This window comes from Mucilaginibacter sp., from assembly GCF_041088075.1.
Lineage (GTDB): Bacteria > Bacteroidota > Bacteroidia > Sphingobacteriales > Sphingobacteriaceae > Mucilaginibacter_A.
The window spans coordinates 1-57671 of the sequence record NZ_JBGCVY010000044.1; the positions used below are offsets into that span (position 1 = coordinate 1).

At 42.1% G+C, this 57671-nt stretch carries 55 protein-coding genes and 1 tRNA gene (1 of these 56 running past the window's edge); 27 read left to right on the forward strand and 29 right to left on the reverse strand.

Going from position 1 to position 57671, the window contains the following annotated elements; genetic code table 11:
* Positions 1–153 precede the first annotated feature (153 nt).
* Together V5804_RS10205 and V5804_RS10210 are read left to right on the forward strand one after the other, a co-directional pair.
* Positions 154–354 (forward strand): hypothetical protein, encoded by a 201-nt coding sequence (locus V5804_RS10205; RefSeq protein WP_369591282.1) that lies wholly within the window; start codon positions 154–156, stop codon positions 352–354.
* Between the two features lie 43 nt (positions 355–397).
* On the forward strand, positions 398–532 hold the full coding sequence (locus V5804_RS10210; RefSeq protein ID WP_369591283.1) for a hypothetical protein: 135 nt from the start codon (positions 398–400) through the stop codon (positions 530–532).
* Positions 533–611: 79 nt separating this feature from the next.
* Here V5804_RS10210 and V5804_RS10215 read toward each other — a convergent pair whose 3' ends face one another.
* The 5 genes from V5804_RS10215 to V5804_RS10235 form a co-directional block, all read right to left on the reverse strand.
* Complete coding sequence (locus V5804_RS10215) at positions 612–1175, reverse strand: isochorismatase family cysteine hydrolase (RefSeq protein WP_369591284.1); 564 nt, start codon at positions 1173–1175, stop codon at positions 612–614.
* A 37-nt stretch (positions 1176–1212) separates the two neighbouring features.
* Positions 1213–1521, reverse strand: a complete 309-nt coding sequence (locus V5804_RS10220; protein ID WP_369591285.1) for a hypothetical protein — start codon at positions 1519–1521, stop codon at positions 1213–1215.
* 80 nt (positions 1522–1601) lie between these two features.
* On the reverse strand, positions 1602–2846 hold the full coding sequence (locus V5804_RS10225; RefSeq protein ID WP_369591286.1) for an MFS transporter: 1245 nt from the start codon (positions 2844–2846) through the stop codon (positions 1602–1604).
* Positions 2847–2908: 62 nt separating this feature from the next.
* On the reverse strand, positions 2909–3484 hold the full coding sequence (locus V5804_RS10230; protein ID WP_369591287.1) for a Crp/Fnr family transcriptional regulator: 576 nt from the start codon (positions 3482–3484) through the stop codon (positions 2909–2911).
* A gap of 244 nt (positions 3485–3728) precedes the next feature.
* Positions 3729–4712: a GlxA family transcriptional regulator gene (locus V5804_RS10235; RefSeq protein WP_369591288.1), complete on the reverse strand. Its 984-nt coding sequence runs from the start codon at positions 4710–4712 to the stop codon at positions 3729–3731.
* Positions 4713–4834: 122 nt separating this feature from the next.
* On the opposite strand from V5804_RS10235, the gene V5804_RS10240 reads away from it, so the two are divergent.
* The 5 genes from V5804_RS10240 (at position 4835) to V5804_RS10260 (ending at position 7014) form a co-directional block, all read left to right on the forward strand.
* Positions 4835–5278 carry a VOC family protein gene (locus V5804_RS10240; RefSeq protein ID WP_369591289.1) on the forward strand — a complete coding sequence of 148 codons (444 nt, stop codon included), beginning with the start codon at positions 4835–4837 and terminating at the stop codon, positions 5276–5278.
* A gap of 45 nt (positions 5279–5323) precedes the next feature.
* Positions 5324–5704, forward strand: a complete 381-nt coding sequence (locus V5804_RS10245) for a VOC family protein (protein ID WP_369591290.1) — start codon at positions 5324–5326, stop codon at positions 5702–5704.
* 18 nt (positions 5705–5722) lie between these two features.
* Complete coding sequence (locus V5804_RS10250; RefSeq protein ID WP_369591291.1) at positions 5723–6136, forward strand: VOC family protein; 414 nt, start codon at positions 5723–5725, stop codon at positions 6134–6136.
* Between the two features lie 105 nt (positions 6137–6241).
* Positions 6242–6700 carry a hypothetical protein gene (locus V5804_RS10255; protein WP_369591292.1) on the forward strand — a complete coding sequence of 153 codons (459 nt, stop codon included), beginning with the start codon at positions 6242–6244 and terminating at the stop codon, positions 6698–6700.
* The gene (locus V5804_RS10260; protein WP_369591293.1) at positions 6682–7014 is read left to right on the forward strand and encodes a hypothetical protein; all 333 of its coding nucleotides are present in this window, start codon (positions 6682–6684) and stop codon (positions 7012–7014) included. The genes V5804_RS10255 and V5804_RS10260 overlap by 19 nt, the downstream gene beginning before the upstream one ends.
* A gap of 126 nt (positions 7015–7140) precedes the next feature.
* On the opposite strand, the gene V5804_RS10265 is transcribed toward V5804_RS10260, so the two are convergent.
* Positions 7141–8334: a pyridoxal phosphate-dependent aminotransferase gene (locus V5804_RS10265; protein WP_369591294.1), complete on the reverse strand. Its 1194-nt coding sequence runs from the start codon at positions 8332–8334 to the stop codon at positions 7141–7143.
* Between the two features lie 90 nt (positions 8335–8424).
* Here V5804_RS10265 and V5804_RS10270 point away from each other — a divergent pair, with 90 nt between their 5' ends.
* Genes V5804_RS10270 through V5804_RS10285 form a run of 4 tightly spaced genes read left to right on the forward strand, consistent with a single transcriptional unit; the run spans position 8425 to position 11806 of the window.
* Positions 8425–9429 carry a cation diffusion facilitator family transporter gene (locus V5804_RS10270; RefSeq protein WP_369591295.1) on the forward strand — a complete coding sequence of 335 codons (1005 nt, stop codon included), beginning with the start codon at positions 8425–8427 and terminating at the stop codon, positions 9427–9429.
* Between the two features lie 29 nt (positions 9430–9458).
* Complete coding sequence (locus V5804_RS10275) at positions 9459–9920, forward strand: NUDIX domain-containing protein (RefSeq protein WP_369591296.1); 462 nt, start codon at positions 9459–9461, stop codon at positions 9918–9920.
* Positions 9917–11182, forward strand: a complete 1266-nt coding sequence (bioA, locus tag V5804_RS10280; protein WP_369591297.1) for an adenosylmethionine--8-amino-7-oxononanoate transaminase — start codon at positions 9917–9919, stop codon at positions 11180–11182. The genes V5804_RS10275 and bioA overlap by 4 nt, the downstream gene beginning before the upstream one ends.
* A 3-nt stretch (positions 11183–11185) precedes the next feature.
* Positions 11186–11806, forward strand: coding sequence for a hypothetical protein (locus V5804_RS10285; RefSeq protein ID WP_369591298.1), 621 nt, complete (start codon positions 11186–11188; stop codon positions 11804–11806).
* A gap of 141 nt (positions 11807–11947) precedes the next feature.
* On the opposite strand, the gene bioD is transcribed toward V5804_RS10285, so the two are convergent.
* From bioD to V5804_RS10305, 4 genes are all read right to left on the reverse strand, one after another.
* The gene (bioD, locus tag V5804_RS10290) at positions 11948–12520 is read right to left on the reverse strand and encodes a dethiobiotin synthase (RefSeq protein ID WP_369591299.1); all 573 of its coding nucleotides are present in this window, start codon (positions 12518–12520) and stop codon (positions 11948–11950) included.
* A 28-nt stretch (positions 12521–12548) separates the two neighbouring features.
* Positions 12549–13658, reverse strand: coding sequence for an aminotransferase class I/II-fold pyridoxal phosphate-dependent enzyme (locus V5804_RS10295; RefSeq protein WP_369591300.1), 1110 nt, complete (start codon positions 13656–13658; stop codon positions 12549–12551).
* A gap of 67 nt (positions 13659–13725) precedes the next feature.
* Positions 13726–14100, reverse strand: coding sequence for a hypothetical protein (locus V5804_RS10300; RefSeq protein WP_369591301.1), 375 nt, complete (start codon positions 14098–14100; stop codon positions 13726–13728).
* Positions 14101–14162: 62 nt separating this feature from the next.
* Positions 14163–14939 (reverse strand): helix-turn-helix domain-containing protein, encoded by a 777-nt coding sequence (locus V5804_RS10305; RefSeq protein ID WP_369591302.1) that lies wholly within the window; start codon positions 14937–14939, stop codon positions 14163–14165.
* 113 nt (positions 14940–15052) lie between these two features.
* Between V5804_RS10305 and V5804_RS10310 the strand changes: the two genes are divergently transcribed.
* Complete coding sequence (locus V5804_RS10310; protein ID WP_369591303.1) at positions 15053–15343, forward strand: GIY-YIG nuclease family protein; 291 nt, start codon at positions 15053–15055, stop codon at positions 15341–15343.
* A gap of 65 nt (positions 15344–15408) precedes the next feature.
* On the opposite strand, the gene msrB is transcribed toward V5804_RS10310, so the two are convergent.
* Positions 15409–15903 carry a peptide-methionine (R)-S-oxide reductase MsrB gene (gene msrB / locus V5804_RS10315; protein ID WP_369591304.1) on the reverse strand — a complete coding sequence of 165 codons (495 nt, stop codon included), beginning with the start codon at positions 15901–15903 and terminating at the stop codon, positions 15409–15411.
* Positions 15904–16653: 750 nt separating this feature from the next.
* On the opposite strand from msrB, the gene V5804_RS10320 reads away from it, so the two are divergent.
* From V5804_RS10320 to V5804_RS10330, 3 genes are all read left to right on the forward strand, one after another.
* Entirely contained in the window at positions 16654–16974 is a 321-nt protein-coding gene (locus tag V5804_RS10320) for an ArsR/SmtB family transcription factor (protein ID WP_369591305.1), read from the forward strand.
* A complete protein-coding gene (locus V5804_RS10325) occupies positions 16971–17501 on the forward strand; it encodes an SRPBCC domain-containing protein (RefSeq protein ID WP_369591306.1) in 531 nt (176 codons plus the stop codon). The genes V5804_RS10320 and V5804_RS10325 overlap by 4 nt, the downstream gene beginning before the upstream one ends.
* 150 nt (positions 17502–17651) lie before the next feature.
* The gene (locus tag V5804_RS10330) at positions 17652–18206 is read left to right on the forward strand and encodes a DoxX family membrane protein (RefSeq protein ID WP_369591307.1); all 555 of its coding nucleotides are present in this window, start codon (positions 17652–17654) and stop codon (positions 18204–18206) included.
* Position 18207: 1 nt separating this feature from the next.
* Here the strand turns inward: V5804_RS10330 and V5804_RS10335 are convergent, their stop codons facing one another.
* Positions 18208–18798 (reverse strand): hypothetical protein, encoded by a 591-nt coding sequence (locus tag V5804_RS10335; RefSeq protein ID WP_369591308.1) that lies wholly within the window; start codon positions 18796–18798, stop codon positions 18208–18210.
* A 145-nt stretch (positions 18799–18943) separates the two neighbouring features.
* Between V5804_RS10335 and V5804_RS10340 the strand changes: the two genes are divergently transcribed.
* Complete coding sequence (locus tag V5804_RS10340; RefSeq protein WP_369591309.1) at positions 18944–21151, forward strand: glycoside hydrolase family 3 C-terminal domain-containing protein; 2208 nt, start codon at positions 18944–18946, stop codon at positions 21149–21151.
* Positions 21152–21751: 600 nt separating this feature from the next.
* Here V5804_RS10340 and V5804_RS10345 read toward each other — a convergent pair.
* Positions 21752–22585 (reverse strand): aldo/keto reductase, encoded by an 834-nt coding sequence (locus tag V5804_RS10345; protein WP_369591310.1) that lies wholly within the window; start codon positions 22583–22585, stop codon positions 21752–21754.
* A 102-nt stretch (positions 22586–22687) separates the two neighbouring features.
* Positions 22688–23671, reverse strand: coding sequence for an aldo/keto reductase (locus V5804_RS10350; protein WP_369591311.1), 984 nt, complete (start codon positions 23669–23671; stop codon positions 22688–22690).
* A 174-nt stretch (positions 23672–23845) separates the two neighbouring features.
* On the opposite strand from V5804_RS10350, the gene V5804_RS10355 reads away from it, so the two are divergent.
* A complete protein-coding gene (locus V5804_RS10355; RefSeq protein ID WP_369591312.1) occupies positions 23846–24742 on the forward strand; it encodes a helix-turn-helix domain-containing protein in 897 nt (298 codons plus the stop codon).
* 443 nt (positions 24743–25185) lie between these two features.
* On the opposite strand, the gene gmhA is transcribed toward V5804_RS10355, so the two are convergent.
* The 4 genes from gmhA to V5804_RS10375 form a co-directional block, all read right to left on the reverse strand.
* A complete protein-coding gene (gene gmhA / locus V5804_RS10360; protein ID WP_369591313.1) occupies positions 25186–25755 on the reverse strand; it encodes a D-sedoheptulose 7-phosphate isomerase in 570 nt (189 codons plus the stop codon).
* The gene (gene rfaE1, locus V5804_RS10365; RefSeq protein WP_369591314.1) at positions 25742–26728 is read right to left on the reverse strand and encodes a D-glycero-beta-D-manno-heptose-7-phosphate kinase; all 987 of its coding nucleotides are present in this window, start codon (positions 26726–26728) and stop codon (positions 25742–25744) included. Before rfaE1 ends, gmhA begins: the two co-directional genes overlap by 14 nt.
* Positions 26729–26822: 94 nt before the next feature.
* Positions 26823–29633, reverse strand: a complete 2811-nt coding sequence (locus tag V5804_RS10370) for a hypothetical protein (protein ID WP_369591315.1) — start codon at positions 29631–29633, stop codon at positions 26823–26825.
* 85 nt (positions 29634–29718) lie between these two features.
* Positions 29719–30708 carry a virulence RhuM family protein gene (locus V5804_RS10375; protein ID WP_369591316.1) on the reverse strand — a complete coding sequence of 330 codons (990 nt, stop codon included), beginning with the start codon at positions 30706–30708 and terminating at the stop codon, positions 29719–29721.
* Positions 30709–30897: 189 nt separating this feature from the next.
* Here V5804_RS10375 and hscA point away from each other — a divergent pair, with 189 nt between their 5' ends.
* Together hscA and V5804_RS10385 are read left to right on the forward strand one after the other, a co-directional pair.
* Positions 30898–32742: a Fe-S protein assembly chaperone HscA gene (gene hscA, locus V5804_RS10380; protein WP_369591317.1), complete on the forward strand. Its 1845-nt coding sequence runs from the start codon at positions 30898–30900 to the stop codon at positions 32740–32742.
* A gap of 61 nt (positions 32743–32803) precedes the next feature.
* Positions 32804–33463: a Pr6Pr family membrane protein gene (locus V5804_RS10385; RefSeq protein WP_369591318.1), complete on the forward strand. Its 660-nt coding sequence runs from the start codon at positions 32804–32806 to the stop codon at positions 33461–33463.
* Positions 33464–33534: 71 nt separating this feature from the next.
* Here V5804_RS10385 and V5804_RS10390 read toward each other — a convergent pair whose 3' ends face one another.
* The 6 genes from V5804_RS10390 to V5804_RS10415 all read right to left on the reverse strand — a co-directional run bounded on the left by V5804_RS10390 (position 33535) and on the right by V5804_RS10415 (position 42086).
* On the reverse strand, positions 33535–33837 hold the full coding sequence (locus V5804_RS10390) for a hypothetical protein (protein ID WP_369591319.1): 303 nt from the start codon (positions 33835–33837) through the stop codon (positions 33535–33537).
* A gap of 863 nt (positions 33838–34700) precedes the next feature.
* Positions 34701–34773, reverse strand: a tRNA-Thr gene (locus V5804_RS10395).
* 195 nt (positions 34774–34968) lie between these two features.
* A complete protein-coding gene (locus V5804_RS10400) occupies positions 34969–35988 on the reverse strand; it encodes a chemotaxis protein CheB (RefSeq protein WP_369591320.1) in 1020 nt (339 codons plus the stop codon).
* Positions 35989–36012: 24 nt separating this feature from the next.
* Complete coding sequence (locus V5804_RS10405) at positions 36013–37578, reverse strand: PAS domain-containing protein (RefSeq protein WP_369591321.1); 1566 nt, start codon at positions 37576–37578, stop codon at positions 36013–36015.
* 430 nt (positions 37579–38008) lie between these two features.
* Positions 38009–40984 carry a chemotaxis protein CheB gene (locus tag V5804_RS10410; RefSeq protein ID WP_369591322.1) on the reverse strand — a complete coding sequence of 992 codons (2976 nt, stop codon included), beginning with the start codon at positions 40982–40984 and terminating at the stop codon, positions 38009–38011.
* Between the two features lie 517 nt (positions 40985–41501).
* Positions 41502–42086 (reverse strand): TIGR00730 family Rossman fold protein, encoded by a 585-nt coding sequence (locus V5804_RS10415; protein WP_369591323.1) that lies wholly within the window; start codon positions 42084–42086, stop codon positions 41502–41504.
* 428 nt (positions 42087–42514) lie between these two features.
* Here V5804_RS10415 and V5804_RS10420 point away from each other — a divergent pair, with 428 nt between their 5' ends.
* Positions 42515–42709, forward strand: a complete 195-nt coding sequence (locus V5804_RS10420; protein ID WP_369591324.1) for a hypothetical protein — start codon at positions 42515–42517, stop codon at positions 42707–42709.
* Positions 42710–43000: 291 nt separating this feature from the next.
* Here V5804_RS10420 and V5804_RS10425 read toward each other — a convergent pair whose 3' ends face one another.
* The 5 genes from V5804_RS10425 to V5804_RS10445 form a co-directional block, all read right to left on the reverse strand.
* On the reverse strand, positions 43001–45931 hold the full coding sequence (locus V5804_RS10425; RefSeq protein WP_369591325.1) for a TonB-dependent receptor: 2931 nt from the start codon (positions 45929–45931) through the stop codon (positions 43001–43003).
* A gap of 557 nt (positions 45932–46488) precedes the next feature.
* The gene (locus V5804_RS10430) at positions 46489–46668 is read right to left on the reverse strand and encodes a DUF6364 family protein (RefSeq protein ID WP_369591326.1); all 180 of its coding nucleotides are present in this window, start codon (positions 46666–46668) and stop codon (positions 46489–46491) included.
* 83 nt (positions 46669–46751) lie between these two features.
* On the reverse strand, positions 46752–47480 hold the full coding sequence (locus V5804_RS10435; protein WP_369591327.1) for a hypothetical protein: 729 nt from the start codon (positions 47478–47480) through the stop codon (positions 46752–46754).
* Between the two features lie 31 nt (positions 47481–47511).
* Positions 47512–48981: an IMP dehydrogenase gene (guaB, locus tag V5804_RS10440; RefSeq protein WP_369591328.1), complete on the reverse strand. Its 1470-nt coding sequence runs from the start codon at positions 48979–48981 to the stop codon at positions 47512–47514.
* An 84-nt stretch (positions 48982–49065) separates the two neighbouring features.
* Entirely contained in the window at positions 49066–50664 is a 1599-nt protein-coding gene (locus V5804_RS10445; RefSeq protein WP_369591329.1) for a hypothetical protein, read from the reverse strand.
* 284 nt (positions 50665–50948) lie between these two features.
* Between V5804_RS10445 and V5804_RS10450 the strand changes: the two genes are divergently transcribed.
* The 7 genes from V5804_RS10450 to V5804_RS10480 form a co-directional block, all read left to right on the forward strand.
* Entirely contained in the window at positions 50949–51560 is a 612-nt protein-coding gene (locus V5804_RS10450; RefSeq protein WP_369591330.1) for a PAS domain S-box protein, read from the forward strand.
* 51 nt (positions 51561–51611) lie between these two features.
* The gene (locus tag V5804_RS10455) at positions 51612–51995 is read left to right on the forward strand and encodes an SRPBCC domain-containing protein (protein WP_369591331.1); all 384 of its coding nucleotides are present in this window, start codon (positions 51612–51614) and stop codon (positions 51993–51995) included.
* A gap of 67 nt (positions 51996–52062) precedes the next feature.
* The gene (locus V5804_RS10460) at positions 52063–53307 is read left to right on the forward strand and encodes a BamA/TamA family outer membrane protein (RefSeq protein ID WP_369591332.1); all 1245 of its coding nucleotides are present in this window, start codon (positions 52063–52065) and stop codon (positions 53305–53307) included.
* 514 nt (positions 53308–53821) lie between these two features.
* Positions 53822–55051 (forward strand): diaminopimelate decarboxylase, encoded by a 1230-nt coding sequence (lysA, locus tag V5804_RS10465; RefSeq protein ID WP_369591333.1) that lies wholly within the window; start codon positions 53822–53824, stop codon positions 55049–55051.
* 56 nt (positions 55052–55107) lie between these two features.
* Positions 55108–55899 carry a Fic family protein gene (locus V5804_RS10470; protein ID WP_369591334.1) on the forward strand — a complete coding sequence of 264 codons (792 nt, stop codon included), beginning with the start codon at positions 55108–55110 and terminating at the stop codon, positions 55897–55899.
* A gap of 117 nt (positions 55900–56016) precedes the next feature.
* On the forward strand, positions 56017–56373 hold the full coding sequence (folB, locus tag V5804_RS10475) for a dihydroneopterin aldolase (RefSeq protein WP_369591335.1): 357 nt from the start codon (positions 56017–56019) through the stop codon (positions 56371–56373).
* Positions 56370–57671, forward strand: partial view of an FAD-binding oxidoreductase gene (locus tag V5804_RS10480; protein WP_369591336.1) — the 5' portion only. Its footprint extends 96 nt past the window's final position; the window shows 1302 of its 1398 coding nt (coding positions 1–1302); its start codon is at positions 56370–56372; its stop codon lies beyond the right edge, outside the window. The genes folB and V5804_RS10480 overlap by 4 nt, the downstream gene beginning before the upstream one ends.

Below are 57671 nucleotides of genomic sequence, written 5' to 3' on the forward strand. Positions count from 1 at the left end.
ATGTGGCAAAATTAATTCCCCTATCGTACCTTTATCCACGGTTCCCAATCTTGATCTGACCTTTTATGATTTGCACCACAAAAATCAGCTTTTATTGGGAACCTTGTTTTACCCTCTAAATAAGTTTAAACAACTTCATCATTATATTTGGATATGGAAAGCATCATAATCAGCCCAAAGAACAAATCGGAATTTGAATTGCTGACACAACTTTTATCAAAAATGAAAGTTACTGCGAAAGTGATTTCTGAAGAAGATAAGGAAGATTTAGGCTTGGGTATTTTGATGCGGGAAGCTGACCGTACACAAAAAGTTTCTAAGGAAACAATTATGGAAACATTGAAAGGGGAATGAAAGTTGAGTTTCTTGATAAATTTAATAAGGATTTAATTAAAATATGGAAGTTTTTATTAAACAGGCTGATGCTGAAAAACAAGATGATTTTTGGAAGTTTGTAGAAAAACTAAACCAAAAAGCTGCCGAAAAAGGAATTACGCAAGAAGAGTTGGACTACTTGTTAAATGAAGAATAAACCCCGTTATGTTCTTGATTGTTAATTTATACCGATAAAAGAAGCATTCAATAAATACTTCCTGCTTTACTTTTTCCGATTACAAACCGCACCATTCTTCTAACGTAAGCACATCTGCCTGGCGCGGGAAAACTTTAGTTGTCAACACTCGGTGTACTTCTTCGTCTCTGTCGGCACAGCAATCGGCTAACACAGTAATACGATAATCTTTGTCAGCAGCTTCACGAACCGTGGACAAAACAACGCCACTGGTAGAAATCCCTGAAAGTACCAATTGCCGGATATTTTGTGCCCTTAAAATTACTTCCAAATCGCTTCCGGTAAATGCACTGATCCGGCGTTTTACCACAGTTATTTCTCCTGCAAGGGGCGCTATGGCTGCATCAACCTTCATAAATTCATTCATATTGATGTTGCTGTAATTGCCCCTGCCCGGAGAAAAGCTTTTGTTGTTGATAGTGGTTTCCGGCGCGCCCGGCCTAAAACCTACAACTACATAAATTACACGGATATTTTTGCTGCGGGCATTTGCAACCGCTTTGGCTACACTGCCGGTTACTTCTGATGCTTGAGGAAGCTGTGAAAGAATACCATCCTGCATATCCATAACCAAAAGGGCTGTATTATCTGTTCTGTTTTCCATTTTATTGTTTATAATATTGTTTTGAATTTTTTGAATGTTATCCCTTTTCCTTGTTTGCAAATGTTATGGCGCCCATCACACTTATGCAGGCAATACCTGCAAAAAATATTGCCAGCGAGAGATTGTCCCCGAAAGAAACTTTACCAAACCTAAAAAGCAAATAGCCCACTACCAGGTTAAACAACGCCCACAAAACATTAACTATTGGAGAAGACAGGCCTTTTCCCGGAGGTTTGGCAAAGGGCGTGGGAAAGGCATCGCCCGCAATGCCTTTAATAAAATGAGGTACAAAGTTTGCCCAAAAGGCACCGGCCCAAAAGCCACTGAAATAATGATACCATTGCATAATAAAATGGGTTTATATCTTGATTTGATTGTGATGTGATTAATTTGAATGATTTTCACCTATTTTTATATCTTGTGCTTCTACAAGTCGATCCAGATTCTTTTGATCCTGCCGCCACTTCTTAAAAACTTAGAAAAAACAGCCGCGATGATTAGGGCAATCACTCCTTCATAAAGTATCGTATCAGGTGCCCCAATTTTTTGGGAAATGCCGCCAATCAGCAAACTTCCCAAGGGCAACATTCCAAAATAGGCCATGGCTACACAACTCATTACCCGGCCCCGCATTTCTTTGTCCGAATCAACTTGTATGATCGTCATCGAAATAGTGGTTTGCGACATCATGCCAAACCCGGAAAAAGCAGCAAACAGCATGGCCAGCGGGAAGTAACTGAATTGAGAGAAAAGGATCAGGAAAACCCCAAAAATGACCGTACTAACTAATAACACAATCTTCAGGTCTGCTTCCTTCTTTAAAGTTGCCAGGAATATAGAACCAACTACCGCGCCCACACCTATAAAGCTGTTGATATAACCAAAAGTAGCGGCATCACCTTTAAAAATTACCTTGGCAAATACCGGCAAAAGCGTATTGTAGGGCAATACCAGCAGACTTGTAAAACCCAGCATCAGCAGGATGGTACTTATTGATGGCGTGTTTTTGAGATAAGCAAAACCTTCAGCAAGTTCAGACCCAATCTTCTTTTTTACCGGCGACGGGATATATGTCGGCAAGTCCATTAAAAGCAGGGAAGCGATTACTGCTACAAAGCTAATTGCATTTATCAAAAAACAGGTAGCCGCGCCAAATTTGACCAATATGATGCCCGACAATGCAGGCCCGATCAGCCTGGCAATATTAACCATGGAAGAATTGAGCGCAATCGCGTTGGGAAGGTCAGCTTTGTCAGTTACCATATCATTTATCAGCGGTTGCCTTGCAGGCACATCAAAAGCATTAATAATCCCAAGCAGCACGCTCAGCGTCAGTATTTCCCAAACGGCGTAGTGGTTGCTAAATATTAATACAGCCAGCAAAATGGCCTGTATCATCGAAGCTGTCTGCGTTATCAGCAATATTTTATAACGGCTATACCTGTCTGACGCGATACCGCCAAGCAAAGAGAACAGGAACGACGGAAACTGCGAGGCAAAAACGGTAAGGCCCAGCATAAAGGCCGAATGCGTCATGGTATAAACTACCCAGCTTACACCCGTGCGCTGCATCCAAGTGCCGATTTGAGAAACCGACTGCCCGCTAAAAAACAAGGTATAGTTACGGTTACGGAATGCGCGGAATGTATTTGTTAGCTTATCTGTCTTCACGATAATGCAAAGATGAAGGAAACCTGCTGTATTCAGTTGTGATAAAAATCACAATCTTTTGTTCAAATATTTTTTCTGCGGATACGGCTTAAAGTTTCCCGCGCAACACCTAAATATGAAGCAATTTGCGAAAGAGAAACCCGCTGCAACAGCATCGGATTGTTTTTTTCAATGTACCGGTAGCGTTCTGTGGGCGTGTACATTTTAAAAAAATTGCTGTTTTCTTCGGAAGCAACAAATAAAAGTGTGCTAACACGCCGGATAAATAAAATAACTTGTGGGTGCGAATCAAATTTTTCTGCTATGATATCTAAATCAAATATCCAAACTACAGTGTTTTCGCCGGCTTCAATAATTAAATCTGACGGCTGCTTGCTTTTAACACTTTTGATGTTGGTTGCATAACTGCCTTCAAAAGTGAAATTCAAATTAACGGCTACACCGGTTTTGTAATAATAAGTGCGCAGGTAACCTTGGTCAACTAGGTAAAAGCTACGGCAATTTTCGCCTTCGTTTAGTAAAATTTCCCCTTTTTTCAAAGTTCGGGTTATGGCACAACTAACCAGCAAATCAACCTCTTCTTCAGTTGTGGTTTTAGAAACCTGGCGGATAGCCGTGCGAAGCGTTGCATCATCCATCTGAGCAAAGGTAAGCCAGCAAAGGATCTTTATTTATAACATCCATCAACAAAATATTTTATGCGGTAAAAGAAGCATTTATCAGTGCTTGTTTAAAATTCACATATTAAAATTTCTATGCTTCTTTTATCACCTAAAAATTGGTAAGTATTTGGTTTTTAATTTGTTTAAGTTAATGCAGGCACCAATTTTTATAGGGTAAAAGAAGCACTAACATTTTTCTTGCATAAATTCAAAAAGGCCCTTAACCCACCTCAACCTCCCGGTTATACTTACTTCTATATTCAACCGGGGACAAACCGGTAATCTTTTTAAACATCGTTCTAAAAGCTTTGGTATCGGTATAGCCAACTTCATACATTACTTCGTTGATGTTTTTTCTATTGGTTTCAAAGCTCTTTTTGGCAGCTTCGATTTTAACGCGCTGCATATATTCCATCGTGGTGTTTGAAGTTGCTTTTTTAAACCTGCGTTCCAGGTTTCTACGGCTTAATGCAAACATAGATGCCAACTGGTCAATGGTTATTTTATGCCGAAAATTGCATTCGATAAAATCCTGCGCTTTTTTGATGGTTTCGTCTTCATGCTCTTTTTGCCCGTTAAAAATCATAAATGGCGACTGGCTGTTGCGTTCGATATCAATTTCAAATATTTTGGAAGAAAGCAGCGCAATACTTCTTCCGGCAAATTTTTCTACCAAATACAAGATCAGGTTCAGCGACGAATAAGCGCCGCCGCTGGTGTAAATGCCGTCTTCATCGGTAATAATTTTATACGGCATCAGGTTTACACTTGGAAACATTTTTCTGAATTCATCCGCCATCAGCCAGTGCGTAGTGCAACTTTTACCGTTCAACAAGCCGGTTGAAGCCAGAATAAAAGCGCCGATACAAAGCGAAACCACTTCGGCGCCTGCTGCATATTGTTTGCTGATCCAGCGGATAAAGCTTTGGTTATCTGCCAAAACTTTTTGTATATCGCCATGTACCGCCGGGATAACCACCAGGTCTGTTTTAAAATTGTCTTTGATATCCAATTCTGGTTTAATTGTAAATAAACCGTTTGATAAGGTAGTTTCCCGGCTGATCCCAATCAATTGAATTTTAAACATAGGCGCTTTGCCTGCCCGTTCCAATGCTTCGTTTACCTTGCTAAACATTTTGTAAGTTGCTTCAATATTGCTCAGGCTGGTTTCGCCTTGCGGGATCAGGATCGAGATATGTTTCATCTATCAAAACTAAAATAAACTACTGTCGTAATCAACCTCTGTTTTTGTCGTGTTTGCACCCTGTTCTGTTCTTTTGATTGCTGTAAGTTTGTGTTATATTTAAAAACTTAAAACCTAAAACGATGTCGAAAGTCAGCACTTACCTCAACTTTCCGCGCAACACGGAAGAAGCATTTAATTTTTACAAATCTGTTTTTGGCGGAGAATTTGGCGGGGGCGGAATTGCGCGTTTTGGTGATATCCCTCAACTTGGAGGAACGATGCCGATTGCAGAAAGTGATAAAAACCTGATCATGCATATTGAACTGCCCATACTTGGCGGACATGTTTTGATGGGGACAGACGCACCGGAAACAATGGGTTTTAAAGTGAACTTTGGAAACAATGTACACATCAACTTAGAACCTGATACACGGCAGGAAACAAAAAAATTGTTTGATGCACTTTCGATAGACGGACAAGTTACGATGCAATTGCAAGATACATTTTGGGGCGCTTATTATGGAAGTTGTACCGATAAATTTGGCGTGCAATGGATGTTTAATTGTACCGAAAAAATAGCATGAAAAACAACCGGTAAAAGAAGCATTTAATTTTAAAAAAGAATAACTATGTTAAAAGACAGCATTGCATTCAGTGGTTTTTCGGTGGATGATATTTTAAAAGCAAAAACATTTTACGGCGAAACACTTGGGTTAAAAGTGTCGGATGAAATGCAAGGTTTGTTAAACTTGCATCTTGCAAACGGAAGCAAAGTTTTGGTTTATCCGAAGCCAAACCATCAACCGGCAACATTTACCATTTTAAATTTTATGGTCAAAGATATTGAACAAACGGTAGATGATTTGAACAAACTTGGGATACAATTTGAAAAATACAACGAACCATATTTAAAAACAGACGAAAAAGGAATTTGCAGGGGCACGCCTTTGGTAGCCTGGTTTAAAGATCCGGCCGGGAATATTTTATCGGTGATTGAAGAACATGATTGAACCTAAACCTTTTATAAAATGACAAAATTAAGCGTGTACTTTGGACTGAACGGCCGCTGCCAGGAAGCCATGGACTTTTACAAAAATTGTTTTGGCGGAGAACCAACACTTACCATAATTGGCGACAGCCCGATGAAAGACCAATTTCCAGAGGCCATGAAAGATAAAGTGTTGCATGCCGAACTAACAACGGATGGTTTTACGATGATGGCATCAGATATGAACGGGCCTGATGGTTTTACGGAAGGCACCAACGTAGCCATTTCTTTAGACAATCCCAATCAGGAAAAAGCAAAACAGTTTTTTGATAAATTGGCCGTGGGCGGAACAATTATGGAAGATTTTAAACCACAATTTTGGGGCGGCATGATGGGCGTTGTCCGGGATCAATTTGGAATTAAATGGATGATTAGTTGTTCTGTAAATTCATAAGTTAGATTGTATTTTTTGATTGATGTCAGTTTTTTAGGTGATAAAAGAAGCATTAAACATTTAGCAATAATTTATAGTTATATTTGAGGATGGAAAGTATCGTCAATGACTAATCCTCAAGAAATAAGAAATTTAGCTACACAACGTTTAAAGGAAGCTGAGATACTATATAAAAATGAAATGTTTGGTGGTGCTTTTTATCTTGCAGGTTATTGTGTAGAATTAACTTTAAAAGCAAAAGTATGCGATAGGTTAGGTATTCCAAACTTATTTGATGAAACTAACCGGGATGCAAATTCGATAAAAGGAATTGGAGAGATCAGGAAAACATTGAAAACACACAATCTTTTTACCTTGTTAATTTTTAGTGGTTTAAAAGTTAAGTACGATAACGATAAGACAGTTAATAAGGATTTATTAAAAGCCAATTCTTTGCTTTTTACCGCTTGGGACGAAAATGCCAGGTATAAACCTTGTGGACATATGCGCAAAAAAGATGTTGAAAATTTAATAAATTTGCTTTCGGGACCTAACGGGATTTTAACATGGATAGAACAGAATTAAAACAGCTTTTACAGCCATTCATTGCAAAATGTGCTGAAAAAGGCAGGGCTTTAACAGAAATATGTTTGAAAGAGGCTTTCCCCGGAGATATATCAACATCATACATAGTACAAGTTAAAGCACCTTGGGTTGATGGTGTGGATAGTTGGGAAGCGATCGATTTTTTAGTTGATGTACTTTGGGAAACAACGGATGAAGAGACAAGAAAAAAAGTATTTTCAATTCAAATTTTAGGCAGTAAAGATGAATTGCATTGTTGGTCAGAACCAGCACCAATTGAGCGTGTTGAGAACCTTCAACAAACAAGTTTTTGATAGTTAAAACACAAAAATCAGTATTGCGTTTTTTTATAATTGTGTTCATTTTTAGTATGAAAAAACAAAAAAGTCTCAATCAAATTAATGATCGAGACTTCCAATTTTATACCGATAAAAACAGCATCAACTCAATTTCGCCAACGCTTCTTTAATCCGTTTCACCGCTTCCCGCAACTTATCTTCCGCAGCGGCATAAGATAAACGGATGCAATTGTCATCACCAAAAGAATCGCCGCCAACCGTTGCAACATTGGCTTCTTCCAGCAAATAAATCGAAAGTTCGGCGGCATTTTTGTAAACTTTGCCCTTGTATTGTTTGCCAAAATACGCGCTCACATCCGGGAAAAAGTAAAAAGCACCGTCCGGCAAATTTACTTTGATGTTGGGGATTTCTTTCAGCAAACCATAAACCAAATCGCGGCGTTTTTTAAATTCTACACGCATTTCTTCAACGGATGAAAGTCCGCCTTCCAGCGCCGCAACGCCTGCTTTTTGTGTGATGGAACAAGTGCCGGAAGTTATTTGTCCTTGCATTTTATCAAAAGCTGTGGCCAGTTCTTTGTTAGATGCCGTGTAGCCGATGCGCCAGCCCGTCATGGCGTACGCCTTAGAAAATCCATTGATGATGATCACGCGGTCTTTTACCGATGAAAATTGCGCAATTGATTCATGCTTTGGCAAATAGCTGATGTGTTCGTAAATCTCGTCGGACAGGATATAAATTTGCGGATACTTTTCAAAAACTTTAACCAAAGCTTCTAATTCATCCTTGCTGTAAACACTTCCCGTTGGGTTGCAGGGCGAAGAAAACATAAACAATTTGGATTTTGGCGTGATGGCCGCTTCCAATTGTTCGGGCGTGATTTTAAAATCCTGTTCGGCCGTGGCATTTACAAAAACAGATTTTCCTTCGGCCAGTTTCACCACTTCGGAGTAAGAAACCCAGTACGGCGTCGGGATAATCACTTCATCGCCCGGGTTTACCAAACATAAAACGGCGTTGGCGATGGCTTGCTTGGCACCGGTAGAAACCACAATATCCGAAGCATCGTAGTCTAAATTATTTTCAGTCTTTAACTTTTGGGCAATGGCTTTGCGCAAATCCGGGTAGCCGGCAACGGGCGTGTAGTACGTAAAGTTGTTGTCTATCGCTTCTTTTGCGGCGGCTTTAATGTAGTCGGGCGTGTGGAAATCAGGTTCGCCAAAACTCAAACTGATCACATCAACGCCTTTTGCGGCAAGTTCGCGGCCCAATTTGGCCATTTTTATGGTTGCAGATTCGGAAAGGTTGTTAATTCTGTCGCTTAAAATACTCATACTGATTGGATTGTTGCGGCAAATATAGAAAATAACTTTAAGCAGGTTTCGGCGTGTTATTTTATATTTTTGTGGCATAAAAACAGCATCGTGCAAAAACAAAGAAGGATTATTTTGTATGCTTTGATCACCGGCTTTATCCTGATGCTGGCCAAGTTTACAGCTTACTTCATCACCGATTCTAACTTTATTTTGGCCGATGCCGCCGAAAGTATCGTGAACGTGGTGGCCAGTGCCTTTGCTTTTTTTAGCATCTGGTTTTCGGCCCGGCCGCGCGACCTAAACCATCCGTACGGGCATGGAAAAGTTGAATTTTTCTCCGTTTTTCTGGAAGGCGCGCTCATTATGGTGGCTGGTATCGTCATCATTTTCAAATCCGTTTACAACCTTTTTTACCCGCATATCGTGCAAGAATTGTTGGTTGGCGCCATCATCATCGGCATCACCGGTTTAATAAACGGCTTGCTGGGATTTTACATGATCCGCCAGGGGGAAAAAATGCTTTCTATTACGATTGAAGGCGATGGCCGCCATTTGATAACTGATGCCGTAACCAGCGCCAGTTTAGTGTTGGGTTTGGTGCTGATCTACCTTACCAAAATAGAAATGCTTGACAGCATCCTTTCCATCGCGGTTGGTTTGTTCATCGTTTACACGGCTTACAAATTGGTGCGGAAATCTGTCGCCGGATTGATGGACGAAGCCGATTTTTCGATGGTGGACGATATTTTGAAGATTTTGAACGACAACCGGAAGGAAGAATGGATAGACATCCACAACCTGCGCGCCCAACGTTACGGCAACGAACTGCACATTGATTGCCACATGACGTTGCCCAACTATTTCGATTTAACGCGTGTGCACGATGAAGTTTCCAAGGCCGATCAGTTTGTCAACCAGTTTGCGCACATCAAAACCGAGTTTTTTATTCATGCCGATCCTTGTTTGCCCGAATGCTGCTACTATTGCCGGATGCCGAATTGCCCGATCCGTTCGCACGAAAAAACCGTGGATTACGTTTGGGACATGGAACGCGTAACGCAAAACAACAAGCATTTTGCAACAGACGAAACCGTTTCCATTGCGCACGAATAACCCAATGCTTCTTTTACCACCTAAAATTTATGCTGAAGAAATATCCTTTTAATGTGCGTGTTTACGGTTTGTTGCTGAACGAAAAGCGGCAGTTGCTGATTAGCGACGAACTGGAATACGGAATGAAGTTTTCTAAGTTTCCGGGCGGCGGATTGGAATACGGAGAAGGTTTGCCCGACGGTTTGAAGCGGGAGTTTATGGAAGAATGCTTTTTCGATGTCGAAATCCTGAGCCATTTTTATACCACTGATTTTTTCCTGAAATCTGCTTTTGACGATACGCAGATCATCAGCGTTTATTACCTCGTTAAAAACATCGGCGCCATAAATTTGCCGATAAAAACAGTACCGTTTGATTTTGACGGCATCAAAGAAGAAGGCGGAATTTTTCAATCTTTCCGTTGGATTGATTTCGATCAGCTTAAAATACAGGATGTTACTTTTCCCGCCGATCAAAAAGCCGTGGAATTACTTTTGAATACGATAAAATGAACTGGACCGAACGCGATTTAAAAGTCATCTGGCACCCATACACGCAAATGCAAACGGCCGCGCCGCCAATTCCAATTGTTCGCGGTGAAGGCGCGTTGTTGTTTGATGACGAAGGAAAGGCTTATTTGGATGCCGTTTCGTCCTGGTGGGTCAACATTCACGGACATGCGCATCCATACATCGCCCAAAAAGTTTCCGAACAATTGCGGACTTTAGAGCATGTGATTTTCGCCGGATTTACGCATCCAACCGCCATTTTACTGGCCGAGCAACTCTTGGCAATCCTTCCGCAAAACCAGCAAAAAGTTTTTTATTCGGATAACGGTTCCACGGCGGTTGAGGTCGCGCTAAAAATGTGTATGCAATTTTGGAGCAACCAGGGAAAGCCGCGCACCAAGATTTTGGCCTTAAAAAACGCTTATCATGGCGATACTTTTGGTGCGATGTCGGTTAGTGCGCGCTCGGCTTTTACCGCTTCTTTTGATCCGTATTTGTTTGAAGTTGAGTTTATTGATTTACCGAATGCGGAGAATTTAGAAAGTATCAAGAAGCAAGTATCAGGTATCAAGACAGAAACCTGCTGCTTTATCTTTGAGCCGTTAGTTCAAGGTTCGGCGGGAATGTTGATGTACGAAGCAAAATACTTAGACCAACTGATGGCGCATTGCCGCAAAGAAAACATTTTGCTAATTGCCGATGAAGTTATGACCGGTTTTGGCCGCACCGGAAAACGTTTTGCCTGCGATCATTTGCAGGAAAAACCTGATTTGATGTGTTTCTCAAAAGGGCTGACCGGCGGAACAATGCCGTTGGGAATCACCACTTGCAGCAACCAGATTTATGAAGCTTTTTTATCAGAAGATAAACATAAAACACTTTTTCACGGCCATTCTTTCACGGCAAATCCGGTTGCCTGTGCGGCTGCATTGGCCAGTATGGAACTTTTCCTTCAACCCAAAACGATGGAAAATATCCAGCGGATTTGCAAACGCCACCAACTTTTTGCCGATAAAAACAGTACTCATCCAAAACTGAAAACTATCCGCCAAACCGGAACTATCTTGGCGATGGAATGGAATACCGAAAGCGGGACTTCGTATTTCAGCAACCTGCGCGACCGGCTTTACCAGTTTTTCCTCGCCAAAAACATTATTCTACGGCCGCTGGGCAACATCCTGTATTTTTTAACGCCTTATTGCATCACCGATGCGCAGTTGAACCAGCTTTACGAAGCGGTGGAAGACGCGCTCGAACAATTTTAAATTATGAAACTGAATTCTATTTTGCCAGCTATTGTTGCCAATCCACAACTGCACGCCAAATGGTTGAACACATTATCGCTAATGGAAAACACCGGTGCTCGAAAAATTTCGGCCAGTGAAGACAGCGAAACGGTAACTTATATCATTTTAAAACATGCTGCCGAAGAACACCGCCATGCTTTCTACCTGAAGAAACAATTGGAAAAACTGGGCGAGAACTTGTGTCCGACTTACGCCACAGCTTATTTGCTCGCGCCTCGCGACAGCAAATTTTACTTGAACCGTTTGGATTTGGACGTTTCCCGTTATTTAAAAACCAAACTGCAATTAACCGGAAAAGAACTTCGTTTTGCCGCTTACTTGCTGGTTACTTACGCGATCGAAGTTCGTGCGGACGAATTGTACCCAATTTACCAGGATGCTTTAAGCGAAGCAGAAAGCAAGGTGAACGTGAAATCAATTATTCTGGAAGAGGAAGGACATTTGGAAGAAATGCTGAACCAGTTGCGCCATTTTTCTTCGGATTGGGAAACACACGCCCAAAAAGCGGTTGCAATTGAAACCGCTTTGTTTGAAACCTGGGTGGATATTTTGGAAAAAGAAGTTGCGGTTGCGGCAGAATAAAATTTGTTTTTATGCTGATTCTGCTTTTTGTCATCTCGACCGAAGGGAGAGAACTTCTTTCAACAACAGAAGCTAAACTGCTTTGAAGAAGATTTCTCCCTGCGGTCAAAATGACAGCGCAGCTTCAACCACATCAAACTACTAATCTTCCATCCAATCCAAATACCCATACCTCAATTCCGGGTGCAAACCTTGAATCACATTTTCGGAATATGCTTCTTTTATGCCATTAAAAATGATGCGGTTAATCGGTAAGCCTTTCTGCTTCAACATTTCGATAGAAAGCAACGTGTGGTTGATGCTGCCAAGGTAATGCATCACCACCAAAACTACTTCCGCTTGTAATTGTGCAATCAGATCAATAATTAAAAAATGGTTATTTAACGGAACCATCAAGCCGCCGGCGCCTTCTACAATCAGTTGGTTTTGGGTTTTGGGGAGAATAATTTTAGCCGGGTCAATTACGATTCCATCCAATTCTGCAGATTTATGCGGCGAAAAAGGCTGCGTTAAACGGTAAGCTTCGGGATGAAAAACTGAAATTGGATTTTTAACCATACTTCTAACTTTCATTGTATCCGAAAATTCCAGGTCTCCGGATTGTATCGGTTTCCAATAATCGGCCTGCATTGTTTCCACCAAATGTGCCGAAACATAAGTTTTGCCAACGCCGGTCCCGATTCCGGTTACAAATAGCGGTTTAGGTTGGTTCATAGATAATGGTTCATTGTTCATAGAAGTTTCAAAGCAGATCAACAAGTTCAATAATTTCCACTTCCGTATTATAACTATGGATGCAAATACGCAAGCGTTCCTCTCCTGCGGAAACCGTCGGGCTTAAAATAGCGCGGACATCAAAACCGTTTTTTTGCAGAAATTCTGTTTTTTGTTTTGCTTCGAGGTTTCCCGGAATTAAGATAGATTGAATGGCACTGTTGCTTTCGATCAGTTGGTATGGATGCTTCTTTTGCACCTCTTTTTTAAACAATGCAATCAACTCCTTCAACTTTTGTTGTTCTTCTTGCGAAGTTTCCAATAATTGATAAGCCATCTTCGTAGTCAACAATTGATGAAAAGAAGGCGCGGTGGTATAAATAAAAGAACGTGCAAAGTTGATCAAATAATTGCGCAAAGCCTTGCTTCCCAAAACAATCGCGCCGTGCGAACCTAATGCTTTTCCGAAAGTTACCGTTCGGGCAAAAACCTCGTTTTCTAAGTTGAGTTTTTGCACTAATCCGTTTCCGAAAATGCCGGTTGCGTGGGCTTCATCTACAATTAATTGGGCTTTGTGTTTTTGGGTAAGTTGGACAATTTCTCTCAGCGGCGCTTCATCGCCATCCATCGAATACACGCTTTCAACTCCAACATAAATTATTCCTTTGGCATGTTGTAGTTTCTTTTCCAGATCGTCCAAATTGTTGTGTTTGAAAATAAAGCGGTTGGCATAACTTAAACGCGCACCATCAATAATGCAAGCGTGGATCAGTTCATCCGTAATAATGGTATCTCCGCGTTGGGGCAAACTGGCAAACAAACCCAGGTTGGCATCATAACCGGAATTAAAAATCAAACCGGATTCTGCCTGATGAAAGTTCGCAATTTGTTGTTCTAATTCTTCTGTAAATGTTGTATTTCCGGTTAATAACCTCGATCCGCCAGAACCGTTTAAATAATTCGGATATTGCCGAATTTCAGCTTCAACCAAAGCCTTTAATTTTTCTGATCGTGCAAAACCCAGATAATCATTCGAGCAAAAATCAACTAAACCCGATACTGTTTTTAGCACCCTAAAATTGCCAAGCTGCAAACGTTCGTTCAGTTTTTTTTGGATGAAATCTTCGGCCTGGCTCATTTGCCAAATGTAGTTTAAAATAAGAAAAGCGGCCTGGGCCGCTTTTCAAAATATCAATTCACAAAAATTATTTTTGTGGTGATGGAGGTGCGCCACCGCCACCGTTTTGCATCCTTGCACGCGTATCAGCTTGCATTTTGTCGTAAGCTGTAGCTTGTTCCGGCGTTAAAATCGCTTTGATTTTTGGTGCCATTGCTTGCATTAAAGCCATTCTGCCTGACCGCATCGCATCGCGGTCGCCGTTTGCAGCCGTTTTGATACTGTCCATTTTGGTGCTTTGCATTTGCATAATGGAAGTAATTTTAGCTGTTTGGTCGTCAGTCAGTTTCAATTGTGTTTGCAGTTGTTTGGCTTGTTCTTCCGGCGTTCTGCGTTGGTACTGTGCTTTGCTTAGCGTGGTCATGCCTGCTATAAAGCAAAGCATTAACAATAATTTTTTCATGTTTTTCAGTTTAGTTTATAGGATAAAGATAACCGCCTAAAGTTTAAACCCACACTTGTAACTTAATTGTTGCTTTGCTGCAAACTTGCGATAGATTTTTGCATTTGTGTCATCATCGAAGTCAAGCTTTCTAAAGTCGGGTCGGGCGTTGGCTCCGGGAAATGTGTGGAGATGTAAGCTTTCGATTTCCAAATCTCCAAAATATCTTCTGGGTTTATTTCGTAAGGTTCGTAAACCGGGTTGTCCGAAACCAATTTTAGCTTTTTGTTCGCTTTAAATTTATTGCCGATTCGTTTGTAAACCACGCCGTCATCTTTGCTGATCACCACATAAGTTTCGCCTGATTTTATTTCTGCCCAGTTTTCCAGATATTCTGCAACGATAATAGAACCCGGATAAACCGGCAACATTGAATCTCCCGTAATTTCAAAAGCGCGGTAAGTGCCTTGTTTCAGCATCGGCAAATGAAATTTTGGCAACTGGCTGATAAATTCAGGATCGGAATAACCGTTTAAATAACCGGCGCTTGCTTTGTAAGGAACCAACTCGATATTCTGGCGGTCATTTTGGTCAACCGAAACGCTTAAAACGCGGACATTGTTGTTTTCCAGCTTCGGTTTCGGCGGATATTTGTCGTTGATGTCTTCATTTATAAAATCTCCGATCGGGATTTCGAAGAAACTTGCTATTGTATTTAGCAATTCGTACTTCGGATCAGCCCGGTCTTCCTCGTAGGCACCAACCAATGATCGTTTTATAAGTAACTGATCTGCAAACTGTTGCTGCGTTAACCCTTTCTTTTTTCGAAGGTATTTGATGTTTGATGAAATTTTTGACATAAAATTTGGTATTACTAAATTAATTAGTACTTTAGTGCTCATAAAATTAGTAATAAATATTAACTATGCAAAATATAAAAGCACGTTCTGCCACAAAACCAGGAAAAAAAATTATGTATATTATTACTGACCGTAACCGGAACAGTTTGCATGTAGGCATGTGCTCTGATTTGGTTAAAACATTGCAGTTTTACCAGCAGATGCCAACGCTTTTTTACAACGATTCGGACCAGTTAAACCGGTTGATTTATTTTGAAGAACTAAACTCGGAAGCGGTTGCGGTAAAGCGTTTTGAAACGGTAAGCTGCTTTACCCGGAGCCAGAAAGAGCAAATGATCCGCTCGGTAAACCCGGACTGGGTTGATTTAACGCTGGGCTTAAAATATGAATTCGCTTTAAACTAATAAAGCGAATTCAATTCTATACCGATAAAAGAAGCATTATTTTATGCCTGTAAAAGAAGCAGTGGTTACTTCTTTACAAACTTAAATGCGGCCGAGTTCATGCAATAACGTTTTCCGCCACGATCGGCCGGGCCGTCATCAAAAACGTGGCCTAAATGGAAACCGGTACTTTTTTCGATCACTTCGTCGCGGTCCATGCCGTAACTGCTGTCGTGCACAATTTCAATTTTGCTTGGGTCAATCGGCTTTACAAAACTTGGCCAGCCCGTTCCTGATTCAAACTTATCATTGGAAGAAAACAAAGGTTCGCCGGTTGCCGCGCTTACATAAATGCCTTTTTGATGGTTGTTGTAGTAGGGGTTTTGAAAAGGCGGTTCCGTGCCTCTTTCAACCATAATTTCGTAGGCCGTTGGCGAAAGTTCTTTTTTCCATTCGGCATTGGTTTTTACGATTTTTCTTTTGGGCTGATTTGCTAAGGACTTATTTTGTCCATTTATATTTTGGCATCCGAAAAAACTAACCGATGCTGCCGTAATTGCAATTAATATCAAACGTTTCATGTTAGAATTAACGACATCCAAGTTAAAAAAGTTTGTAAAACCTGCGTCAATATAAGTTGTGGTTGTTTAAACTTTTTTTCTGGACTTGTTTTTGGGCTGATGCTTCTTTTACCCTATAAAAATTGGTGTTTGTACCCATATTGTACAAATTAAAAACCAGGCAATTCTAATTTTTAGGTGATAAAAGAAGCATGTCGTAAAATACAAAAGAACAAGTTTGTACAAGTTCGTTAGCGGCAACTTTGATACAATTCCAAATCTTCAATTCTAAGAAACTGTTTAAAAACGAATTGAATATATATTTTCATTGCCGTTGGCTTTAGCCAACGGAACAATAGCGGGCGTTAAAGGGCTTTAGCCAAAAACGATCATCTTAATTCGGCTAAAGCCTTCTTTCTAATTTATACAACCGTCCCGTCAACGGGACGGCAATGAATTTCTTCCATAATATATTCTTGAAATCAAATTTAAACAGTGAACTTGTTTAAACTCATTCTGTTGTGCTTTAGACCATGCTTCTTTTACCCTATAAAAAATGGTGGGCAATTTGATTTGATTTGTTAAGGCCAATGCAGGCACCAATTTTTATAGGGTAAAAGAAGCATCAGCCCAAAAAAATAGGGCCGGAAAAAAAGTTTAAACAGCTTCAGTTTCTAAAATAATTTTCGTTCAAACAAAAATAAATTTGCGAAACCAAATAGTTGCACATATATTTGCAACCAATCGGTTTCACAAGCAAAATCAAACATTATGAGACGGGATATTTTTCAGGCAATAGCCGACCCAACAAGGCGGGCAATTATTGCCTTGATTGCTTTGCAGGCGATGACACCAAACGCCATTGCCGACAACTTTAACACTACCCGGCAATCTGTTTCAAAACATTTGCGCATACTTACCGAATGCGAATTGGTGAAACAGGAACAACAAGGCAGGGAAATTTACTATTCACTTGAAATTGAAAAAATGAAAGAGGTGGATCATTGGCTTAACCAATTCAGGAAAATTTGGGAAACCCGGTTCAACCAACTTGACCAAGTATTATCAACAATTAAAAAACAGGAAAAATGAAAAACGAAGAGAAATCCCGCGAGGCGGGAAAAAACAATCTGCAATTTGATTTTACCGTTGACAAAACAACAAAAACGGTATTTGTAAACAGGGAATTTGCTGCCGGACTTTCTTTGGTTTGGGATGCTTTTACCAAACAGGAAATCCTTGACCAATGGTGGGCGCCTAAACCCTGGCTGTCAAAAACAAAGTTTATGGATTTTAAAGTTGGCGGAAAAAGGTTTTATGCCATGGTAAGCCCGGAAGGACAAGAACATTGGTCAATCCAGGAATTTACTTCCATTAACCCGACAACCAATTTCAAAATGTTGAATGCTTTTGCCGACAAAGATGAAAACCCCGAATTGCCAAGTTCTGAATGGGATTTGAATTTCAGTGAGCAAAACGGAACCACAAAAGTGAGTATTACGATTTATAACGAATCCCTTGACCGCATGGAGAAGATGATTGAAATGGGCTTCCAGGGAGGGTTTACCATGATCCTGAACTATTTGGAAACCCTGTTGCCAACTTTACAACAACAATAGAAAAAACTGCTAACATTGGTTTGGCAAAATGAAGGATTTGTATTGAACATTTAAACTTTGGATTCCTGCATTTTGTCAAACCAAAAAACGCAAACCGGTAAAACTTATATCCGGCAATCAGCGTAAATCTTAACTCAAACAAAAAGCAGCATGTCAATTTATCAAAAATTAAGTTTGCTTGAGATTAGGATGATTTCCTGGAAAATCAAAAACGGCATCAAAGTATTGCGCATTGCTTTAGGCATAATTTTCTTTTGGTTTGGCGTGCTTAAATTTTTCCATGGTTTAAGTCCGGCAGAAGTTTTGGCATCGCGTACCATCGGAAAGCTTACTTTCGGCTTTATTCAAGGCAACGTTTCGGTTTACATTTTAGCAAGCTGGGAAACGTTGATTGGCATTGGTTTGCTCACAGGCTTTTTGCTTGATTTTACTTTGTTGTTGTTATACTTTCAAATGGCCGGGACTTTTTTACCGATGCTGTTTTTTCCGCATGAGATTTTTGCACATTCCATTTTTGTGCCAACCATGGAAGGGCAATATATTATTAAAAATTTGGTGTTGATCAGTGCCGGAATTGTGATCGGATCAACCATAAAAGGTGCCGGAATGATTGCCGGGCCGGAAGCAGAAAGCCTGGCAAAAAAATACAATTCCAGGTTTTTTAACAAGCAGGAAACCGGTACAATTATTCCAAGTAAAATCTAAATTAATCCGTCAACAAGTCAACACAATTTGCGCGCAACAATTTTAAACGCTTGTCTAAACCAGCCAAACCGTTTTTGTCGTTTAGTTTTTGGTACAAACCTTTGATCAAATCCAAAGTTGCATCGTCGTGGTCGCAAGCTTCGGCTTTTTCCAAATGCGGCAATGCTGTTTTTAGAACCTTAAAATACTGGGCCTCATACTTTTGATGTTCGTTTGCATTGTTTTTGGCCTGGTTTATTTTCTCAATCAAATTATTAGTCGGTAACAAATACAAGTAGCCCAAAGCCCGGTGCGAAATGTAAAAGTCTGGCACCGCTTGCAAAACTTTTTCATTGTAGATAATTGCTTTTTCGGGCTGGTTTTGGTCTTCATACAATTTGGCCAGCCTCCTGTAAAAGCTGGTTTGTGCTTTAATTGGAAGTTTTTCCAGACTGTGCAAAATGCTGTCGGCTTTTAAAAAGGCTTTCGCGTTTTCATTTTTGGATTGCGCCTCGTTAAAATCAAGGTACAAATTGTACACTTTGCTGTTGTATTGCGCCCGGGCCAAAGCAGAACAAACCATCAGCAGGAAAATAAATACTGTTTTTATCATGGTAAAATTTGAACGGTTAATTTAAACTTTAAAAACCAATTTAAAGAAATTTAAGCGATGCTTCTTTTATGGCATAAAATTTAGGCAGGCTGTTAAAAAGAAATATATTCGTGGCTTGTTGTTTTCCAAATCAAAGCCTTTTAAAATGAAGAAAAACTTTTTCGCCATAGCAGCGATTGCCGTTTTGTCCCTGTTTCTGCTTCCTTCCTGGTCGGTAAAAAAGCATTTTCAATATCCGTTCCAAAATCCAGATTTACCCATCGAAACACGCGTAAACGATTTGGTTTCACAATTAACTTTGGAAGAAAAAGTTTACCAAATGCTAAATGCGGCACCAGCAATCCCGCGCCTACAGGTTCCGGCTTACAACTGGTGGAACGAATGTTTGCACGGTGTAGCGCGAACGCCTTTTAAAACAACCGTTTATCCGCAGGCAATTGCGATGGCCGCTACTTTTGACACCAATTCTTTGCACCAAATGGCCGATTTTACAGCCGAAGAAGGCCGGGCAATCAACAATGAAAGTACACGGACAGGAAATACAGGGATTTATTTGGGATTAACTTATTGGACGCCCAACATCAATATTTTTCGTGATCCGCGCTGGGGAAGAGGACAGGAAACTTACGGAGAAGACCCGTACTTAACAGGAACGCTGGGAAAAGCATTTGTTTCCGGGTTGCAAGGCAACGATCCGAAGTATTTAAAAGCGGCCGCTTGTGCCAAACATTACGCCATACACAGCGGCCCGGAACCATCCAGGCATGAGTTTGATGTAAACGTAAGCGACCACGATTTGTGGGACACTTATTTGCCGGCTTTCCGCGAATTGGTGGTGAATGCAAAAGTAGCCGGCGTAATGTGCGCTTACAACGCTTTTAAAGGCCAGCCTTGCTGTGGCAGCGATATGTTGATGAACAATATTTTGCGCAACGAATGGAACTTTAAAGGTTATGTAACTTCGGATTGCGGTGCGATTGACGATTTTTACGAACATCATAAAACAAGTGCTGATGCAGAAAACGCTGCCACAGATGCTGTTCTTCACGGAACGGATGTAGAATGCGGAAACGTAACTTACAAATCATTGATCAAAGCAGTGCAGGATGGCAAACTAACAGAAGAGCAGATCAACATTTCTTTAAAAAGGTTGTTTACCATCCGTTTTCGTTTGGGTTTGTTTGACCCGAAGGAACAAGTGCAATTTGCACAAATTCCGTTGAGCGTTTTGGAAAGCCCGGAACACCAGGAACACGCTTTAAAAATGGCGCATCAGTCCATCGTGTTGCTGAAGAACGAAAAGCAAACGCTTCCGCTAAGCAAAAAACTGAGAAAGATTGCGGTTTTAGGCCCGAATGCCGATGATTCCATTACTGTTTTAGGGAATTATAACGGACATCCTTCCAAACTAAGCACACCTTTACAAGCAATCAAAGAAAAGCTGGGCAGCGGAACGGAAGTGTTTTATGATAAAGCAGTTGATTTTACATCAGCTTTAGCGGGAAAGCAAGACTTAAAAGCCATTGCCGATGAGGTGAAAGATGCAGATGCCATTATTTTTGTAGGCGGGATTTCGCCAAAGCTGGAAGGCGAGGAAATGAAGGTGAACCAGCCGGGCTTTAACGGCGGCGACCGCACGTCCATCGCATTACCGGAAGTGCAAACCAACCTGTTGAAATGGTTAAAAACAACAGACAAACCCGTGGTTTTTGTGATGATGACGGGCAGTGCGCTGGCTATTCCATGGGAAGCTGAAAATATCCCGGCGATTGTAAATGCCTGGTATGGCGGGCAAGCATCCGGAACAGCACTGGCCGATGTTTTATTTGGCGATTATAATCCGGCTGGCCGTTTGCCGGTTACCTTTTACAAAAGCGATGAGGACTTGCCTTCGTTTACAGATTATTCGATGAACAACCGCACTTACCGCTATTTTAAAGGCCAGCCTTTGTATGCTTTTGGTTACGGCTTGAGCTACACCACGTTTAAATACAGCGAGTTGCAAGTGCCGTATCAAATCCCTGTCGGTAAAAATACTATCGTTAGCGTAAAAGTAACCAACACGGGGAAAATGGATGGGGAAGAAGTGGTGCAGCTTTATTTGTCCCATTTAAAATCTACAACCGATGCACCCATACGGGCATTAAAAGGCTTTAAGCGGATATTTTTAAAAGCCGGGGAAAGCAAAAACGTCAGCTTTACTTTAACGATTCCCGATTTATCATTGGTGGACGAACAAGGCACGTTAAAAGAATTGCCGGGCAGTGTGTTAGTCAGTATTGGCGGAAGCCAGCCGGATGCAAAAACGCAGGTGAGTAAAAAGACGGTTGGGAGGGTGATGCGGGTGATATGAGGGAATTTAAATTATCGGAATTATAAATTGTTTAAATTGATGTGCTAAAAGAAGCATGCTTCTTTTAGCACATCAATTTGTATTAATTATAATCACAAACCACGTTACATTTAAAGTTGATAAAAATTTGATTAGATGTAATTAGATTTATGTAAAAGTTTTACGTAATACTTAAAGTATAAAAAAACGCTTTTCAACCAGTAGCATCAAGGTTACAGAAATACCTTCGTTTTTTTGTAATAGCGGAATTGTAACTTTTAAGCAAACCAAGGCGTAATGATATTAAAACCATGTCCATTATATCTGTGTAAGCAAGCAGAGTTTGAAGATTGTTAAAAGCCATTTCTATCAGCTTATTTAGTACAAAAGAGAAGTACGCATTCCGTATTATAAGTTTTCAGACAATACAAAAAAGCGCACATAAGTGCGCTTTTTTGTAGTTATTGACGGTATTAACCCTTATTAAGATGCTTGTTGGTTCAAACTAAACTTTTTTGTAATTAATTCAATAATTTGAGTGTACAAATAAACTTTCACGATAGAAAAACTACAATGAAGTTTGCGAAGTTTTATTACTTACTTGCTATTTTCAAACGTCTTTTAAACATGATAAATTAGTCCACTACCTTTATCTAAAGATTTGATAGTTGTCATATCACCGGAAGACAACTCAAAGTCAAATACATTGAAATTTTCATTTATCCTTTTCAAATTTGCTGATTTCGGAATAACCACGACTTCTTTTTGAATTAACCATCGCAAGACCACTTGGGCAATGCTCTTATTATATTTGCTTGAAAGCACTTTTAAAAGTTCATTATTAAAAAGACTGTTTTTACCCTGAGCAAAGGGTGCCCATGACTCCAACTGGATGCCTTGAGATTTTAAAGCTTTCTGCATTTCTGTTTTTTGGGAAAATGGATGTGTCTCCACTTGATTGACTGCTGGTATCACACTATGCTGCTTAAGTAAATTCTGAATCTGATTCATATTGAAATTACTTACACCTATAGCCCTTACTTTACCTTCTTTATATAATTCTTCCATTGCTGTCCAGGAGGAGTTTATGTCTCCCTGCGGGAGATGAACCAAGTATAGATCAATATAGTCAAGATCCAGTTTTTTTAGCGATGCTTCAAAGGCTCGCTTTGCTTTTTCATACCCGAGATTCACTGGCAAAAATTTTGTGGTCACAAAGATTTCTTCTCGTTTGACATTACTTTTTTTAATCGCTCTGCCCACCGATTCCTCATTATAGTATGCCGCAGCTGTGTCGATCAGTCTGTAGCCAATATTTAACGCATTTAGCACAGACTGTTCACATTCTAAACCATCTCGAAGCAAGTAAGTACCAAAACCAAGCAGCGGCATTTTTATGCCGTTATTTAATGTTATGTTCATCACTTTATAGCTATCTGTATGCTGTTTTTCCATAAATTTTTAATAACTTGATTGGGTTGAAGATTTCAATTCCGGTTGCGGCAATCCATAGAATTAAAGGACATAGGAGGACGTATCATCGGGAGTATGGCTTGCTTACTTGCCTTGACGGTCTGCCAAGCTTGCGGGGTAGCGTTCTCCCTGAAGGCTGATGTTGTCCAAAGCCTTATTGATAGTGGCTAAATCATGATCGCTTAAGGTGATGTTTGCACCGCCTATATTTTCTGCTAAGCGAGTCATTTTTGTTGTTCCCGGAATCGGCGCAATCCATGGTTTTTGCGCCAGCAGCCATGCCAATGCAATCTGCGCTGGCGTTGCATTATGTTCTCCCGCAATCGTTGTTACAAGGTCAACAATGGCTTGATTCGCTTCACGGTTTTCTTTGGTAAAACGGGGAATGAAATTTCTGCCATCGGTCTTGTCAAATTCAGTGTCCGCATTTATCTTACCCGTTAAAAATCCTCTGCCCAACGGGCTAAACGGAACGAAACCGATACTCAATTCTTCAAGCAATGGAATGATTTCTTTTTCAGGTTCGCGCCAGAACATGGAGTACTCGCTTTGCAGGGCTGCCAAGGGTTGTACGGCGTATGCTCTGCGTATACTTTGCACGCTGGCTTCACTCATACCGAAATGTTTTACTTTGCCTTCGGCAATCAAATCTTTTACGGTTCCGGCAACGTCTTCAATAGGCACATTTGGGTCAACGCGGTGTTGATAAAACAAGTCGATATAATCGGTTTGCATATACCGGAGCGAGTTTTCCGCCACCTGCCTAATGCGTTCCGGGCGACTATCTAAACCATCTGTATGTTTGCCGTTTGTAAAGCCAAACTTGGTAGCGATGATTACCTTATCACGTACATCGTGCAATGCTTTTCCTACCAATTGTTCATTGGCGCCTTGTCCATACGCTTCTGCTGTATCAAAGAAAGTAATGCCCGATTCATAAGCTTTTTGAATGAGTGCAATGGCATCTTTTTCGTCCGTTGCCGGACCATAACCATGGCTTAATCCCATGCAGCCCAAACCAAGTCCGGACACTTCTAATCCGCTAGTTCCTAATTGTCGTGTTTTCATTTTTTATATTTTATGCTGCAAAATTGTGAAGAAAGGGCGAGCCCTCTTGTATACAGATTACGGGTTCTCCTACCAATATTACTGATTGGGAGGGCCGGTATCAAAAGCGCTTGCCGGAACCTGTAATTTTGTAGCGATAAAAGAATTGTAGTTTTATAGCGATTAAAAAAAGGTATGGAAGAGATCGTAAAAATTAGCAGCATCGCGCAATACAATACCATGCGGGGCGTAACAACCAAACATCCTCTGGTTGCGGTGATTGACCTCTCGAAAGCGCAACCGGTGCCTGCCAAGTCATTCAACCTTGGTTTGTATGCGGTAGGTCTGAAAGAACAGAACAGTGGCCAATTGCGCTATGGAAGAAGGCACTATGACTACCAGGACGGAAGTCTGGTATTTGTAGCGCCCGGACAGGTGATAGGTGTGCAACCCGGTCTTGAACTGTTTGCCCCGAAAGGCTGGTTATTGCTCTTTCATCCCGAGCTGATAAACGGTACTCCGTTAGGCAAACACATTCAGGATTATTCTTTTTTTTCGTATGATGTAAATGAAGCACTTCACTTGTCGGATAAAGAGAAAAGTATTGTGATTGATTGCTTCTCAAACATCGAGTATGAACTCGATCAAAATATAGACAAGCACAGCAAAGGACTGATTGCATCCAACATCGAGTTGCTGCTGGGTTACTGCGTTCGTTTTTACGACCGCCAGTTCATTACGCGCGACAATGCAAACAAAGGAACCCTGGAACGGTTTGAATACTTGTTGAAAGGCTATTTTTCATCCGATAAACCGCAGAGTGAAGGCTTGCCTTCCGTAGCTTATTGCGCCAAAGCCCTACATTTATCACCCAACTATTTTGGTGACTTGGTGAAGAAGGAAACCGGCAGATCTGCTCAGGAATACATTCAGTCAAAAGTGATAGATGTGGCAAAGGAGAGACTGTTTGACATTAATAAATCTGTAAGTGAAATAGCCTATGAATTGGGCTTTAAATACTCGCAGCATTTTACAAGGTTATTCAAACAGCGCATGGGTTATACACCGCAGGAGTACCGGCTGCTGAATTAAAAGCTACACAATTGACTTTTGTTAAGCACTTAAAACTACCCTACTTAACATAATGTTGTATTGTAGGACGAAGAAATAGATACTATTGTCCCGGCAACGCTAAATTAAACGAATTTCTTCGTTTTTCTGTAATAGCTAAGTTTATCTTTCTGGTGTTTAAGTTTATTTGTCTTAAAGCACTTAATATGTTAAGGAAGAAAGCTCTCTAAGTGGTATTTTCTGTTTAAGAACCAATTGGGTTTTATTATACAGATGTTTTTTCAATAAAAACCCTTTATCTGCATTTATGTACTACAACAAAAAATTTGCATGTATTTTATGAGTGGCTGTTACGCAAAATGAATCTTAGGATAAGAAAACAAAATTAGGACCTATGATTTTTGCGGTTATATTATCCAGCTTAAATTGTTTAAAAACATATTTTTTGGTGATAAAAGAAGCATTCAAAACAAATCATCCACCGCCTTGCAAAAAATATGGCCAATCAAAATGTGCATTTCCTGAATTCGTGCCGTAATATCCGAAGGCACAACAATATTCAAATCGCACAACTCATTCATTTTTCCGCCATCACGGCCGGACAGGCCCAACGTTTTGCAACCTGCTTTTTTTGCAGATGCCAACGCTTTTAAAACATTGGCACTGTTGCCGCTGGTGGAAATGGCCAGGAAAAGGTCGCCGGGCTGCGCCAAAGCTTCCAACTGTCGGCTAAAAACATTTTCAAAACCATAATCATTGCTGATGGCGGTGAGGGCAGAGGTATCGGTAGATAAAGCTATGGCAGCCAATGGTTTGCGTTCTTTTACAAAGCGGCCGGTAAACTCGGCAGCAATGTGTTGCGCGTCTGATGCGCTTCCGCCGTTGCCGGCAATCAGCAGTTTTTTTCCGCTTAAAACGGTTTCGGTAATCATGGCGCACCCATTTTCTATCGGTAAAAGAAGCATCTCAATTACCTGGCTCATCAGTTGCTGGTGGTTGTATAATTCTGCGGCTACCATTTCAGTTGTTGTCATTTTCCATATCTTCTATAATTTCTGCCAGCGTTGTGGTCGCGCTTCCGACACGGCGAATCACGATGGCCGCTGCGTGGTTGGCCAGTTCGCAAGCTTCGTGCACCGTAAAACCGGAAGCAATAAAATAAGCCAAAGTGGCCAAAACGGTATCGCCGGCGCCGGTAACATCAAACACTTCGGTGGCTTTCACTTCCAGCAAATCGTAACTGTTTTTGGTTAAAATCGCCATGCCTTCTTCAGACAAAGTAACCACCAAATAATCAACTTCCGTCAATTCAAACAAAGTGGAAGCGGCTTTTTGCAGGTCTTCTATCGTGCCAATTTTTTCAATTTTAACGGCTTGCGCAATTTCTTTTTTGTTGGGTTTGATGATGAACGCGCCTTTGTATTTCTCAAAATCCAAACCTTTTGGATCAACGATGACCTTTTTGTCCAGCTTTTTGCATTCCTGAATAATGCGCGCGCAAAGCGAAGGCGAAAGCACGCCTTTGTTATAATCGGAAAGCAAGACCACATCAACCTCGGCCAAAAGCGGAATAATTTTGTTGAGCAAATTTTCCTCGCAAACAGAATTTATGCTTTGGCTCACTTCGCGGTCAATCCGCACAATCTGGTGGCTGCCCACAATAATCCTGGTTTTTAAAGTGGTAATGCGTTGCGAATCTGTCAAAATTCCTTGCGTGTCGGCCTGTTCATCGGCCAGCATTTTCAGCAGTTCTTTTCCGGCCGTGTCTTCGCCGATGACACCTGCCACAATCACTTTTGCACCATACGAAAGCAGGTTTTGCGCCACGTTACCTGCGCCGCCCAGTGTGCTTGATTCTTTCCCGACGTTTACAATCGGCACCGGCGCTTCCGGCGATAAGCGGCTGGCATCGCCCCAAATGTATTGGTCAATCATTAAATCGCCAACAATCAAAATTTTAGGCGGCGAAGTTGTGTTTTGAAGGGTGCGTACTTTATCAATCAGCATACTATTTTTAGGGCATAAAAATTAGCGGGGCGTTGTCAACCGAAATCGAAAACGCAGCAAAAGTAAATTTAAGCGGCATTTTATCCATTAAACCTTAAAAAAAACTGAGCGGAACAATCAGCTCAAAACGGTTTGGACTATGTCCGCCAAACAAATCCTGGTCTTGCAAATGCGTGTAGCGGAGGCCGAAAGTAAAAGGCAGTTCGTTCCATAAACTTGAATCAAAATAAACTTCGCTGCCGACCGAACGGAAATTGGCTTTAAAAGGTTTTCCACTGGCATACGAATCCGAAGCACGCGTGTAATCATAAAAAACGTTTGCCCGGATGCGCAACAGGTAAAAAAAGTTGGCAAAACCGGCATCGGGATAAGCAACCGGGAAATGATAATTGGCCGCCAACTTGCTTAACTGATGCAGGTTTTCGGCCTCGTAACCGCGCGAAAAAGGAAGCTGGTTTGAAAAAAGACCGATCCCGTTTGCACCATTGTTTTTTTGAAAAGCCGCATTTAAAACCAGGCTGTTGTTTTTGAACAAGCCCGGAAAATAGAAATAAGCGTTGGCCAGCAACTGGTTTGCATCGTAATAAGTAACCGCCGTTTTGTAACTCAAACTGATATTTTGCGCCAAACTCGGATAAATTTGCTGGTAAGCACGCTGGTTTTGGCTGCTAAACGTAAGCGCGTTGCTGAGATAACTGTAAGACCGCGTGCCCAACTGCGACTGGAAAAAGCCGGTGTATTTGCTTTGGTTGTACACATAATTGCTGCCCAGCCTTAACCTGCTGGTCGTCCGGCCGTTGCTAAAAGTCAGCGGGATTGAAAAACCGCCCTGCACCTGCGTTTCGTTCCAATAAACATCGCGGCTCTGGTATAATGACCTTCGGTCGAAAGTATAATTTATGCCGCCCGATAAATAAGGGAACAAAGCGCCATAAACGGCATCAAAACCCAACTCTTTGTAGCCTTCGTTGCGGTTGTAGGTGCCGTAAAGCTCTGATTGAAAAGTGTTCAAGATATTTTCGCCAACCAAAGAAAGCGTATAATCCGGATCGTTGAAGGAAGGGATTAAACTGTGAAAATTAAACAGATGAGAAAGTCCGCCGTATTTTTTGGTGGTAAAAGAAGTATTCGGAACAGAAGCCAGCAAATCAGCATTGTTTTTTTCCAGATCAGAAATGTTTAGATCGGAAGGGTTTTCAGCTAAAACACTTTCAGAAACCGGCTCGAAATTAACCTCGCTTTTTTCAATTTGTTGCAGATGAAAACCGGTTGCCGTAAACGTATTGTACAAAATGGCGTGCTTGTTTACGGTTGTTTCGTAATTGCCAATCGCTTCATTCAACGTTTTATTTTTAAGCTGATACAGTTTTTTGGTTGATAAAAGAAGCATGTACAATTGGTCGTTTTTCTCCGCGGCAGCCGTAAAAAAAACCGAATCTTTTTGGATGGTCGGAAAGCCAATCACCCGAAAACCGTAAGGCGTTAAAGCTTGAACATTGCCATTTACAAGATTTATTTCCGCCAAACTCATCATTCCTTTTGGGTTTCTTACTGCGGAAATTACCGTTTTTGCATCCAAAAATTTGGGATAAGTGTAAATGAGGTTTTGCGGGTTAGGGACTTTTTGAAGCAATTTTCCGGTCGAAACTTCTATCAAATGCAGTTCGCTTTTTCCCTGCGGGGATTGCAAAACGGCAATGATGGTTTTTCCGTCTTCGCTCAAATCCGGCGAAAAATACTTGCTTCTTTTACCGATACTTTTTTGGGTTCCGGTCGCCACATCCAGCAGTTGCAGCGTGCTGTAATCTTTGTAGCCCCAGCGCAAATCGGGCCGGTAACTGGCATAAACAATTTTGCCGTTTTTGTACGAAAACTGGTTGTCCAAAGAAGCATCACGGATTCGGATTTCCTTTTCCCAGTTGCCCGACTTCAACATAAAACGGTGCACTTTGCTGTACGATGATTTTACATAGATAAAAGAAGTATCGTTGATAAAAGCCGGAAACTCCTCATCGGCCACAAAATGTTTGGCTTGTTTTTGCGGTTGGTCTTCTGCCGAAAACTGCTGCTTAAAATAATCTAAAGCCTGCATCCGAAACTGCGGATAGCTGCTGCCCGAATATTTTTTGACCGCGCTACGAAAAGTCCGTTTTACAGATGCGACATCGTGCGTTACTTTTTTCCAAAAATCGTCGCCGTATTTTTCGCGGCCGTAAGCCACCAACATGTAACCCAGCGGATAATGGTCGGGCACAAAATCCTGGTACGAACCGTTGCGCAACTTCATCCAACTGTAGTTTTTGCCCGCCGACCAAAGCGCGCGGTAACCGTTGAAATAAAACGGCAACCGGCCTCGGCCTTGTCGGCTCACCAAAGTTTCGTTGTAAACCGCATCGCCTTCGTAAAACCAGTTGGGCACGGTCAACGTGCTGAGGACGGCTTGTCCGCCTTCGCCAAAAATGGTATGAAAAAGTTTGGTCAGGCCCACATCAAAATTGTTGTATTGCTGCACGTGCCGAAACTCGTGGATGGCCAACTGCTCTGCCCAGGGCAGGCTGCCCAGCTCAAAACTGTTTTGGTCGGGCGTTAAATAATATTCGCTGCGGAAAGGCGCCAAACCCACATAACCGTTAGAAACCGTGGTTTGGTTTTGCAGCACAATGTTGATCTTTTTCTGGCGGAAACCAATCGTTGGCGCAATATCTTTGTTCATGTACTTGATGATACTGGCCACACGGGAAGCAGAAGAATCTAAACCTTTTGGAAAAATAATTCTGGCCGCCGGTGTATTGATTTGCTGCCATTTGAGGGAAGGTGGGTTGCCGCCAAAAGTTTGGGCTTGCAGCCTGCAACAAAAAAAGGTGGGTAAAAACAGTATGGCGGCAAATTTGGAAAAGGCAGACATTTATAAAATCAGTTTACGGGACGGAAATTAATCATTTATTCGTCTTTTCGGTAACTGTTTAATTTGCCTGTTAAAAAAAGTAGGGTTACTTATTCTTTTTGTTTGATAACTTTTTAACCGCTTTATCCAACTCGTCGGGCTGCGAAGCATTTAATTGCTTTTGATATTTTTCAAACTCTTTTAAAGCAAATTCTTCAGCTTGTTCGTGGCTTACTTTACCCGCATGTTCTAAAACTTCGCGGTCATTTAAAGTAAGAAAGCCGTGCAATTTTGTAATCCAATCTTTCATGTACATCGGCTTGCGTTGCAATGCCTGCAACTCTGCAAATTCGAGATATTGGTTGATGATGCGGTTAAGTTGGTTTAGCTCGTCTTCGTTCAAATAATTTTTGGCAACTGTTGCATCCTGTTTTTTGATTTGCTCTCCGGGAAAATTGGTTAAACCCATGTTTGGTTTAGCTGCATCGGCTCTTTGCATAATTAATTCTGCGGCTGTATGCGCATGTATTGCCCAATGAAATTTATTTTGAATGGTTGCGAAAAAGTTTCTGCTAACATCAGTATTTGCATCGTAGTCAATACTTGTGGTGTAAATATCGCACACTTTACGGTAAAAAACTTTTTCACTGCTTCGTATATCACGGATGCGGAAAAGAAGCTCATCAAAATAATTGTTTCTTGCCTCTTTCAGCCGTTCATCATCCAGCACAAAACCTTTAATAATGTATTCTTTTAAACGCTGTGTGGCCCAGATCCGGAAATGAGTGCCGATATGAGATTTTACACGATAACCAACCGATATGATTATGTCAAGGTTGTAAAATTGAGTAGCACGTTTTACCCTTCTTGATCCTTCTAATTGAACTGTCAAGTAATCCTTGACAGTTGAGTTTTCATCCAATTCCCCTTCTTCAAAAATATTTCGGATGTGCAAACTGATGTTTTGCTTTGTGGTTTGAAAAAGTTCCGCCATTTGGTTCTGGCTTAGCCAAACCGTTTCATTTTCTATCCTTACATCAACTTTGGTATTGCCGGATGAGGACTGGTAAATTAATATTTCGCCTTTTTGTTCCATAAGCTGATGTTATAATTTCTTGTTGAAAAGGATCATCCCGCTATAACGGTTTCGTCAAATATAAATGCTTTAACCTTTGGGAAAAAGGCTTGACAATGATTAATCATTCTGTTTTTGCGCCTCCCTCTACACTCCAATGACAAGCCCTTCCGCAAAACTCTTAACTTTGCGGCTTGTTCTACTTTTATCATGGCTAAAGTTTCTATCAATTTAACTACCGGTTCTATCCAGCAGGAAGAAATTATTGTGGGCATTGATCTCGGCACCACTAATTCTTTGGTTGCTTTTATCAATCCTGATAAAAACCCGCAGGTGATAAACGATACGGGAAAAGGTGTTTTGGTGCCTTCAGTGATCCATTTTGGCGAACAGGGTGAAATTACGGTTGGAAACGAAGCCAAAAGTTTCCTAATTAGCGATCCGCAAAACACTATCTTTTCGGTCAAAAGATTGTTAGGCCGTTCATACAAAGATGTGGCCGATTACAAGAACTTTTTCTCCTACAAAATCATTGACGACGATACCGAGAGCTTGGTCAAAATTAAAGTAGGCGATGCTTTTTTTACCCCGGTAGAATTGTCGGGACTGATCCTGAAAGAACTGAAAGAACGTGCAGAACATGCCATCAAAACGCCAGTAAACCGCGCCGTCATCACCGTTCCGGCTTATTTTAACGATTCACAACGGCAGGCCACGCGCGATGCCGGAAAGTTGGCGGGTTTGGATGTGTTGCGGATTGTGAACGAACCAACGGCTGCAAGCCTGGCTTACGGCATCGGCCTCAATCCCGAAGAAACCAAAACCATTGCGGTTTACGATTTGGGCGGAGGCACGTTTGATGTTTCGATCCTGCAAATTCAAAATGGTATTTTTGAAGTTTTGGCAACCAATGGCAATACTTTTTTGGGCGGAGACGATTTCGACCGTTTGATTGTGAACTATTGGATCGAAAAAAACAACCTGCAAAACCAGCCCGATTTGCCGCAGCAGGAATTGCGTTTGAAAGCCGAAGAAGCCAAAAAAGCTTTCGCGCACCAAAGTTTGTTCAACGAAAAAATAGGGGATATTTGGTGTACCATTGACCGCCCGACTTTTGAAGCATTGATCTTGCCAAAAGTTGAAGAAACGATACAAAACTGCCGACTTGCATTAAAAGATGCCGGTTTAACGGTTGGCCAGATTGATGAAGTGGTGATGGTTGGCGGTTCAACCAGAACAGCTTTAGTCAAAAAAATGGTGGCCGAATTTTTTGGGCGACCTGTGCATGATGAAGTAAACCCGGACGAAGTTGTTGCTTTGGGCGCCGCCATCCAAGCTGATATTTTGGCCGGAAACCGAACCGATATTTTGCTGCTGGATGTTACACCGCTTTCGCTGGGAATCGAAACGATGGGCGGATTGATGGACGTAATCATTCCCCGCAACGCAAAAATCCCAACGAAAGCGGGAAGACAATATACCACTTCGATAGACGGACAAGTGAATATGAAAATTGCTGTTTATCAGGGCGAGCGCGATCTGGTAAAAGAAAACCGCAAGCTGGCCGAATTTGATTTGAAAGGGATCCCGTCCATGCCTGCCGGTTTTCCCAAAGTAGATATTAACTTTTTGCTGAATGCGGACGGGATTTTAACGATCCAGGCGGTTGAACAACGTTCCGGCGTAAAGCAGCAAGTGGAAGTAAAACCAGCTTATGGTTTAACCGATGCCGAAGTGGAGCAAATGCTGATGGACAGCATTACCCACGCGCAAGACGATGTGCAGCAACGGATGCTGATTGAAGCCCGCACCGAAGGCGAACAAATGGTTTACACCGTCGAACGTTTCGTGCAAAAAAACGTGGAATATTTAGCAGCAACAGAAATCACCGATACGCTGAAATTAGTGGCCGAACTGAAAGAATCGCTAACCTTGGGCGATAAAGATTTGATCCTAAAAAGGATTGATACCTTAAACGAATTTACCCGCCCTTTTGCCGAACGGTTGATGGACCAGGCGGTTAGCACGGCGATGCGGGGCAAAAGTGTAGAATAGTTGGAATGATGTTGGTTGGTTGTATTAAAATTCTATATTTTTAGTGCAATCAAGAAAACCAATGATACACCAAAATTATACCTATAAAAACAGTATCGCTACCGCAATCATAGCCGCAGTTGCATGGTTTGCCGTCATCATGCAGTTTTTGATTTCTGTGCCAGAATACATGCAAAAAGGGGAAACGCTCGCCGGAAGCATCGTGCATTTGGCCAGTTATTTTACCATTCTCACCAATATTCTGGTTGCCGTTAGTTTAACTTCGGTTTTATTGTTTCCTAAAACTTTTGTTGGCCGGTTTTTCGCTAAAATTTCTTCGGCCACGGCCATTGCGGTTTACATTACCATTGTTTGTTTGGTTTATAATCTGGTTTTGCGCCCGTTTTGGAGCGCAAAAGGAATTTTTAAAACCAACGACGAACTGCTGCACGTCGTTGTTCCCGCTTTATACCTTTTAAATTGGTTTTTCTTTCTGCCGAAAAAAGGCCTGGTTTGGAGGGCTTTGCCTTACTGGCTTATTTTTCCGCTCTGTTATTTGTTTTATGTGATTATCCGCGGAACCTTTACCGGTTTCTACCCGTACTTTTTTGTGGATGTAAAAACGTTTGGTTATGCTACCGTGGCTTTGAATGCGTTTGTGCTGCTGATCGTTTTTGCGCTTTTTTGTGCGCTGTTTATTTGGTTGGGCAGGAAGATGATCTCCAGAAAACCCTTTTCGTAGCGATGCTTCTTTTACCGGCATAAAAAAAGCACCTGTTTTGGCAGGTGCTTTTGATTTCGAAATAAAATAACTTATTCGTTGCCGGCCGCTTCTCTAATCGCCTGGTCTTCTTTCAGTTTGTCCACGTTGTTGGTGGTGCTGAATTTATCGGTGTTGCCGGCAAAGTATTCTAAAATATCGGTAATCGCATCCAAATTATCGCTGATGCGCTGGTGCATGTCCGGCAAATCTTTTTCTAAGCGTTTGTCGCCCAAATCAATATTGTCCACTTCGATTTTTCCTAATTTTTGTACAATTGCCTGTTGGCTGTTCTTTAAATCTTCCAGTTCATGAACGATTTTTTCCATCGCGGCAAATTTTTTCAACGTATCCATAATGCTTCTTTTATCGGTTTAAATTTTGTGTGTGTATTTGTGCAACGCCTTTTGGCAGGTAAAGTTTTATTGCAAAGAAATAGATGGCCGTTTAATTTATCGGGCCTGTGTTTTTGGCTAAAGCCTTTGTTTGTGCCTTTGTCCACGGCCTAAAGGCCGTGGCAATGAAGCCTGACTGGTGCAGCCCAAAATTTGGCGGGTTGTGGTAAAGCAAGTTGTTGGGCTGTGGGTGTAAAATTGGGGTAAAACCGGTAGCAAAAAGGACGGTGCTGCGCTTTGCCGCGTGAGGGATAGTAGCGGAAAGCCCACAGCGAGGCACGAGCGAGGACTTGGAGCGGATAGCCCGACCCGCAGGGGCACGCCCAAAAGAAAAAAATGAGCGGAGAAAAAACGAGGATGAGCATTTTTGGGTTTACGCTCTGCTTGACGGTATATAAGCAGCGCCAGCCTCGAAACAAGTTATTAACGTAGCCAGAAAAGTTCCATCCTTTTGATTGTTCAACTGCTTAACCGGCTCCTGATCCAACAAAATTACAAACTAAGCAACTCTTTCCTTTGTGATACACGATCTTGATTGGTGGAAATAGTTACCCGTTTATCGCCTTTGATAAAAGTTATTTTATCTGAATATTTAGCTTTATGGTAAGCGTTATAAGCGATTACCAAAGAAATGATACCAGAGATCAGACAAATTATTGCGATGATGATTGTTGCTGCGGTCCCCATTTTTATTTATAGCAGAAGTTTAATTTGTAAAAGAAGCTCGTACTGATGCTATATATTTTGTTTGATATTCAAATATATATTTAATTAAATTGCTTATCAAATATTTTGTTTTGATAAGCTTTTAATTTTTAATGAAGAGCCGACGACGGGAATCGAACCTGCGACCTACTCATTACGAATGAGTTGCTCTACCAACTGAGCTACGTCGGCTTTTTGTGTTTTGCTGTCATTCCGATCCGAAGGGAGGAATCTTCTTCGAAGCGTTATTTATTTTAAGGTGATAAAAGAAGCATGCTTTCTTTCTACTTTGAAGAAGATTCCTCCCTTCGGATCGGAATGACAAAAACAATATCGAAACAACCACCATGCTTCTTTTATGCCGGTAAAAATAGGATTAAACCTTTGTTATTCGTACACAAAATTGTTCGGGCCGTTTACGCTAAGCGAAGTGAGCAACGCTTTTAGTTTTTCGATATAAACGCTTAACTCGGCGGCGGTGTTTTGTTTTTCGGACTGCATTTCCGGCTGGTTTACTTCGTGCAAGTGCTGCGCCGTGGTTTGCAATAAACTCCGGCGCTCTTCCAGCCTGCGGATGGTGGTCCATAAGGATTCTTCCAACGATTCGGATTGCTTGTCCAACAGTAGTTTTTCCGTATAAACATGGCCGGTAAAACAGCGGTAACGGTGCAGGCCGCCATGGTTCAGCATAAACAAAGTGCCGCCGCAATCCGGGCAGGTATAATCGCTTTGGGTGCCAATGGTTTTCAGTTGGTCTATACTGCTCACCATGTTTTCGGTCATCTCGGCCTCCGTCCTGATGTCTTCAGGCACTACGGCTGCTGGTTTTTCGGGTTTCGATTTCATATCATCCAGTATATAGCCCATGTCTGCTATCGGCACACGGTAATCTACCTCTACATGGTTTAAAACATTAGTCGGCATGTCTCCAAACTGCGCTTCGTCGGGTTCCTGCACAATGCAAATGCCGCCGCACCTTTTAATGGCCATCATGCCCGCGGTTCCGTCATCCAATAAACCGGTTAAAATAATGCCAATTGTTTTGGAATTGAAAACAACGGCCGCCGAACGAAACAACACATCAATAGAAGGGCGCCAGCGGTTTTCGTGCGGGCCTTTGATAAAGCGGATGGTTTCATCGGCAGCAATAAGCATATGAAAATCCGGCTTGGCAATATACACATGCCTGGCCTGTACCTGCTCCCCGTTTTTGGGGATGCTGCAGGCAAATGTTGTCCTTTTTTGCAGATGGTGCACCAAAACATCGCCCAGAGAATGGCGCGAAACATGCAAAACCACCAGGATGGCGGCATCCAGGTTTTGTGGTATTTTTTCTAACAACTGGCTGATGGCCTGCAAACCGCCTGCCGATGCGCCAACTACAATTACTGATTTAACTTGGGCCATATTTTATTAATACTCCGATTATAGTTAATGTTTCAGGCTGATTTGAACGATTGTGCCTGTTTGCGGGGATGATTCAATAGTTAAAAGGCCTTTGTATAAACGCAAACGGTTTTTAATGCTGCTTAAACCTATCCCTTTTGGTATTTCTGCTGTTTGGTTACTGTCAAAACCGATGCCATTATCTGCAACGGTAATAAATGTGTTTTTTGCTTTTTTGGTTACCTCGATACTAATGTTGCTGGCCTGCGCATGTTTGATGCTGTTGTTTACCAGTTCCTGCACGATACGGAAAATGTTAAGCTGCGTTTCAAAGGGCAAAGATTTGCAAGTATGGCTAACTTTGGTATCTACCTTAAGTTTGCTGTTTGACAAGCGCAAGGCCATATCTTCTAAAGTGGCTGCCAGGCCAAAATCTGTTAAAATGGATGGTGCCAGTTCAAAAGAAATGTTGCGGATATCGCGGATGCTTTGGTTAAGCAACTGCATCAAATGGTCGTAAGATGGTTTTTCTTCCGTGTTTTTAACCTGATCTATATTAAGTTTAACGGCATACAGCATTTGTGCAATGCCGTCGTGCAGCACCTCGCTGATCCTTTTTTTCTCTTTTTCTTCTGCTTGCAGGCCTGCTGCCAGGATCATTTGCTGCTGCTCCTCTTTAATCCGCGAAGCTTCCATCTCCATCATCATTTTGTCGCTGATATCGGTAAAAGTGCCGATAAAGCGTTTTTTCTGCTGCTGGTCTGTAACCACTTGCGCCCTGGACTGCACATATCTTAAACCCTGGTTATTGCAATTGACCCGGAACCTGATGTTCAATTCTTTTTCCCGGATAATGGCCTGCCGGATTTCGTGGTCTACGTTTTTACGGTCGTGCTGATAGACCTTGCCGATCATGGTTTCGTAGCTGCCGTCAAAACTGCCCTCGTCGAAACCGTACAAGGCCAGGCAAAAATCATCAAAATAGATTTTGCCCGATACGATATCAATTTCCCAGATGCCGGTGGAAGAAGCTTCCAAAGCAATTTCCAGCGTTTTTTTGGCTTCTTTCAGTTTTTGCTCGGCCTGCTGCTTCGCGGTAAAATCAGTTACGGTTAAATAACAGATTGGGTTGATATCCGAGTTTTGGACCGCAATGCCATCAACCTGCACGTTTAAAATATCCTGGTTTTTTTTTATCAAACGGATAAAACACGTTTGCGCATCCGGCGAGGCAAACAGCTTTTTAAAATAGATGTAAAACTCGTCCCGGTCTTCCGGATGGATGTTTAGTAAAAATAGTTTGCCAACCATACTGTTTTTACCACTGTCAAATAATTTTATGCCCGCATAATTAACGTTTTGGATAATGCCGGTTTGGCTGGTTACAAAATAACTGATGGGCGCCAGCTCAAACAAATTGCTGAAATTGATGCGGCCATGTTCTAGTTCGGCATAGGAGTTTTGCAGCTCGTCGTTCTGCATCTCCAGTTCTATTTGCTGTACCCGCAATTCGTGAAAAAGCCTTTTCACTTCCATCAATTGCACGCCTCTGTTGCTGTTTTTATCGGCAGAAATTAACTGTTCGGCTTTTTCCCGCAGGATCTCGAGCATATTGTTTTCTTTTAACATTGATTTGTTTAAACTCTTGGTGTTGCTTGTTCTGTTTTATTTACAAAATTATTTAAACTTTTTTTCCGGCCCTTCTTTTTCTGATGCTTCTTTTACCCTATAAAATTGGTGTTGGTATCGGCCTGAACAAATCAAAACAAATTGCCCACCTATTTTTATAGGGTAAAAGAAGCATTGTGTAAAGCACAAAATAATAAGTTTAAACAAGTTATACCTATATTAATAAAGGACACACCCCTTGCCCCTCTCGAGAGGGGAAGCAAAGCTCGCTACCTTTCTAACGTTAAAAAGGTAGGCGCCATATTTCCCCTCTTGAGAGGGGCAAGGGGTGTGTCTTTTCATCTTTTTTTTAACCATAAAAGAAGCATTTATCAGGAAAATTAAGTTTAAACAATTTCATTAAAAAGGTAAATTAAACAAGCTTCTTATCGTCAATAACAATTAAATTTAACAATGTTTCGCCCGTCAGGTCATCTACCGAAGGCAAACTTGTAAAACCCAACTGTTTTTTCCCGATCACCGGAAATTCGAGGTTTAAGGCAACCTGCAATTCCTCTTGCTGCGCGTTCCGGATCAGGTTGTCCAAACGCGTTGTTTTCCACAAATCATGCACCAGGCCAGAAAAACCCAGGCCTTGCAACTGCCGTTCGTCCATTTTAAAAAACTCCAAAAAAGCCGGGTTTGCCGCAATTACTTCCTGTTTGCCGTTGACCAATATGGCAGGCGTTTGCATTTGGTTTACCATCGTTTTTGAATAATTTACCATCGTTTTAAGCCTGTGTTCCATTATTTTTAAAGAACTGATATTGGTAAACGTAAGCACGGCACCGCTGATAAAATTGTCCATGGTGCGGTAAGGCATAATGCGCAGGTTGTACCACACGTTTTTGTTGGTTTTGATTTCGATTTCTTTCGGGGCCAGCGTTTCGATCACGTCGGTAATGGTTTTTTTAAAATCGGGCAGATCAAAGTTGAACTTGATATCGGTGATGGAACGGCCCATATCCGAAGCAATGACGTTGAACAAAGCTTTAACCTGCGGCGTGTAGCGCAAAATCATCAACTGGTTGTCCAAAAAAATAGTACCGATCTCGGTGCTGTCCAGCAGGTTTTTCATGTCGTTGTTCAGCCGCGTCAGTTCTTCGGCTTTGGCCTGATAAGACACGTTTGTGGTCATCAGCTCTTCGTTGAGCGATTGCATTTCCTCTTTCGTGGTCAGCGATTCTTCGTTCGTGCTTTGCAGTTCTTCGTTGGTGCTTTGCAGTTCTTCGTTGGTTGATTTCAGTTCTTCCAGCGAAGTTTCCATTTGTTCGATGGTGCTGTGCAGTTGCTGTTTGGTGTATTCCAGTTCTTTTTGCAGCTCTTCGGCCATCATGTTTTGCCCGCTGTCATTCTGTTTGGTATTTATTTTGGCCGATGCTTTTTTTAGCAGCCCTTTATCTTCAATCACGATCAGGATAAAGCCTTGCAGCTCGGAGTCGTTAAAAATGCAGGTTTTCAGGTTTGCCAAACGCGTTTGGCCGTCTTCTTTGATCTTTATATCGTTTACCGCGATCAATGTTTTTTGCGATTGTGCCTGATAAATGGCATTGCGCAAAACGTTTTTCAGTTCTTCGCGCACCATTTCAAAAACGTTCATGGCCGCCTCGCCGGGGTTCAGTTCCAAAAACCGGCCGGTTTTGCCGTTGATGTACAAAATGTCGCCGCGCTCGTTCACCAATAACGAAACCGGCGTAAAAGATTCGAGCAAAAACTTGTTGAAACTTTCTAAAAGCGATTTCTTTTTGTTTTTTGTTTCTTCTGTTTTTTGGACGTTGCCAAAGGTTTGGCGTGAAATGTTGAACTGGAAATCCATAACTTTATTTGCTGATTGCGAGCCTGCCTTTCGTTCAAATATTTTCCATTTCGGCTCTACAGGCACAAAAAGGTCGGTAAAACCACCAATGGTTTCGGCCGGTCCAAGCATCAAAATGCCGGTTTGGTTTAACGAGTAATGGAAGATCGGCATCAGCTTTTTCTGCAGTTCGGCGTTCAGGTAGATCAGCACGTTGCGGCACGACAACAAATCCAGGCGGGTAAAAGGAGCATCCTTGATTAAGTTGTGCTGGGCAAAAACCAACATTTCGCGCAGTTCTTTTTTTACCTGGTATTTTTCGTTCCGTTTGATAAAAAAACGTTCCAGCCGTTCGGGCGAAACATCGGCAACAATATTGCTGTGGTACGTGCCGGAGCGTGCGGTTTCTATCGCCTGAATATCCAGGTCTGTTGCAAAAATCTGGATCTTGGGCGTGTGTTTGCTGTTCAGCATCGCATAGCATTCCATTAGCAAAATGGCAATTGTATAAGCTTCTTCGCCGGTAGAGGAGCCTGCCACCCAAACCCTCACCGGCTCGTTGTTGGTTTTGAGGCGGAGGATAGGCAGCAGTTTTTCTTTCAGCGATTCGTAGGCCTGGCCATCCCTAAAAAATTTGGTTACGCCGATCAGCAGTTCTTTAAAAAGGGCATCCAACTCGTGCGGGTTTTCACGCAAAAAACTGATGTAGGCGGTGTAGTCCGAAAGCTGGTGCAAAGCCAAACGGCGGTCAATGCGGCGGGTAATGGTATTGGTTTTATAGTGCGAAAAATCATGGCCGGTACGGGTGCGCAGCAGCATCAGTATTTTTTGGATCGAGTTGGAATCGCGTATTTCTGATTTTACCTGTTCCACCGGTTCTTCGCTCAATGCCGGGTGGTTAAGGTATTGGATCAGCTTGACCGGCATTTCTTCGGGTGCCAAAACATAATCAACTAAATTGGTGGCAATGGATGCTTTTGGCATACTGTCGTACTGCGCGGTTTCCGGGTCTTGCACCATCGCCATGCCCAGTTTTTCTTTGATAAGGCGCAAACCGGTTTCCCCGTCCGATCCCATTCCGGACAAGATGATGCCAACAGCGCGGTTCCATTGGTCTTCCGCCAGGCTTTGCAAAAAATAATCAATCGGCAGGCGCATGCCATGCGCTTTAGACGGGTTTAAAAGCAGCAGTTTTCGGTTGTGGATGCCCATGTCTTTGTCCGGCGGGATCACATAAACTGTATTGGGTTTTACCTGCGCGCCATCTTCGGCCTGCATCACTGGCATGGGCGTAAAAGCCTGGATCAGTTCGGCCAAATTGCTGGCGTAGTTTGGGTCTAAGTGCATAACCAGCACAAAAGCCATCCCGCTATCGGCCGGCATATGCGTAAAAAACTTTTCGAAAGCATTAAAAGCGCCGGCCGAACCGCCGATGGCCACAATGGGAAAAGGCCGCGTACGGCCGGAACGAACGACAGGCGCACGTTTTTTTATTGTTGTAGGTTCCTGGTCTTGGGCTGAATTTTTATCTGTGCGCAACGTATCGTTTTCCATAAAAGTCCTTGGTGCAAATTTGGTAAGTTATAAATGCCTGTTTTTTTGGGGAACCTTAAAAGCGGTTTAAATTTTTGTTCAAATTATTGGCGATGCTTCTTTTACCGGCTAAAAATCAGTGCGGCCATTTTGCTTTTCAAAGGGCGACACCAAATTTATAGTGCTAAAAGAAGCATCCGTTTTTTTCTTGAGATGAAGTTAAACAGCTATTGATCAGCATTAATTAAAACAGGAAGTGAAACAGTAATAGACAAACAACGCTTTGTGCCGTTAATCCTTCGGAAAGATACATTAGTAAATCAAATTTATTGATTTTTGGTACCGGAAAATGCAGAAAAATATATTCGGGCAAAAAACAGGTTTAACTGCCGCGCAAAAATAGTTGAAACTTTGTAATTTTTGTAACGTACAAAACAGTAATTCTCTCCTGTTAGGTTTATAATTGGTTAAAGCATCCTGAACTCCCCGTTCAGGGTGCTTTTGTTTTTTGAGATGATGCTTCTTTTACCGCCTCTTTTTAAGTGAGGTTTTGGTTTTTAAACCAAACTTCCTCTGGCACGGCTTTAAAGTTTTGCATCAGTTTTAGCAATTCCTGCGGGTTTTGGCTGCTCAAAACCAGTTCGCGGTTGGCCGGTTTCAGAAAACGGTTTTCTACCATCACGTCCATCTGCTTCAGCAAAAAATCATAAAAACCGTTGATGTTGAGCAAACCGATGGGTTTGTGGTGAAGGCCCAACTGCAGCCAGGTCAGTGTTTCAAAAAATTCTTCGAGCGTGCCCAAACCGCCGGGCAGGGTGATGATGCCATCGCACAAATCGTTCATCAACTGCTTCCTTTGGTGCATGTTTTCTACCACGTGCATCTCCGTTAAACCTTGGTGGCCAACTTCTTTGTCCATCAAAAACCCCGGGATTACGCCGATGGCTTTTCCGCCGCGCTGCAAAATGGCATCGGCAATCAAACCCATCACGCCAACTTTTCCGCCGCCAAAAACCAGGGAAATATTTTGGTTCACCATCAGTTCGGCCAGTTCTTCAATGGCTGTTTTTAGCTTTTCATCACCGTTAAAATTCGCCCCGCAGAAAACACAGATTGCATTCATTGATAAAAAATATTTTGTCTAAAGATCGAATTTTCGGAGGCTTAAAACAAAAGATTTTATGAGTATTGAAGATATTGTTACGCTTACAAATTGAACTTGAATTAATTTAAAATGCTTATATTTGTAGCATCAAATCGCATATTTTAATCGCCTCAATCGGAGTAATTAATATTACAAATGAAAGCAAAATATGTAGGTTTTTTAACGTTGATAATATGTGCAATGCAATTAATGGTAAGTGTACTGCAAACCATAGTAGCCATAATCACGTTCATGTTGTTAAAGCACTAAAACTTAAACTTCTTTAAATCCTGGCCATTTTTAATGGTCAGGATTTATTTTTTTACCTTAAATTCAAACTGAGACACTACCAAGGATTGGCATAAATGATCCAAATATGTATATTTGATCATGCCTCAAATTGCCTTATGATGGAAAATTATATCGAAACAGATAACAACAGTACTTTTGAAGTACCGCTGGAAGTACAATTGATCAAGGATGGAAATTACATCGTTTCTTATTGCCCGGCCTTGGAATTATCTTCCTATGGTGATAACGAAGATGACGCTAAAGAAGGGTTTGAAGAAGCATTGGGTATTTTTTTTAGAAGAATTGCATAGCAGAGGGACTTTGGAAAAGGTTTTATTGAATTTGGGCCGAGATAAAGCAACCTTCCGAATCAAAGAAAAAGACTAAAACCAAAACTGAAGACGGCCATCAAATACTGTTTTTATGCCGATAAAAACAGTATGGCATTTTGAAAAAGGTTCCTTTTCGCGCTGTCATTTCGACCGCAGGGAGAAATCCTCTTCAAAGCGATCAGGCTTTTGTTGTTGAAATAAGATTTCTCCCTTCGGATCGAAATGACAAAAGCAGCATACTGTTTTTATGCCGGTAAAAACAGTATCCAACTATTTCTCCAGCAAACCATCCAAAGTTATGGCCACATAATACAAACCGCCAAGCGTTGGGCCGCCAGCGTATTGGATGTAACGGCGGTTCAACAAATCTGTAGCGCCCATTTTTACGCTGGCCTTATATTGAGGCACACGCAGCGAAACCTGTGCATCAAAAGTATGAACGGCCGGAACGGAGCCGGTTACCAACGGGCTTTCCCACAAAAAGCCCTGCTGCCATTTGTAGATCACATTAAAACCTAAATTTTTAATGATCTCGCGGTTGCCAAAAGAAAGGTTGGTAGATAAAATAGGCGTGTTAAAACCGGTTACAAAAATATCGCTGGTGTTGTTGGCCACCAGCTTGTTAAAACTGGCGTTGCCCGCAATGCTGTATTTTTGGTAAAAGTTATAAGTAATGCCAATGGCCGAACCAAAATTGTGGTACTTGTTTTTGGCATTGGTGTAAACGCGGTAACGGTCTTGCCCGGCACTGGCTGCGGTTGTTGAAGTTGCCGTAGTGGCATCGCGGTTCCGGTCCAGCATTGCCAAAACTGCGGCATCCGAACCGATCATACTGTTTTTAGGCACATAAACTTGTACCTGGCCGAGAAAGCCAGTGTAAATATTGCTGTAAGCGTCCAAATCCACCACCACTTTGTTATCAAACAAAACACCTTTGTAACCGGCCTCGAAAGAACTAATGCCTTCCGGCTGCGCTTTTGGCAAATCGGCCACCTGCAACAAATTTCGGTTGGCCAAAGCGGCGGCATCGGTATTTCCGGCGGCGGCAACGGCGGCGTTAAAGTTGACTACGGATGCCTGTGTATAGCTGTTTTCCAGATAACCCAAACCCTGGTCAATGTAAGGCAAACTGCCAACGCGGCGCACACGGCCATTGTTTACGTAAGACAAAGCCTCGAACAAAGCCGGAAAACGGTAGCCTTTTTGGTAAGTGATGCGGAAATTATGGTTATCGGCAGGCGAATAAACGGCAGCAATACGCGGTGTAAATTTGGGGTCGAAATCCGGGTTGTAATCAAAGCGCAACGAACCAAAAAGCTTCAACTTCTCCTCGAAAAAGGTTTTGGTAACCTGAGCGAACGAACCAAATTTTTTGTAGTAAACATCGTTGCCAAAACTGCCATCGGGCAGTGGTTTGTTCCGGTCGGCAATTGGCCGCGAAAAATCCACAAAGTTGTTGCCATCGGGGATGATCTGGTAAATGCGGGCATCGGCACCAACCAATAAATCAAATATTTTAACCGTTTTTGACAAATCCCACTGGCCTTCAGTGTGGTACAAACGGCTGTTTTGAATTAAAGCCGCGCCGCCGGTTGCCGGTGCATCAGGGATGGTGCTTGATTTAATGTCCCAGTTATTGATCCCGATAATCGTGTTTTTCAAATCGTTAAAAGCCTGTGTTCCAGGCAAAACACGTCCCGCATCGGCAGCGGCGCGGGCAGCCTGCGTTGCCAAGGCCAAATCTACACCGCTGTTTAATTGCGAAACCAAAGCCGCTTTGTATTTTGCCGCCCAGGCCGTATTGCTTCCGCCGCTTGCCAAATCGAGGTTATCGGCCAGCGGTTTTACATTGTAAGATTTGCCCGTGTTTTCCAGCGAAACATAAGTGAGGATTTTAAAATTTTTGCCTTTGATATCCAGGCTGTGGTTTTGAACGATGACATCCTGCAAACGGATTTTGTTGCCGCGCTGAAAAGTGCCGTCCATATCGCCAATGCGGTACGTGTAGGCAATCTCCGTATTTTTTCCCGGACGGAAATGCAGCGAGGCATCAAACTTTAAATTCTTTACCGAAGGGCTGACCAAATCTTTTTCGTAATAACCAGTACGGGCCACGCGCATCGTTTGGTTTGGCTTTCCGTTGATGGTCAGCCCGCCAATCGAAACCACATTGCTTCCCGCCAAAGCATCGTCGCCATACTTGTTCCAACCATCATACGCTGTATTATTTGCTCCGTTCAGTTGCGGAAAGCCTGGGTTGGCACTGTTTAAATTATTGGGGTTTTGATCGAGTTTAGTGTTCGAAATCCAATCTGTGCCGTGCATGTAGCTGCCATTTACTTTAAACGCCCATTTATCGCCGAAAGCTTTGGCATAACGCAAGGCGGTTTCTGTTAAAACGCTCGGGCCAACATCAATCCCGTCCACATGGTTAACGCCGGTGCGCTGGTAAATGCTTAATCCTTGGTACGTAAACGGGCTTTTGGTTAGTAGATTAGCCATCCCGTTTATCGCGTTCATACCGTATAAAGCAGAAGCTGCGCCGGGCGTAATCTCTACACTGGAAATATCCAACTCAGTCGGCCCAATGGCATTTCCCAACGGAACGCCCAACGTTGCGGCCTGCATATCCACGCCGTCCACCAATTGTAAAAACCGGAAGTTGTTGGGGATGTTGAAGCCGCGCGTATTAGGCACTTTAAACGTCAGGCTGGAAGTCGTCATTTGTACGCCTTTTACATTTTCCAGCGCATCGTAAAAGCTGGGCGCGGGCGAGTTGCGGATGGCGCGGATGTCTAATTTTTCAATCGCAACCGGCGAACGCATGATTTTTTCTTCCTGCCGGGAAGCGGTTACCACAACTTCGTTTACAATCATGGATTGCGTAACCAATTGCACGCTCAACTGGCTGCCCGGCTTGCTCACTTCAAACTCCTGCGGCTTAAAACCGATGCTGGAAAACACCAGTTTTAAAGGAAATTTGGCATTGGTGGTAACAGAAAACCGGCCTTGCGCATCCGAAATAGTGCCGGATGTGCTGCCAGTAATTTTAACCGAAACACCGGGAAGTGCCTGGCCACTATCGTCTTTTACCACGCCGCTTAAAATGTAATTGCCGTTTAATTGGGCAACAGACAGGAGCGGCAAAAGGAACAAAAGCAGTAAAAGTGGTTTTTTTAAAATAGACGTAGAAATTTTCATGCCATAGATTTTTGTTTGATGCGAACAGGATTTTTGTTGACAGGGGGAGGAGGAGGGAAGCACTACAAACGGCAGCAACAGCCAAACCGGCGGACACCAAAAAAGAGGTGGTAAAAGAAGTAGTACATAAACCCTATCAATTAAGTGGGCTAAAATAGATTAAGGTTTTTAAATTGGCAAATTGTTTTTTGAGATTTGTGGGATTGGTGGGAAAAGGGAATTTGGGGTGGTAAAAGAAGTATGGGTTAAATTATAGTTTGATAGCAAGCTTGATTTTAGAGCCTGTTTAAATTTCTTTCAATGTTGTTTTGGCTAAAGCCAAGCCTAAATTTACACATCCCACGGCCTACAGGCCGTGGCAATTGAGCAACCTTGTTTTACAAATCCTTTTACTTAATAACAAAAACCACAGCAAAGTTCTTTATTCATTGCCACGGCCTTTAGGCCGTGGATAAAGGGGAACAAAATTGGCTTTAGCCAAAAGTAAAAGCTGCCAATTTTAATGGCATAAAAGAAGCATGAAAAACAGGCGGGATAAAGTTAAACAGGCAGTTAATTTATCTATACTTTTCGATTAGATAGTTGGCATACTCTTTCTTGTAATCTAAATCTACTGGGATTTTAGTTCCTGAAGACAAGCTTTTTACAAAAGGGGAAATCTTAATAATATTAGACGCGTATTCTTTAGCTTGTTGAATAATTTCTTCATCCAGCTTTAGAGTTAGTTTGGTTTGCATAATCATTATTTAAAGTTCATAGAACTAAATTTCATATTACAACAAATGACATTTTCAAAATTGGTCATTGAAATTATTAATTTTCAAGCATTACTGTTAATGTAGTCAGCCCAAGTTTTGTTTTTTTCTATAACAAATTTATAATCATCTATTATAGCTTCAATTTTCAAACAAATAAAAGTTAATCCATAAGCAAGTTTCCAAACAACTAATTGTTTTTGAATTGAAGAATTACTTTCGGGATTAGGCACATGTTGATGCCATAACTTTTCGTAATCGTAATTCTTCAATTTACTATTTTCAAAAGCCTGTTTTAAAATTATTTTCTTCCATTTCATGAGATTGTCAAATGATAATTTATGTATCACTTCTTTAAAATTTTCTTCAAAATCATATATCATTTCAAGGTTTTCCTTTATCTCATCAAAGGAAAATGAATTTGATGAATGAGCAGCTTGATTTCTTAGTTTTCTCAACTCTGTTAATGATTTATATAGCCTTTCGTCAAATATTCTAAAAGCATAAGGTAGTTCAATCTTTCCAGAAAATGAGCTTAGTGGTCCAGGATAGTTTAACAGTTTAGATGTATAGTTCTTTTCTTTAGATGGCAGTAAACCAACTATCAGTTTTTCCAGATATTCTTCTACTTTGCCAGCACCAATTAGTAAAGCACCTCTTTCAGATTCATTTGTTAGTTTGAATGCAAAGTCAGAGTTTAGTTTAACATAATCAGATGTTTGCATTTTTTCTAATATAGCTGTTACATGTGCATTCATAAAACCGGTAATTACGATAGTTAATATTTTTGACACTTTTTTTACCCCCATAAAACAGCATCCCAACCTACCTCGTATAATTCGGTGCTTCCTTGGTAATCGTAATGTCGTGCGGATGAGATTCGCGGATACCGGCAGAAGTGATGCGCACAAACTTGGCTTTTTGCAAAGCTTCAATATTGGCCGCGCCGCAGTAGCCCATACTGGCTCGTAGGCCGCCAACATATTGGTACATCACTTCGGCCAGACTGCCTTTTACCGGCACGCGACCCACGATGCCTTCGGGCACTAATTTTTTAATATCGTCTTCCACATCCTGGAAATAGCGGTCTTTCGAGCCTTGTTCCATTGCTTCGATCGAACCCATGCCGCGGTACGATTTAAAACGGCGGCCTTCGTAAATGATGATTTCGCCTGGCGATTCTTCCACACCGGCAAACAAAGAACCAGCCATAATCGAACTTGCACCGGCCGCAATTGCTTTCGGGATATCGCCGGTATGTTTAATGCCGCCATCTGCAATCACCGGAACGCCGGTTCCTTCCAAAGCTTTGGCGCATTCGTAAACGGCGTACAACTGCGGCACGCCAACCCCGGCAATGATCCGCGTGGTACAAATAGAACCGGGGCCAATGCCCACTTTTACCGCATCGGCACCGGCATTGGCCAGTGCTTTGGCGCCTTCGCCGGTGGCCACGTTGCCAACGATAACTTGCAGATCCGGATATTTGGCTTTTACTTCTTTTAGCCGGTCAATTACACCTTTCGAGTGGCCGTGCGCCGTATCAATCGTAACCACATCTACGCCGGCTTTCACCAAAGCATCTACGCGTTCCAAGGTATCTGCGGTAACGCCAACGGCAGCACCAACACGCAAACGGCCCTGCTCATCTTTACAAGCGTTAGGGAAGTTTTTAAATTTTTGGATATCTTTAAAAGTAATCAAACCAGTTAAACGTCCATCCGCATCAACAACCGGTAGTTTCTCTATTTTATAATTTTGGAGGATTGCTTCTGCTTGCGTTAAATCTGTTCCGAGCGGTGCCGTAATCAGGTTTTCTTTCGTCATCACTTCCCGAACAGGTTTGCCCATTTCTTTTTCGAAACGCAAATCACGATTGGTAATAATGCCGGTCAATTTATGATCGCTATCAACCACCGGAATGCCGCCGATCCGATATTCCTTCATAATTTTTACGGCATCGGCAATTACGGCATCTACTTTTAACGTAACCGGATCCTGAATCATGCCGCTTTCCGAACGCTTTACTTTTCGCACTTCATCGGCCTGCAATTGGATGCTCAGGTTTTTGTGCAACATCCCAATCCCGCCAGCTTGTGCAATGGCAATGGCCAGGGCAGCTTCGGTAACGGTGTCCATCGCGGCCGAAACAATGGGCACGTTCAGCTTAATTTTTCGGGTTAAAAACGATTTGGTATCTACGTCGCGGGGCAAAACTTCGGAGTATGCCGGCACCAGCAATACATCGTCATACGTTAAACCTTCGGCAACAAATTTGGCGGGATCAAATTGCATAGCAAACAATTTATGGGTTAATTATTTGCCGGGCAAAGATAACATTTGCAACGGTATTTTTTAGGCCGAAGCCAACTTTATGTTTCAGTTGGTTTCTACAAAAAGCGGCCGTTCTGATGCGGTTACCGTCAGTTTTCCGTTTTTTACCGGCACCAATTTTTTGCCCATAAAAACAGTATCGGGCTGGAAGCGGTAAATGGATGCTTCTTTTACCTGCCCTAAATTCAAATGGCAAATGGCAGTTCGGCCGGTTTCATCAGGAACGGTAAGCACGTACATTTTCTTTTTCCCGGAAACATAAACATCCACCAAAGGATCGTTGCTTAAAGTTTGCACGTATTGAAAATTGCCCATCAGGTTTTTGGCCTGCAAAATAAATTCTGCGGAAGGGCGGCGCGATAAACCATTAATCAAGCCCGAAGAAGAATACTGCACAGTGCTTTCCTTGTTTACGTCATCCATCATGTAAAAAAACACTTTGCTGATGCCATGCCGCGCAAACAAAAGCGAAGTGCGCAAAAGCCAATCGGCCTGTGTATCTTCTGTGGTTTTGTTACCGATGGCTTTGGCGGCTTGCGGCGTATTTGGGTTGATATCATAGCCAACTTCGGTTACCCAAACCGGCAAATTGTATTGTTTGCCCAACTTTACAAATTCATCGGCTTTGCTGCCTTCGTCGGAAAGTTCGGGCGCAATGCCTCTTTTTGGCTGATGGTTAAAGTGCGAAGCTGCATCGTTGGCGTAATAATGGTAATTGATGACATCAAAACAAAGGTCAACCGAACCATCAGGCTTGTAACCGCGGTGCTTTTTGCACCAATCAATCATGCTCTGCACATATTTTACCTCCGGCGAAGCCAAGCCGCCCATAACTACCTGCATGTTTGGGTCTGCTGTTTTTACCCCTGTATTTTTGCCGAGTTTGCCTTTGTCGCCGTCATAAAAAGCAGAAAGGTTTGCGGCATATTGCTCCGGGTTTTGGTAGGCTTTTTTGCCTTTCCAGGTTTTGTCGCGTTCGTTGTCGCATTCTATGTATTTCACCAAATTTAAACCAATTTTCACCTGGTTAATGCCGTCGCCCGTCCAACGTTGTTTTGGGTTGACTTTTACCAAAGCAGTATCCACGTTTTTATTGCTGCCATATCGCGCCGCAAATTGAAATGCTGCTTTTGCCTGCAAAATATAAGAAGCCGGGTCATTCAAATTGCTGCCATAAGGCGCAGGCACATTTTCGGCATCGCGCTCATTTTCTGGGTAAGATTTTAACAACCATTGCGGGCAGTTTTTTAAACAGGCCAAAACGGTAATGTCCTCTTTTTTGCAGCGTTCGTAAATGGCATCGTAGTTCCAGCCGCCGCTATGGGTTGGGTTGAAGGTATAACTGCCCGGTTCGCTTTCCAGCTTTTCCCAATCCATATAATGCCTCAAACCGCTGAAAGATTTGATCAGTTCCATCTTTGGTTCAAAAATCCGGGTCGGGTCGTGTGCGCCTTTTGGGTCGCCCAGAAAATCCCACTCAAATGCATTTACCCCAAACATGTCTTTCAAAAAAACGGGATGCTTTATTTGCTGTGCCTGGGCAATTTTTTGCGCATTGGCAGGGCCTGTGGTCGTTTCCGTTTCTTTTTTTCCACAAGCTGAGGTTAGCAGAAATAAAAAACAGAACCATAAAATATTTTTCATCTGCTATTGCGTACGTCTGTAAAATGAAATGAAGCTAAGGAATTTGAACGTAAACCGCCACAATTTTAGTTTTACTTTAAACTGGCTTGGATATTGTTAGTCTTATTTTAAAAAACGGCTTATCAATTTTCATCAAACTTGCTTTGTTTAAATGAAAAGAACGGGATGCAGCAAATTGAATCTACGAAATTTATTTAAACAACAAAACAATTAATTGCAGCATTGTTGGTTTACCATTAGTGATGTGTTTTTAAAATACCAATTTTTTCTAAAACAGAAATACCATGACAACAAGCCCAATGTTAGATTTCAACGATCAAAGCCTGAAAAACTTTTTTTTGGGCAGCCCTCAGTCCATGTGGATTGCTGACCTGACTTTTGAATCTATCCTGGAAGTTAATCATACGGCCGAAAAAACTTTTGGTTACAACCGCACCGAATTTTTAACAACGCCTTTGCAAAACATTATCCTGCCAAAAGCATATCAAAAGTTGCCGTTTGATGAAAAGCAACTTACCAAAGAACTTGGTTTTATTGCAAATTCCGGCAAAAAAATATACGCCGAAACAACACTTTCCGCAATTTTATTGGATGGAAAAGAAGCCTGGCTTTTTACCATAGTTGATGTTACCGAGAAAAAAATGTACCGCCAGATGCTGGAAGAAGGGATTGACGAAGAACTTTCCCTCAAGGCAAAAAACAAAGAATTGAAAGATTTGGCCTACATGAACTTTCACTTAGTGCGCAAGCCTTTGGCCAATATCCTGGGTTTGGTAAATGTACTGGATGTTTCTATAAACAGCGAAAAAACACTGGCCGAAGTGCTGGCATTTTTAAAAGAAAGCGGCAACGAACTGGACGAGCTGATAAAAAACCTCGACCCGCAGCAGTATTAGTTTTAATTTGCGGATATTTGCTTTCGTTTCCGATTCCGAATTCCGCTTTTAATGAAAGACTACAAAAAATATTACGTGCTTCCGGCCACACCGGAGGAAGTTTATCTGGCCTTGACCAACCCGGTAAGCATCGAAATTTGGACGGGCGAGGCAGCAGAAATGACAGCCGAGCCCGGAACCGAGTTTTCTTTGTGGGAAGGCAGCATCCAAGGGAAAAACCTGGAGTTTGAAGAAAACAAAAAACTCGTGCAGCAATGGTATTTTGGCGAGCAGGAAGAACCCTCCATCGTAACCATCAAACTGCATCCCGATAAACAAGGTACTTCTGCCGAGTTGCGGCATACCAACATTCCGGACGAAGATTACAACGATATTGTAGAAGGCTGGAACTCCGCTTATTTTGGTTCATTGGAAGAATTTTTCTCCGGCTTTTAATTTCCCTAAACTTTTGCCATATTGCCTCGTCTTGAACAAATGCTTCTTTTACCATACTAAAAACAGGATGCCCTTTAAAGTACGTGTTTTCCTGTTTTGTGTTTTTTCCCTTGTTTCGATCACCGGAAAACTGGCTGCCCAAAAAAAGCGGTATATGGCTTCCGGAGCAACCCTTTCGGATACTTTGCGCAAAAAGCAGGACAGTTTGGCAACGCAAAAAGACGTGCTGGATATTATCCACAAAATCCTGCATAAAAACAGCACAACGGCCAATCCGCCCATCAAGCGTTTCAATTATTCGGTTGTGCCTTCTGTCGGCTACACTTTATCAACTGGTTTTGCGGCCGATATAACGGGCAATGTTGCATTTTATACCGAACCAAAAATGCACGAAAACCTGTCGGCCATCAGCGCCGGTTTGTCCTACAACCAGCGTAACCAAACCACGTTGCGCATCCTTTCAAACATCTGGACAAAAGATGATGATTACAATTATGTTGGCGATATTTGCTTGTACAAGTACACCGAAAATACCTATGGTTTAGGAAATTTGACCACGGCAAACGACATAGATTCGACTAAATACAACTTCATCCGTTTTTACGAAACCGTGTTGAAAAAACTCAAAAGAAACCTTTACGGCGGCATCGGTTATGCTTTGGATTATCATTACGACATTGTGGAAACCGGCCATCCTTACCAAAACATCACCAATTACCAAATTTATGGCAAAACCAAAAGTTCCGTTACTTCGGGCGTGGTTTTTAATTTGTTGTACGATAGCCGCACCAATTCCATCAACCCGCGGTATGGCACTTACGTCAATTTAATTTACCGGCCAAATTTGAAAATGCTGGGCAGCGACCAAAACTGGCAATTCATCTCGTTCGATTTCCGCAAATACATCCCGCTAACGGCCAACCGTAAAAATGTTTTGGCTTTTTGGACTTTGGAAAACTTTACCATCGGCCATGCGCCGTATTTTGATTTGCCGGCCACGGGCTGGGATTTGGCCGGAAATACCGGCAGGGGCTACGTTACCGGCAGGTTTCGCGGCCAAAACATGCTGTATGCCGAAACCGAATACCGTTTTACGTTAAGCAAAAACGGCTTGTTTGGCGGCGTTTTGTTTGTAAACGGCGAAAGTTTTTCTGATTATCCTGCCAACCGTTTTCAGCGGGTTTCGCCTGCGTTTGGGCCGGGTCTGCGCGTAAAATTCAACAAGCGTTCGGATACCAATATTTGTATTGATTACGGCATCGGCACGGGCAATTCGCATGGCTTGTTTGTAAACCTGTCCGAAGTTTTTTGATTTGGTGTGATGCTTCTTTTATCGGCATAAAATCATTGTTCCGGCACAGATTATTATTTGTGCCGATGCTACTTTTATCGGTATAAAATCTTTGTTCCGGCATAAATTGTTGTTTTTTGCCAATGCTTCTTTTATCGGCATAAAAATAAAGGACACACCCCTTGCCCCTCTCGAGAGGGGAACCTGCAAACGACGCCTACCCAAACGTTAGAAAGATAGCAAGCTATGCTTCCCCTCTCGAGAGGGGTCAGGGGTGTGTCCTGTAATAAAAAGCTGTAAATGAAAGGGTTGATGAATAATAAAAGTTTAAACAAGTTTATCGGCACAAATTATTGTTTTTTGCAAATGCTTCTTTTACCGGCATAAAATCATTGCCGAATATTGCTCTTTCATAAATTATTGTTTTTGCCGATGCTTCTTTTACCGGCATAAAATCATTGCCTGTTATTGCTGGGGCATAAATTATTGTTTTCTTCCCGTCGGGATTTTACAGGCTTAATTTTTATTTTCGCCCATGTTTAATCCTGCCCTTGTCAACCGTTTCCGGCAATTAGAAACGCCTTTTTATTATTACGACCTCGAACTTTTAAAAGCCACGTTAAAGGCTTGTGCCGATGCTTCTTTTAGGCACCATTTTTTGGTGCATTATGCCATGAAGGCCAACTTTAACCCGCGTGTTTTGGATACCATCCAAAGCTTTGGTTTTGGTGCCGATTGTGTGAGCGGGAACGAAGTGCTGGCTGCCATCAGCCACGGTTTTAAAAAAGAAAAAGTGGTTTTTGCCGGCGTTGGAAAATCCGACAAAGAAATCAATTTGGCTTTGGACCAGGATATTTTTTGTTTTAATGCCGAATCTGTACAGGAGCTGGACGTGATCGACCAGTTGGCTTCGGCCAAAAACAAAACCGCCAATATTGCCATCCGAATCAACCCAAATGTAGATGCACATACGCACCATTTTATCACCACAGGTTTGGAAGAGAACAAATTTGGCATCAACACCTGGGAATTGCCTGCCGTTGCCGAAAAGCTGCGCCAATGCCAGAATCTGAATTTTTTGGGCATCCATTTTCATGTCGGTTCTCAAATTAATGATCTGAGTGTTTTTCAGAATTTATGTTTGAAAGTAAACGAAATGCAAGCCTGGTTTCAGGGGCAAGGTTTTGAGGTGAAAGTTTTAAACGTGGGCGGCGGTTTGGGCATAGACTATTTTTTGCCCGATAAAAACAGCATTGTTGATTTTGAAAGTTACTTCCAGGTTTTTAAAGATTTCCTGCAAATCAACCCAAACCAGGAAGTGCATTTTGAACTGGGCCGTGCGCTGGTTGCGCAATGTGCCTCTCTGATTTCCAAGGTTTTATATGTGAAGAACGGCCTCAAAAAGAATTTTTTAATCCTGGATGCCGGGATGACAGAACTCATCCGCCCGATGTTGTACCAGGCGTACCATCAGATTGAGAATTTGTCGAAGTCGGGAAGTCAGGAAGTCCGGGAGTCCGAAAGTTTGGGAGACGGAAAGGTCGAAAGCCAGGCTCCATCAACTATTAACCATAAACCATCAACTCACTACGACGTTGTCGGCCCGATTTGCGAAAGCACCGATTGTTTCCGTACGGATGTAGAATTGCCCGAATCGCAGCGCGGAGATTTGATTGCCATTCGTTCGGCCGGCGCTTATGGCGAAGTGATGGCTTCGGGGTATAATTTGCGCGATCGGGTGCAGGCGGTCTATTCGGAAGAGTGATGGATTTGGATTTATTAGTGAAAATATTAGTTTTTAAGTTTTGATAACTATAGAAAATGGCTTCTTCTTTAGAAATAATACCAGCAGATTTGTTTTTGAGTTACAAGGATTTGTTGGACGTAGATATCGCCGGAAACTTTGAAACTATTCAGAACCGAGAGTTAGAACCGCATAGTTTTACATTTTATACTTCGGTATCGGTAATGACTTCCTCAAAAATTGAAGGTGAAGTAATGGATGTAGATAGTTATGTAAAGCACAAATTATTAAATATCGAGTACTTACCAAACCTGATAGAAAAGCCCAACGATTTATACAAAGCTTATTTGTTTGCAAAAGCAAATAACCTCACAAAAAGTAATTTTTTACATACTCATAAATTGATTGCTAAACATCTATTGCCAACATTGCAACAAGGAGCCATTCGAACATTTGAAATGTTAATTTTAGAACACAATACAGGCCGAATCCAATTTGAAGCTGCAATGGCAAATATAGTTAAAGCAGAATTTTCAAAATTGTGGAAAGACATTTCTTTTTTGTTAAAACAGCATTTAACAATTGAAGAAATTTTTTATTATGCGTCTCTAATACATTTGGTGTTTGTAAATATTCATCCTTTTAATGATGGCAACGGCCGGATTGCAAGGCTTTTGGAAAAATGGTTTTTGGCAGAAAAGTTAGGGGAAAGGGCTTGGTATATTCAATCGGAAAAGTATTACTACAATAATGTAAATGATTACTATAAAAATTTATCGAAAGTTGGAATGTTTTATGATAACCTCGACTACAATCAATCATATCCTTTTCTCCTCATGTTGCCAAAATGTTTGAATTTGGATTTTTAGGATTAGAAGAATTTCGGGAATAAAAAAGCACTAAAAAAATCTAAACGATATAAAATAAAATCCAACAATCCAACAATCCAACAATCCACTAATCCCACAAATCCAAATCCCAATCGTATGATCAAAGTCGCCCTTCACCAAATCAAGTTTTTTGCCTACCACGGTTTTTATCCCGAAGAACAAATTTTGGGCAGCCATTATTTGGTGGACGTGGAAGTGGAATTTCAAAATAAAAATATTGGCGATGAAATTTCCAAGACCGTAAATTACGAAAAGCTGCACACAATTGTATCCAAAGAAATGCAGCAGCCACGCAAATTATTGGAAACTTTGGTGCAGGAAATGATTGACAAGATTCGTTCGGGATTTTCGTTTTTGGAAAAGATAAAAGTGGGCATCAAAAAATTAAACCCACCGCTGCCGGGAGAAGTAAAATATTCACTGGTAGAAATTACCTGGATAAAAGAAGCATGAGCTACAACACGATAACCGAAGATATTTTAAGCCAAATCAAAGCCATTGTCGGCGATCATGCTGTTTTTACGGATCTTGACGATCTGGAAAATTACAGCCATGATGAAACGGAAGACCTGCGTTTTTATCCGCAGGTGGTGGTAAAACCGCAAACGCCGGAGCAGGTTTCGGAACTGATGAAGCTGGCCAACGCGCATCATATTGCCGTTACGCCACGTGGTGGCGGCACGGGTTTAAGCGGTGGCGCGCTGCCCATCCACGGTGGTTTGCTAATTGCGATGGAAAAGTTTAACCAAATCCTGGAAATTGACGAGCAAAACCTGCAGGCCACGGTTGAGCCGGGCGTAATTACCGAAGTTTTTATCAACGCCGCGGCCGAAAAAGGCTTGCTTTATCCGGTTGACCCGGCCAGTAAAGGTTCCTGTTTTATCGGCGGCAATGTTTCGCATGGTTCGGGCGGTCCGCGCGTGGTGAAGTACGGGACGATCCGCGAGTATATTTTGAACCTGCAAGTGGTTTTGCCCAACGGCGAAATTATCTGGACGGGTGCAAATACCTTGAAATATGCTTCCGGCTACAACTTAACGCAACTGATGATCGGTTCGGAAGGAACGCTGGGCATTGTTACCAAAATCGTGGTGAAATTAGTGCCAAAACCGATGTTTGATCTGTTGCTGCTGGCTTCGTTCCAAACAGATGAAGATGCCTGCAAAGCGGTTTCTGCTATTTTTCGGGCGGGCGTTATCCCTTCGGCTCTGGAGTTTATGGAGCGAAAAGGTGTGGAGTGGGTGATGGAGCACGACGACATCAGTTTTGATCTGAAACCGGAAGTTTCCTCGTTTTTACTGATCGAAGTGGACGGCAGCAACCAGGACGTTTTGTTTACCGATTGTGAGCGGATAAACGAAGTATTGGAGCAGCACCATTGTACAGAAGTGCTTTTTGCAGATACTTCGACCCAAAAAGAAGAATTGTGGCGCATGCGGCGGACGATGGCGGTTTCGGTGAAATCAAATTCGGTTTACAAAGAAGAAGATACGGTTGTTCCGCGCGCCGCTTTGCCGCAACTGCTGAAAGGCATCAAGGCGATTGGCGCAAAATATGGTTTTGGATCCGTTTGTTACGGACATGCGGGCGACGGCAATTTGCACGTCAACATCATCAAAGCCAACATGAGCGACGATGCTTGGAACAACGAACTGAAACACGGCATCCGCGAAATTTTTGAACTGACGGTTGCTTTAGGCGGGACTTTATCCGGCGAGCATGGCATTGGTTTGGTGCAAAAAGATTACATG

Bases quoted from the DNA above. Each gene is read 5' to 3' on its own strand.
- V5804_RS10205 (WP_369591282.1), top strand. From the start codon at position 154: ATGGAAAGCATCATAATCAGCCCAAAGAACAAATCGGAATTTGAATTG.
- V5804_RS10210 (WP_369591283.1), top strand. From the start codon at position 398: ATGGAAGTTTTTATTAAACAGGCTGATGCTGAAAAACAAGATGATTTT.
- V5804_RS10215 (WP_369591284.1), bottom strand. From the start codon at position 1,175: ATGGAAAACAGAACAGATAATACAGCCCTTTTGGTTATGGATATGCAG.
- V5804_RS10220 (WP_369591285.1), bottom strand. From the start codon at position 1,521: ATGCAATGGTATCATTATTTCAGTGGCTTTTGGGCCGGTGCCTTTTGG.
- V5804_RS10230 (WP_369591287.1), bottom strand. From the start codon at position 3,484: ATGGATGATGCAACGCTTCGCACGGCTATCCGCCAGGTTTCTAAAACC.
- V5804_RS10235 (WP_369591288.1), bottom strand. From the start codon at position 4,712: ATGAAACATATCTCGATCCTGATCCCGCAAGGCGAAACCAGCCTGAGC.
- V5804_RS10240 (WP_369591289.1), top strand. From the start codon at position 4,835: ATGTCGAAAGTCAGCACTTACCTCAACTTTCCGCGCAACACGGAAGAA.
- V5804_RS10245 (WP_369591290.1), top strand. From the start codon at position 5,324: ATGTTAAAAGACAGCATTGCATTCAGTGGTTTTTCGGTGGATGATATT.
- V5804_RS10250 (WP_369591291.1), top strand. From the start codon at position 5,723: ATGACAAAATTAAGCGTGTACTTTGGACTGAACGGCCGCTGCCAGGAA.
- V5804_RS10255 (WP_369591292.1), top strand. From the start codon at position 6,242: ATGACTAATCCTCAAGAAATAAGAAATTTAGCTACACAACGTTTAAAG.
- V5804_RS10260 (WP_369591293.1), top strand. From the start codon at position 6,682: ATGGATAGAACAGAATTAAAACAGCTTTTACAGCCATTCATTGCAAAA.
- V5804_RS10265 (WP_369591294.1), bottom strand. From the start codon at position 8,334: ATGAGTATTTTAAGCGACAGAATTAACAACCTTTCCGAATCTGCAACC.
- V5804_RS10275 (WP_369591296.1), top strand. From the start codon at position 9,459: ATGCTGAAGAAATATCCTTTTAATGTGCGTGTTTACGGTTTGTTGCTG.
- bioA (WP_369591297.1), top strand. From the start codon at position 9,917: ATGAACTGGACCGAACGCGATTTAAAAGTCATCTGGCACCCATACACG.
- V5804_RS10285 (WP_369591298.1), top strand. From the start codon at position 11,186: ATGAAACTGAATTCTATTTTGCCAGCTATTGTTGCCAATCCACAACTG.
- bioD (WP_369591299.1), bottom strand. From the start codon at position 12,520: ATGAACCAACCTAAACCGCTATTTGTAACCGGAATCGGGACCGGCGTT.
- V5804_RS10295 (WP_369591300.1), bottom strand. From the start codon at position 13,658: ATGAGCCAGGCCGAAGATTTCATCCAAAAAAAACTGAACGAACGTTTG.
- V5804_RS10300 (WP_369591301.1), bottom strand. From the start codon at position 14,100: ATGAAAAAATTATTGTTAATGCTTTGCTTTATAGCAGGCATGACCACG.
- V5804_RS10305 (WP_369591302.1), bottom strand. From the start codon at position 14,939: ATGTCAAAAATTTCATCAAACATCAAATACCTTCGAAAAAAGAAAGGG.
- V5804_RS10310 (WP_369591303.1), top strand. From the start codon at position 15,053: ATGTATATTATTACTGACCGTAACCGGAACAGTTTGCATGTAGGCATG.
- msrB (WP_369591304.1), bottom strand. From the start codon at position 15,903: ATGAAACGTTTGATATTAATTGCAATTACGGCAGCATCGGTTAGTTTT.
- V5804_RS10320 (WP_369591305.1), top strand. From the start codon at position 16,654: ATGAGACGGGATATTTTTCAGGCAATAGCCGACCCAACAAGGCGGGCA.
- V5804_RS10325 (WP_369591306.1), top strand. From the start codon at position 16,971: ATGAAAAACGAAGAGAAATCCCGCGAGGCGGGAAAAAACAATCTGCAA.
- V5804_RS10330 (WP_369591307.1), top strand. From the start codon at position 17,652: ATGTCAATTTATCAAAAATTAAGTTTGCTTGAGATTAGGATGATTTCC.
- V5804_RS10335 (WP_369591308.1), bottom strand. From the start codon at position 18,798: ATGATAAAAACAGTATTTATTTTCCTGCTGATGGTTTGTTCTGCTTTG.
- V5804_RS10340 (WP_369591309.1), top strand. From the start codon at position 18,944: ATGAAGAAAAACTTTTTCGCCATAGCAGCGATTGCCGTTTTGTCCCTG.
- V5804_RS10345 (WP_369591310.1), bottom strand. From the start codon at position 22,585: ATGGAAAAACAGCATACAGATAGCTATAAAGTGATGAACATAACATTA.
- V5804_RS10350 (WP_369591311.1), bottom strand. From the start codon at position 23,671: ATGAAAACACGACAATTAGGAACTAGCGGATTAGAAGTGTCCGGACTT.
- V5804_RS10355 (WP_369591312.1), top strand. From the start codon at position 23,846: ATGGAAGAGATCGTAAAAATTAGCAGCATCGCGCAATACAATACCATG.
- gmhA (WP_369591313.1), bottom strand. From the start codon at position 25,755: ATGACAACAACTGAAATGGTAGCCGCAGAATTATACAACCACCAGCAA.
- rfaE1 (WP_369591314.1), bottom strand. From the start codon at position 26,728: ATGCTGATTGATAAAGTACGCACCCTTCAAAACACAACTTCGCCGCCT.
- V5804_RS10370 (WP_369591315.1), bottom strand. From the start codon at position 29,633: ATGTCTGCCTTTTCCAAATTTGCCGCCATACTGTTTTTACCCACCTTT.
- V5804_RS10375 (WP_369591316.1), bottom strand. From the start codon at position 30,708: ATGGAACAAAAAGGCGAAATATTAATTTACCAGTCCTCATCCGGCAAT.
- hscA (WP_369591317.1), top strand. From the start codon at position 30,898: ATGGCTAAAGTTTCTATCAATTTAACTACCGGTTCTATCCAGCAGGAA.
- V5804_RS10385 (WP_369591318.1), top strand. From the start codon at position 32,804: ATGATACACCAAAATTATACCTATAAAAACAGTATCGCTACCGCAATC.
- V5804_RS10390 (WP_369591319.1), bottom strand. From the start codon at position 33,837: ATGGATACGTTGAAAAAATTTGCCGCGATGGAAAAAATCGTTCATGAA.
- V5804_RS10400 (WP_369591320.1), bottom strand. From the start codon at position 35,988: ATGGCCCAAGTTAAATCAGTAATTGTAGTTGGCGCATCGGCAGGCGGT.
- V5804_RS10405 (WP_369591321.1), bottom strand. From the start codon at position 37,578: ATGCTCGAGATCCTGCGGGAAAAAGCCGAACAGTTAATTTCTGCCGAT.
- V5804_RS10410 (WP_369591322.1), bottom strand. From the start codon at position 40,984: ATGGAAAACGATACGTTGCGCACAGATAAAAATTCAGCCCAAGACCAG.
- V5804_RS10415 (WP_369591323.1), bottom strand. From the start codon at position 42,086: ATGAATGCAATCTGTGTTTTCTGCGGGGCGAATTTTAACGGTGATGAA.
- V5804_RS10420 (WP_369591324.1), top strand. From the start codon at position 42,515: ATGATGGAAAATTATATCGAAACAGATAACAACAGTACTTTTGAAGTA.
- V5804_RS10425 (WP_369591325.1), bottom strand. From the start codon at position 45,931: ATGAAAATTTCTACGTCTATTTTAAAAAAACCACTTTTACTGCTTTTG.
- V5804_RS10430 (WP_369591326.1), bottom strand. From the start codon at position 46,668: ATGCAAACCAAACTAACTCTAAAGCTGGATGAAGAAATTATTCAACAA.
- guaB (WP_369591328.1), bottom strand. From the start codon at position 48,981: ATGCAATTTGATCCCGCCAAATTTGTTGCCGAAGGTTTAACGTATGAC.
- V5804_RS10445 (WP_369591329.1), bottom strand. From the start codon at position 50,664: ATGAAAAATATTTTATGGTTCTGTTTTTTATTTCTGCTAACCTCAGCT.
- V5804_RS10450 (WP_369591330.1), top strand. From the start codon at position 50,949: ATGACAACAAGCCCAATGTTAGATTTCAACGATCAAAGCCTGAAAAAC.
- V5804_RS10455 (WP_369591331.1), top strand. From the start codon at position 51,612: ATGAAAGACTACAAAAAATATTACGTGCTTCCGGCCACACCGGAGGAA.
- V5804_RS10460 (WP_369591332.1), top strand. From the start codon at position 52,063: ATGCCCTTTAAAGTACGTGTTTTCCTGTTTTGTGTTTTTTCCCTTGTT.
- lysA (WP_369591333.1), top strand. From the start codon at position 53,822: ATGTTTAATCCTGCCCTTGTCAACCGTTTCCGGCAATTAGAAACGCCT.
- V5804_RS10470 (WP_369591334.1), top strand. From the start codon at position 55,108: ATGGCTTCTTCTTTAGAAATAATACCAGCAGATTTGTTTTTGAGTTAC.
- folB (WP_369591335.1), top strand. From the start codon at position 56,017: ATGATCAAAGTCGCCCTTCACCAAATCAAGTTTTTTGCCTACCACGGT.